Origin of the sequence: Rhodopseudomonas sp. NSM (assembly GCF_052445935.1) — a bacterium.
Taxonomy (GTDB): domain Bacteria; phylum Pseudomonadota; class Alphaproteobacteria; order Rhizobiales; family Xanthobacteraceae; genus Rhodopseudomonas.
In genome coordinates this window covers 338,378-393,782 of the sequence record NZ_JBQTCH010000004.1, presented here as the reverse complement: position 1 = coordinate 393,782, position 55,405 = coordinate 338,378, and the positions used below count along the sequence as shown (strand labels likewise).

The following is a 55,405-nucleotide window of genomic DNA, read 5'->3' as shown; positions in this document are numbered from 1 at the left end:
CGGCGGCGAATTCCCCGACCTCGTCGGGCGAGATCGCGTAGCCGACGCAAGGCGGCTCGAACAGTTCGGCCCACCAGTTAAGCCGGTCGGCGATCGCCTCGGTCGAGGGCCGCGTGCCGTCTTCGGCCGGCTCGCCGAACAGCACGTAATCGGCGCCGGCTTCGCCCGCGATCATCGAATCGTGCCGGGTCTCCAGCGCGCCCACGCCGGCGATGCGCTGCGGCTGCAATTGCGGCAGCCATTCCTGCATCGCGGCCAGCCCCGACAGATGCGCGCCGTCGGCGCCGCCGCGCGCCACCAGATCGGCATGGCCGTCGAGCAGCAGCGCCGCGCCGCCGGCCTGCACCGCCGCGGTCACCGCTTTGATCCGCGTGATCAGCGTGCGCGGGTCGGATGGCGCGAGCCGCAGCAGCACCGCCGCCACGTCGGCGGCGGCGAGCAACTGCGGAAGTGCCGCGAGCAGGGATGCGGGATCGTCCACGACCGGCGTCGCAAGATACAGACGCGGCGCCGGGCGCGGCGGGGCAGGCTTGGCCATCGGCGTTATGCGGCCTTCTTGCTTTCGAGGTCGGATGACCACTCGCCCTTGCTGGCGAGCGAGTTCATCTTCGCCCGGTGGGTGAACGCGGCCTGGCCGGCCGCGACGTTGTCGGCCTTGCCGGACCACGCCTTCTGCGGCGCGGCCTGCAGCGCGCGGCCATAGGAGAAGGTCAGGCCCCAAGGAAGGCCCGAAGTCAGGCCGCCGATCTTGTTCATGGCGTCGAGATGCGCGGTGGCTTCCTCATCGGACTGGCCGCCGGACAGGAACGCGATGCCCGGCACCGCAGCGGGCACGCAGGACTTCAGCAGCTTCACGGTCTTCTCGGCGACTTCCTGCACGCCGGCCTTCTTCGCCGACTTCTTGCCGGCGACGGCCATGTTGGGCTTCAGGATCATGCCCTCGAGCGCGACCTTCTGGTAGTACAGCTCCTGGAAGGTTTCCTTGAGCACGAATTCGGTGACCTCATAGCAGCGGTCGATGTCGTGGTCGCCGTCCATCAGCACTTCCGGCTCGACGATCGGCACGATCTGCGCCTGCTGGCACAGCGCGGCGTAGCGCGCCAGCGCGTGCGCGTTGGTGTGGACCGCGGCGTAGCTCGGGATCCCGGCGCCGATGTCGATCACCGCGCGCCATTTCGCGAAGCGGGCGCCCTGCTTGTAGTACTTCGCCAGCCGCTCGGCGAGCTTGTCGAGGCCGACGGTGATCAGTTCGCCGGGGCAGTTCGGCAGCGGCTGGGTGCCTTCGTCGACCTTGATGCCGGGGATGCCGCCGGCCTGTTCGATCAGCTTGACCAGCGGCGTGCCGTCGGCGGCGTCCTGCCAGATCGTCTCGTCATACAGGATCACGCCGGAGATATAGTCGCTCATCGCCTGCTTGGACCGGAACATCATCTCGCGGTAGTCGCGGCGGCTGGTCTCGGTCGACTCGACGCCGATCACGTCGAACCGCTTCTTGATGGTTCCCGAAGATTCGTCGGCAGCGAGAATGCCCTTGCCGGGCGCGACCATGGCGCGGGCGATGGTGTTCAGGTCGGCGAGGTTCATCGGCTTCTCCATTGGGGTGGTTTCTTGGTTGATTTTGCGAGGTTCGGCAGGTCCTGGTCTTCGGAAAGGGTCTTAGACAATGCCCAGGAAAATGGCGAGGGCGCGATTGACCGCGGAGATTTCTTCGGGAGAAAGGCGGCCGATCACGGGGCCGGTCTTCTCGCGCAGAATGGTCGCGGGCTTGTCGACCATCACGAGCGAGCGTTCGCGCAGACCATTCATCGACGATGGTTCGATCAAGACGCGGCATGGCTCGCTATCGGTCAGGTAGCTCGTCAGCGGCAGCACGGCGACTGAATTCAGATGCAAGTATCTGTTCGACTGGACGATCAAGGCTGGCCTGGGTTTCCCGTATTCGCCCCGCAGCGAAACAGTGACCAGTTCGCCATACATCATCGCCAGTCGCTGAAGTCGCCGAGTTCCAGCATTCCTTCCAGAACCCGGCGGCTTTCTTCGTCCTCATTGATGACGTCGATGGCCCGCGCCAGTTGCGCCTTGAACTCGGGCGTGTCGACATCCGGAACCCAGATGGTCACCGGCTTCAACCCCATCGCCTTCATCCTCTCGCGGTGGCGCCGCACGCGTTCGGCGCTGGGGCTGCGCGACTTGGCTCTGCTCATCGTGGCCGCCCGCTTGCCCTTGGCGGGCTTGTCGGCCTTCTTATCCATCGCGGCCTCCGTCGGAAGCGTTACATGTAACGCAACATAGGATCCGCAGAAGACATCCGCAAGGCGAGAACGCCAGCCGAAAGCCTCGTCACTTCACCCGCAGCACCTCGACGCCCGGCAGCGGCTTGCCCTCCATCCATTCGAGGAAGGCGCCGCCGGCGGTCGAGATATAGGTGAAGTCTTCGGCCACGCCGGCGTGGTTCAGCGCCGCCACGGTGTCGCCGCCGCCGGCGACCGAGATCAGCTTGCCGGCCTTGGTGCGGCGGGCGGCGTGCCTGGCCGCCTCCACGGTGCCCTTGTCGAACGGCGTCAGCTCGAAGGCGCCGACCGGGCCGTTCCAGACCAATGTTGCGGCATCGTCGATCGCCGCATGGATGCGCTCGATCGAGCGCGGGCCGACGTCGAGGATCATGGCGTCGTCCGGGATCGCGTCGAGCCCGTAGGCGAAGGACGGTGCGTTGGCCTCGAAATGATACGCCACGGTGGCGTCGACCGGCAGGATGATGGCGCAGCTGGCGGCCTCGGCCTTGTTGAGGATGCGCAGCGCGGTCTCCGCCAGATCCTTCTCGCAGAGGGACTTGCCGACCTTGACGCCCTGGGCGTGCAGGAACGTGTTGGCCATGCCGCCGCCGATCACCAGCGCCTGCACCTTGCTGACGAGGTTTTCCAGGAGATCGATCTTGCTCGACACCTTGGCGCCGCCGACGATCGCGATCACCGGCTTGGTCGGCGCTTCCAGCGCCTTGTTCAGCGCGACCAGCTCGGCCTGCATGGTGCGGCCCGCATAGGCCGGCAGCTTGTGGCCGAGCCCTTCGGTCGTGGCGTGGGCGCGATGCGCGGCAGAGAACGCGTCGTTGACCCAGATGTCGCCGAGCTCGGCGAGTTTGGCGACGAACGCGGGATCGTTCTTCTCTTCCTCGGGGTGGAAGCGGGTGTTCTCGAGGCAGAGAATATCGCCATCCTGCATCGCGGCGATCGCCTTCGTGGCTGGCTCACCGACGCAGTCCTCGGCAAACGCGACCGGCTTGCTGATCACCTGCGCCAGCGCCGCGGCGACCGGCTTCAGCGAGTTCTTGGCGTCGCGCCCCTTCGGCCGGCCGAAATGCGCCAGCAGGATCACACGGCCGCCCTTGTCGGAAATCTCGGTGATGGTCGGCGCCACGCGGTCGAGCCGGGTGGTGTCGGTGACCTTGCCGGCATCCATCGGCACGTTGAGATCGACGCGCAGCAGCACGCGTTTGCCTTTGACGTCGACGTCGTCGAGGGTGCGAAATGTTTTGGTCATTGCTAATACGGACCGTGTTGGTTGATGCGTCGCCAGTCTTCGATCTTGCGGTTGTCATCCGGTTTGATGCGGCTGCCGTGGCGCAGGTAAGCCCACGCCAGGCCTCCGATCAGAACGAACAGACCAGCAAGACCGATCCATTGCTTCATGTGCGTCCGATCAGATCAGCTTGCTCATCGCGACAGCCGTGTCGGCCATGCGGTTCGAGAAGCCCCATTCGTTGTCGTACCACGACATCACCCGCACCAGCGTGCCGTTCTGCACCTTGGTCTGGTCCATGTGGAAGGTCGACGAATGCGGATCGTGGTTGAAGTCGATCGAGACGTTCGGCGCGAAGGTGTAGCCGAGGATGCCCTTGAGCTCCTGATCGGCGGCGCGCTTCATCGCCTCGTTGATCTCTTCCTTGGTGGTGGCGCGCTTGGCGATGATCTTGAGGTCGACCACCGAAACGTTCGGGGTCGGCACGCGGATCGCGACGCCGTCGAGCTTGCCCTTGAGTTCGGGCAGCACCAGGCCGATCGCCTTGGCGGCGCCGGTCGAGGTCGGGATCATCGACATCGCCGCGGCGCGGCCGCGATACAGATCCTTGTGCATCGTATCCAGCGTCGGCTGGTCGCCCGTATAGGCGTGGATCGTGGTCATGAAGCCGGTCTCGATGCCGACGGTGTCGTTCAGCACCTTGGCGACAGGGGCGAGGCAGTTCGTCGTGCACGAGCCGTTCGACACCACGAGCTGGTCCTTGGTCAGGGTCTCGTGGTTGACGCCATAGACGATGGTCGCATCGGCGCCGTCCGACGGGGCCGAGACCAGCACGCGCTTGGCGCCCGCGGTCAGCAGCGCGGCGGCCTTGTCGCGCGCGGTGAAGATGCCGGTGCATTCCATCGCGATGTCGACGCCGATGTCCTTGTAGGGCAGCGCGGACGGGTCCTTGATCGCCGTGACCTTGATCTTGCCGCGGCCGATGTCGATGGAGTCGCCGTCGACCTTGACCTCGAACGGGAAGCGGCCGTGCACGGAGTCGAAGCGGAGCAGATGGGCGTTGGTCTCGACCGGGCCGAGATCGTTGATCGCCACGACCTCGATGTCCTTACGGCCGGATTCGTAGATCGCCCGCAGAACGTTGCGGCCGATACGGCCAAACCCATTGATCGCGACCCGGACTGCCATCCAAATTCTCCTCGCTGCTAGTGATTTTCAATTGTTGCGACGGGGCGACCCCGTACTTGTGCGGTTTCATGCCCTGAATACCGAGCGGTTGCAATCCGCTCGATCATGATTCAGATCAAAGCCTTACTTGCCGCCGAGGCGGCTTGACGCAGCCTCCGCGACCGCCTCGGCGGTAATGCCGAAGTGCTTGTACAGATCCTTCGCCGGCGCACTCGCCCCGAACGTCGACATCCCGACGAAGCCGCCGTCCGGGCCGATCACCGCGTCCCAGCCGAACCGCACCGCGGCCTCGACCGCGACCTTGACCGGGGCGTCGCCGATGATCGCCTTGCGGGTCGCGTCGTCCTGCTGCAGCAAGAGATCAAGCGACGGCACCGACACCACGCGGGCGCTGATGCTCTTGTCGGCGAGCAATTTGTGCGCCGCGACCGCGATCTCGACCTCGGAGCCGGTGGCGAAGATCGTGACGCTGGCCTTGCCGTCGGCGGCGATCAGCTCATAGGCGCCCTTGGCGCAACGGTTGTCGTCAGATTTGCTGGTGCGCACCGGGGTGAGGTTCTGCCGCGACAGCGCCAGCACCGTCGGGCCCTTGGTGTTCTCCAGCGCGAGCTGCCAGCATTCGGCGGTCTCGACCGGGTCGGCCGGGCGGAACACCCGCATGTTCGGCATCGCCCGCAAGCTCGCGAGGTGCTCGACCGGCTGATGCGTCGGGCCGTCTTCGCCGAGCCCGATCGAATCATGGGTCATGATGTAGACCACCGGCACATGCGACAGCGCCGCGATCCGCATCGACGGGCGGGCGTAGTCGGCGAAGCACATGAAGGTGCCGCCGGCCGGCGCGAAGCCGCCGTGCATCGCGATGCCGTTCATCGCCGCCGCCATCCCCATCTCGCGGATGCCGTAATGGATGTAGCGGCCCGAGAAGTCGTCCGGGGTGACGTCCTTGGCGTGCTTGGTGCGGGTGTTGTTGGAGGGCGTCAGGTCCGCGGAGCCGAGCAGCATTTCCGGCACCACCTCGACGATGGCCTCCAGCGCCAGTTCGCTGGCCTTGCGGGTGGCGATGGTCTGCGGCGCGTCGACCAGCCTGTCCTTGAGCTTGCGGATCGCGCCGTCTAGCGCTGCGGGGCGCTTGCGGTCGATCACCCGGCGCTGGAATTCGGAGCGAAGCTCCTTGTCGATCTTGTCGAATTTCGCCTGCCACGCGCCATGCGCCTTGGCGCCTCTGGCGCCGACCGCGCGCCAGGCCGACAGCACGTCGTCCGGGATTTCGAACGGGCCGTAGTCCCAGCCCAGCGCCTTCTTGGCGCCGGCCAGTTCTTCGGCGCCGAGCGGCTCGCCATGCGCCTTGGAGGTGCCGGCCCGGGTCGGCGCGCCGAAGCCGATCGTGGTCTTGCAGGCGATCATGGTCGGCCGGTCGGAGGCTTTCGCGGACCTGATCGCCTCGGCGATCGCCTTGGGATCGTGGCCGTCGATCCGCATCGAATTCCAGCCATGCGCCTGGAAGCGCGCGACCTGGTCGACATTGTCGGTCAGCGTCAGCGGCCCGTCGATCGAGATGCCGTTGTCGTCATAGAGGAAGATCAGCTTCGACAGCCTGAGATGGCCGGCCAGCGCGATCGCCTCGTGGCTGACGCCTTCCATCAGGTCGCCGTCCGAGCACAGCACGTAGGTATAGTGATCGACGATGTCGCCGAACTCCGCGGCCAGCAGCCGCTCCGCCAGCGCAGTGCCGACCGACGACGCCACGCCCTGGCCGAGCGGGCCGGTGGTGGTTTCGACCGAGTCGGTGATGCAGTTTTCCGGATGCCCGGGCGTCCGGGAGTCGAGCTGCCGGAATGCCTTGATCTGGTCGAGCGTCATCTCCGAATTGCCGGTGAGGTACAGCAGCGCATAGAGCAGCATCGAGCCGTGGCCGGCGGAGAGGATGAAACGGTCGCGGTCCGGCCAGTGCGCGTCGGCGGCATCGAATTTCAGAAATTCGGTGAACAGCACGGTGGCGACGTCGGCGGCGCCCATCGGCAGCCCGGGATGGCCGGATTTGGCCTTCTCGACCGCGTCCATCGCCAGTGCCCGGATTGCGTTCGCCATACGGGAATGATCGACCTGTGCCATGTGTAACCGCCTGAAATCGTGTTGTTGCCTGCACTTCGCTGGGAGCGGAGCGTGCCGTGCCGGTGTGGCATGGTCATGAACAGATGGGGGCAGGGGGCCCGGAAGCCAATTCGGCATAGCATCCGATACCACCGAGTCCAAGGTCGTGGCCTCAGCCGGCGGCATTGCGACGCGGTTTGTGGTGCATAGCTGAGCAGCGGCGTTGCGCTCGGCTCTCTTGCCACGTAAATTTCGTGCTCTAAAGGCTTGTCTGACCGTGGTTTTATTTGGACGCCTGAAGCTGCGAGGGTCTTGCGACATATCATGACCGATCGTCCCGTCTCCGGTTCCATCAGCGCCGATCAGGCTCCGACCGAGATCGTCGCGGCGGCGCGCCGTCTCGCGGCGGCGCTCGAGGCGCTGGAGAGCGCGGTGGAGCGTCGCGCCGAGGCCGATCGCGACGAGGACGAACTGGCGTCGCGGATCCAGGCGCTCGGCGCCGATCGTTCGCGGCTCGCCGACGAGCTCGACGGGTCGCTGGTGCGCACCCGCAAGCTGGAGCGCACCAATCGCGAGATCGCGCAGCGGCTCGACGCCGCGATCGGCACCATCCGCGCCGTGCTCGACACCGAGCCGGCCGACGAGGAGGAGCCGTCATGAATCCGAAAGACGCGGCCGCCTCCGCCAACCATGTCGGCGTCACCATCAACGGCCGGCAATATCGCATGGCCTGTGAGCCGGGGCAGGAGCCGCAACTGCTCGGCCTCGCCGACAATCTCGAAAGCCGCATCCAGAGTCTGCGCGGCCGCTTCGGCGAGATCGGCGACGCGCGGCTCACCGTGATGGCCGCGCTGATGATGGCCGACGAATTGCTCGACGCGCACAGCCGGCTCGCCACGCTGCAACAGGAGGTCGAGGCGCTGCGCGAGGATCGCAGCCAGTCGCTCGACCGCACCGTGACGACGAACCGCGCCGTCGCCGCCGCACTGAACTCGGCCGCCGAGCGCATCGAGCGTACCACGCAAGTCCTCAACCGCACCATCGGCGGCGGCATCGCGATCGGGTAGTTGCGGCTTCGTCATTCCGGGGCGCGCGCAGCGCGAACCCGGAATCTCAGCGTCGCGCACATCATTCGAGTTTGTCATTCCGGGATGCGCGCTCTTGCGCGCAGGCCCGGAATCCACATCCCCTGGACCCTCGGTGAAGCATTGTCGGCGCAACACCGTATGCAACTTGTTACGCCGGTGGTTATGGATTCCGGGTTCGCGCTGCGCGCGCCCCGGAATGACGAACGAGAGGGTGTGGTCGGTTAGTAAGAATTACTTCCGCAACACACCCACCAGCTCGACATGCGGCGTGTATTTGAACTGATCGACCGGGGTCAGCTTCTCCAGCCGATAGCCGCCGTCGATCAGGAGCTTGGCGTCGCGTGCAAAGGTCTGCGCGTTGCACGACACCGCGATGATCAGCGGCACGCGGCTGGCGGCGAGTTGCGCGGCCTGGGCCTGCGCGCCCTGGCGCGGCGGGTCGAACAGCACGGCATCGAAATCGAGTAACTCCGGCGGCGCCAGCGGGCGTCGGAATAGGTCGCGCGGTTCGGCCTTGATCGGCTTCAGTCCGGACGTCGCCTGCGCGGCCTTCTGCAGCGCATGCACCGCCGGCGCGTCGCTGTCATAGGCGACCACCCGCGCCTTGGTCGCGAGCCGCAGCGCGAACGGGCCGACGCCGCAGAACAGATCGGCGATCAGTTTCACGCGCCTGATTTCGGAGAGCGCCAGTTCGGCCAGCGTCTGTTCGCCGAGCGCGGTCGCCTGCAGGAACGCGCCCGGCGGCAGTGTGACGCGCGCGCTGCCGATCGCGATCGTCGGCGGCGTCCGCATCAGCACCAGTTCGCCGTGCCGCGTCAGCCGCGCCAGCCTGTGCTTTTCGGCGAGCAGCGACAGCGCGCCGATCAGCTTCGGCGGCAGCGCCCCGGAGCCGCGGACGTCGACGTCGAGCCCGTTCTCGGCGGCGGTGACCTGGATGTCGAGCGGCTTGCCGATCACGGTCAGCGCTTCCGCCAGCGCCCACGCCGCCTCGATCGCGCCATCCAGCGCCGGGTCGAGGATCGGGCAGTGATCGATCGCGATCAGATCGTGGCTCGCGGCGGCGCTGAAGCCGACCTTCAGCACGTCGTGGGTGCCCTTGCGGGCGTGCAGCGTGATGCGGCGGCGACCGGCGCCATGCGCATCGATCAGCGCACCGACGGCGCAGTCGATCCCGGCCTGCGCCAGCGTCTCGACGACGAGGTTGCGCTTCCACGCCTGATACGCATCGCTCTGCCAGTGCTGGATCGCGCAGCCGCCGCAGATGCCGAAATGCGGGCAGAACGGCTCGATCCGCTGCGGGCTCGCGACCGCGACGCGCAGCAATTTGCGACGGTCGGGATGGCCCGCGACCGGCTCGGTCTCGACGCGCTCGCCGCCCAGCGCATAGGGCACATACACCGCGCCGCCGCCAGCGAGGCTGACGCCGTCGCCGCGATGGCCGACGTGATCGATCGTGAGAGTTTCGGTCATTGCGATCCGATAGGCTTCGCGCGCCGATGCGTAAAGCCGGAACTGATCAGTCCGGCGCCAGGGCCGGCTGCGGCGCGCGCGTCAGCAGATGGAAGCGCGCCACCAGCAGCGCGGCATAGACCGCGAGCCCGATCGCGAGGCCGATCCAGACGCCGAACGGGCCGAAGCCGCCGGGGAAGCCGAGCAGATAGCTGAACGGAAAGCCGATCGCCCAGAACCCCAGCACCGCGAACAGCAGCGGGATCCGCGTATCGCTCTTGCCGCGCAGCGCGCCGTTGGCGACCACCTGCAGGCCATCGGCGATGAAGAAGCTGGCGCCGACCAGCAGCAGCGACGCGGTGAGCTGCGCGGTCTCCACGGCCGTCGTGGAATCGCCGAGAAACAGTTGCGGAATCTCGTGCCGCGTCAGCGCCACCAGCAGCGTCATCAAGGCCATGAAGACGAATCCGAGCCCGATCGCCGCGAAGCCGGCGCGCCTTGCGCCGGCCGGATCGTGGCGGCCGACCGCATGGCCGACGCGCACGGTGGCGGCGAGCGAGATGCCGAGCGGCACCATGAACATGATCGCCGCGACCTGCAGGGCGATCTGGTGCGCGGCGAGCGCGGTGGTGCCGATCTGGCCCATCAGCAGTGCGGCGGCGCCGAACACGCCGTATTCGAGCACGGAGGCGCCGGAGATCGGCAGGCCGAGCGCGAGCAGCTGCCTCATCAGCGGGCCGTCGAACCGCGCCAGCTCGCCGAACACCTGATACTTGCGGAAGGGCTGCAGCGTCACGCAGGCCACCGCCGCCGCGATGCACATCGCGATCGAGACGATGCTGGTGGCGAGGCCGGCGCCGAAAATGCCGAGCTGCGGCAGCCCGAATGCGCCGTGGATCAGCGCGTAGGCGAGCACGCCGTTCAGCGGCACCGCGGCGAACATGATCCACAACGCCGGCTCCGGCCGGTTGACCGCGCCCATGAAACTGCGCAGCGCGATGAAGATCCAGCCCGGCACCAGCGACCAGGCGAGCCCGTGCAGATAGCGCCCGGCGAGCGCCGCCACATCCGGCGCCTGGCCGGCGGCGAGCAGCATCGCTTCGCCGTAGAACTGGCTCAGCGTCAGCGGGATGCCTGCGATCACCGCCGCCCACATCCCGACGCGCAGCGATGCGCGGACCTGGCGCGGCGCGCGTGCGCCATAGGCCTGCGCCGCCAGCGGCGCCACGGCGGAGACGAGGCCGATGCCGAGCATGAAGGCGATGAACAGCACCGTATGGGCGAGTGCCGCCGCGGCCACGGCGGAATCGCCGAGCCGGCCGATCAGCGCGAGGTCGGTTGTCATCATCGCGATCTGGCCGAGCTGCGTCAGCGCCATCGGCACCGCGAGCGTCAGCGTCTCGACGATTTCAGTCCGCCACGCAGGCGATTGCGCCGGCGCGCGGGCGCCGGCGGCGAGAGGCAAATCCGAGGAGGTCATGGCGCGCACAATAGCCGAACTTGCGGCTGCAGAGTGACCGCCGGGTAACGGCGTGCATGAATCTGAGATTCAACTTCTACGCGCACCGAGAAAGAACTCGGCGTTGCCGTCGCCGCCGGCGATTGGCGACGGGAACACCGCGATATCTGTGCAGCCGAGCGACGCCGCGAATGCGGTGACGTCGTCGATCACCGCGCGATGCCGCGCGGTGTCGCGGACGATGCCGTGTTTCGACGGCACCTCGAATTGCGGCTTGATCAGCGCCAGGAGGCTCATCGGCGCGGCCGCCAGCGACAATGCGGCCGGCAGCACCAGTTTCAGCGAGATGAAGCTGGCATCGATTACCACCACGTCGGGCCGCTGCGGCAGCCGCCTGCCTTCGAGGCTGCGGATGTCGGTGGCTTCCATCGACACGATCCGGGGATGGCCGCGCAGCGACGGATGCAGCTGATCGCGGCCGACATCGACCGCGAACACCAGCGCCGCGCCTTCGGCGAGCAGCACCTCGGTGAAGCCGCCGGTGGAAGACCCGACGTCGAGGCAGACGTGATCCTCGATCGCGATTGGATAGCGCTCCAGCGCGCCGGCGAGCTTGACGCCGCCGCGCGACACCCAGGGATGCGCCGGCTGCGCGTCGAGCGCGGCGTCGAGCGAAATCTGTTCGGAGACTTTGATCACGGGCTTGCCGTCGGCGAACACCAGCCCGGCCTCGATCGCCGCCTGCGCGCGCGCCCGGCTCTCGAACAGCCCGCGCTCGACCAGCACCACGTCGGCGCGCTTGCGGGAGGGGGCGGGAGGTTTGGCCATGCTCAGCCCGAAGCGAGACTAGTGCGATGAGACGAGATGAGACGAATTGTGCCCCGGACGCTGCGCAGCGCGCCGCGCTTGGCGGCGTGGTGCGCTGCAGATCCGGGGTCCCGGTTGATACCGCGTGCAAACAAAGCGGGGTCCCGGATCTGCGCAGCGGCATAAGGATGCCGCAGCGCGTCCGGGACACGGAACGAGGAGCTTACGCCAGCTTGACCGTCTCGGCCTTGTGTTCCTTGCCGAGCGCCTCGAACACCTTCTTGACGATCGCCTTGGCGTCGAGGCCGGCGGCGGCGTACATCGCGGCCGGGGTGTCGTGGTCGAGGAACACGTCGGGCAGCACCATCGCCCGCATCTTGACCTCGCCGTCGAGCTTGCCGTGCTCGGCCAGCGTCTGCATCACGTGGCTGCCGAAGCCGCCGATCGAGCCTTCCTCGATGGTGATCAGGATCTCGTGCTCATTGGCGAGCTTGAGCACCAGATCGACGTCGAGCGGCTTCATGAAGCGCGCGTCGGCGACGGTGGTGGAGAGGCCCAGCGTCGCCAGTTCCTCGGCGGCCTTCTCGCATTCGGCGAGCCTGGTGCCGAACGACAACAGCGCGACCTTGTTGCCCTGGCGGACGATGCGGCCCTTGCCGATCTCCAGCGGCACGCCGACATCCGGCATCTCGACGCCGCGGCCTTCGCCGCGCGGATAGCGCACCGCGCTCGGCCGGTCGTTGATCGCGACCTGGGTCGCCACCATGTGCACCAGCTCGGCCTCGTCGGAGGCGGCCATGATCACGAAGTTCGGCAGGCAGCCCAGATAGGCGTTGTCGAACGAGCCCGCATGGGTGGCGCCGTCGGCGCCGACCAGGCCGGCGCGGTCGATCGCGAAGCGCACCGGCAGGCTCTGGATCGCGACGTCGTGGACGATCTGGTCGTAGCCGCGCTGCAGGAAGGTCGAGTAGATCGCGCAGAACGGCTTGAAGCCCTCGGTGGCGAGGCCGGCCGCGAAGGTCACCGCGTGCTGCTCGGCGATGCCGACGTCGAAGGTGCGATCCGGGAACGACTTCTCGAAGATGTCGATGCCGGTTCCCGACGGCATAGCCGCGGTGATGCCGACGATCTTGTCGTCCTTGGCGGCTTCCTTGACCAGGCTCTGGCCGAACACGTTCTGATACGACGGCGCGTTCGACTTGGCCTTGGCCTGGGTGCCGGTGGCGATGTCGAACTTGACCACCGCGTGATACTTGTCGGACGCGGCTTCCGCCGGGGCGTAGCCCTTGCCCTTCTGGGTCACGACATGGATCAGGAACGGGCCGGTCTCGGCGTCGCGGACGTTCTGCAGGATCGGCAGCAGGTGATCGAGATTGTGGCCGTCGATCGGACCGACGTAATAGAAGCCGAGTTCCTCGAACAGCGTGCCGCCGCCCATCATGAAGCCGCGGGAATATTCCTCGGCGCGGGCGGCGCGGTCGGCGATCAGCTTGGGCAGATGCTTGCCGATCTGCTTGCCGGCCTCGCGCAGCGAGCGGTAGGTCTTGCCCGAATACAGCCGCGACAGATAGGCCGACATCGCGCCGACCGGCGGGGCGATCGACATGTTGTTGTCATTGAGAATGACGATAAGACGGGAGTTCATCGCGCCGGCGTTGTTCATGGCCTCGTAGGCCATGCCGGCCGAGATCGAGCCGTCGCCGATCACCGCGATGACGTTGTTGTTGGCGCCGGCGAGGTCGCGCGCCACCGCCATGCCGAGGCCGGCGGAGATCGAGGTCGAGGAATGCGCAGCGCCGAACGGATCGTAGTCGCTCTCGGTGCGCTTGGTGAAGCCGGACAGGCCGCCGGCGGTGCGCAGCGTGCGGATGCGGTCGCGGCGCCCGGTCAGGATCTTGTGCGGATAGGCCTGGTGGCCGACGTCCCAGATCAGGCGGTCGCGCGGGGTGTCGAAGACATAATGGATGGCGGTGGTCAGTTCGACGACGCCGAGGCCGGCGCCGAAATGGCCGCCCGTAACCGAGACCGCGTCGATGGTTTCCTGCCGCAATTCGTCGGCAACCTGCTGGACCTGATCGACCCGGAGCTTGCGAAGGTCTTCCGGCGTGCGGATGGTGTCGAGAAGCGGGGTTTTACTCAAATCGGTCACGGCGATCTTCCAGTCTTGACTAGGGGGTGGTGAGGCCCGCGACGAATGTCCGAACTTGTCCAATTCACGGGAGCCCACCTGGCTTCCGCCTCCTTGTTCAGGAGAAAATCAACGATCGAAGCGTAAGGTGCGCCTCGTTCAGTCGAAGTGATCTGGATCACTTTATTGCGGCAGCACACGTCCACCGAACCTGACACTGCCATCCGGCATTTGTGTCAGGCGCGGCACATAAGTTCATACCTTTACACAAAGCTGTATTCAAAGCCAACCATCGGCCGCCCAGCGCGTAGCCAGCTTGCGTAAACTTTCGGCCAATAAGGTTGATCCACGAATTTCCGGGGCCGGATGTGGCCTGCCGGTCACGGTTTCGCGATACCAATTGTCGACACTCTTCTTGAGGCAGACCTGATTCAGGCAGACCTGATTCAGGTCGACCCGATCCAGGCAGACTTCATTCGGTTAGACTTGATTCAGGTAGACCCGCGAAGCTGTCGATTTCCTGAACGGCAGCCGGGAGCCTGATCTGTGCCGCTGTCCGCGCCATTCGGTATCGAATTCGCCCGAAAACGCCCTATTGGACGTCGAGCGGTTCGGTTCCCACCGGCTGGCCCTGGGCGTCGGTGGTGATCTTGTCGACGCGGGCCTCGGCCTGGCGCAGCAGTTCCTCGCAGCGGCGCTTCAGCGCCTCGCCACGCTCGTAGATCGCCACCGACTCTTCGAGTGGAACCTTGCCGTCCTCGAGCCGCTTGACGATGGTTTCGAGTTCCTCCATCGCGCGCTCGAAGCTCAGCTTCCTGACATCGGCGGGGGCGGCGTCGGCCATCGGCGGCTCCTGGATGCGCCGCGGCGCGGCCGGCGGCTTGTTCTTGTTGTGGGGCGTTGAGGCGGAGGCGCCGGTCAGGCGCCCATCAGCGCGCCGACATGGGCGGCGACCGATTCACTCAGACCCTGCAAGTCATAGCCGCCCTCGAGCACCGAGACAATCCGGCCGCCGGCGGTCTTGTCGGCGACGTCCATCAGCTTCTGCGTCACCCAGGCGAAGTCCTCCGCCTTGAGATTGAGGCTGGCCAAAGGATCGCGGTAATGCGCGTCGAAGCCGGCCGAGATCACGATCAGTTCCGGCGCGAAGCGCGTGAGCTGCGGCAGGATCGCGGTCTCGAACGCGACGCGGAATTCCTTGCCGCCGTCTTCCGAGGCCAGCGGCGCGTTGACGATGTTGTCGTGCTCGCCGCGCTCGCCGGCCGAGCCGGTGCCGGGAAACAGCGGCATCTGATGCGTCGAGCAGTACATCACGGTGCGGTCGCCCCAGAAGATGTCCTGCGTGCCGTTGCCGTGATGGACGTCGAAATCCACCACCGCGGCGCGCTCGATGCCGTATTTGCGCTGCGCATAGCGCGCCGCGATCGCGGCGTTGCCGAAGAAGCAGAACCCCATCGGCTTGGTGACTTCGGCGTGGTGACCGGGCGGCCTGGTCGCGACGAAGGCGTTGGCGGCGCTGCCCTTCATCACCGCGTCGACCGCCGAGACCGCGCCGCCGACGCCGCGCAACGCGGCTTCGAACGTGCCCGGCGACATCGAGGTGTCGCCGTCGACATAGACGATGCCGGTCGACGGCGCCATGTGGCGCATTTCGACGATGTGGTGATCGGTGTGGCACAGCGCGATGTGCTCGAGCGAGCCGATCGGCGCCTCGCCGCGCGACAGCATCGCGAACCGCTCCGCGGTCAGCGCCTCGTTGACGGCCATCAGCCGCTCGGCGCGTTCGGGATGCCCTTCCGGCGTGTGATGCTCGAGACACGCGGAATGGGTCAGAAAGAGCGTGGTCATGCGGGGAGCGCCTGAAACGTCCGATACGTGGTGATGACAATAACTTCAGATCAACCTAGTTATCCGCCGCCTGTCGTGAAAGGGCAGCTTAAGGCTTAGAGCAGCTTTCGGCAAAGTGGAAACCGCCCCGGCGAAAGAAAATGCCGCGTCCGATCAGCAGCGCGCGCGGTGGCGATGTGTTCACCACGTTTGCGTGATACGCGCGCGGCCGCTCAGTTCACGCGCGAGATCCGGTCCAGCGGCGTCGGCGCGATCGGGCTGTGCGCCCGGAAATAGCCGAACAGGGCGTCGACGTCGTAGACGCCGGTGAGCCGGTCGGTGCCGAGCGTGAACGGCGTGAAGCCGTCGCCGCCGGCGGCCAGATAGGCGTTGACCGTGACGCGGTAGCTGCGCTCGGCCGCGATCGGCTTGCCGTTCAGCAGCATCCGCCCGGCGACGATGCGCGCGCCCGGTGCGCCGGTATTGTCCCACGCATAGCTGAAGCCGCGCGACACCTGCAGGATGCGCGGCCGCGCCGGATCCTGCCATTGCAGCTCCAGCGCGGCCATGAGCTGCGCGCCGGTCAGCGTCATCGTCACCAGCTGATTGCGGAACGGTTGCGCCGCAAACACGTCGCCGAACGTCACCTTTCCATCTTCCGCGGCATTGATATCGGCGCGCAACCCGCCGGGATTGGTGATTGCGATCTCGGCGCCGCCGGTCTCGCGGTCGCGCGTTGCGGCGAGATGAGCGTCGGCGACCAGATCGCCGAGCGCGCTCTCGCCGGCCGCATTCGGCATCCGCGACAGCGATGCGGTGACGCTGCCGGCCGGCCGCGCTGCGATCGGCCCGGCGAGCCGGTCGTAGCTGTCGATCAGCGCGGTCTGCGCCGGGTCCTTCGCCAGCTTTTCGGTACTGACGATGACATTGTCCGCTTTGGCGCTGACGACGTCGCGAGTCCTGGGATCGAGCACGAGGTCGATCGCGGTGACCAGCGTGCCGTATCGGTCGCCGCTGGTGACGAGCCGGCCGTCGATCGTGCAGGTGTAGGCGCGGTGGGTGTGGCCGCTGATCACCAGGTCGACGGCCCTGTCGAACTTCCTGACGATCTCGACGATCGGCCCGGATATTCCCGGACAGTCGTTGATACCGCCGGTCGGAAAGCCGCCTTCGTGGATCAGCACCACGATCGCCTCGACGCCGCGGGCCTTCAGTTCGGCGACCTGTTCATTGACGGTCTCGGCCTCGTCCCTGAACTGCAGCCCGGCGACGCCCGGCGGCGACACCATGGTCGGCGTCGTCTTCAGCGTCAGGCCGATGAAGCCGACCGGGATGCCGCCGAATTCACGCACCGCAGTCGCCGGCAGCAGGGTCTTGCCGGTCGCGGTATCGACGGTCGAGGCGGCGAGATACTGGAAGCTCGCCCCGGCAAACGGATGCGGCCCGAGGCAGCCGTCGACCGGGTGGCAGCCGCCGTGCTGCATCCGCAGCAGCTCGGTCCGCCCCTCGTCGAATTCGTGATTGCCGACCGCCGACAGCGCCAGCCCCATCAGCGACATCGATTCGATCGTCGGCTCGTCGTGAAACATCGCCGACAAGAACGGGCTGGCGCCGATCAGGTCGCCGGCGGCGACGAAGATGCTGTGGGCGTGTCCGGCGCGCAACTGCTTGACCAGCGTCGCCATGTGTTCGGCGCCGCCGGCGGGCACGCTGATCTTCTTCTCCGGATCGGCCGGGTCGGCGAGCGCGAGGCCGCCGGGAGGTGGCTGCAGATAGCCGTGGAAATCGTTGATCGCCAGAATCCGCAGCTCGACCGGCTTCGCCGCATCGTCGGCGCGAAGTGCGGCCGGGGCGAGCGCCAGCATCAGCGCTGGCGCGAGCAGGGCGAGGCGACGTTTCAAAAAGGTCATCATGTGTCCGGTGTGCTACGCTCGGCGCGGGCATCGCTCAGGCGGAGCGCGCTGGCAACCGGTTTGTTGCTGGTCGGCGCCGTCCATCGGCGCGGCCAAGCGCCGCTGCCGGGTGTTTACGCGGCGACGATTGAGGAATCGCAAACCGCCGATGCGGGCGTCGTGATCACCTGTCCGCGTCGCGCCGGTCGGCGCATTGTCTCTACAGGTGCCGCATGCGCTCGAAACCGGTCACGCTCCTTCTCGCCACGCTCCTGCTCGCCACCCTCGCGCCCGCCGCCGCGCAGCAGCCCCAGCCGCCGCAACAGCAGGCCGACGCCATCAAGCCCGGCAATTCGCGCCTCGCCGATCTGATGGAAGCCGCGCAAACGCGGCACATCAAGCTGTGGTTTGCCGGCATCACGGGCAACTGGAAACTCGCCGGCTACCAGACCCGCCAGATCAAGACCCGGCTGCAGGACGCCGCCTCGCTGTACCAGAGCCTCCCGGTCGACGACGTCACCACCATGGCCAAACCGATCGCTGCGCTCAGCGTCGCGATCGCCGCCGAAGACAGCAAGGCCTTCGTGAAAGCCTATGGCGACCTGACAGCCGGCTGCAATTCCTGCCACCGCGAGCTGAAGATCGGCTTCATCGAACTGAAAGCGCCCGCGGCGAACCCGTTCAGCGACCAGGTGTTCGGGGCGGGGAAGAAGAAGTAGTTAGGGCACAGGGGGCACAGAAAATCGACGCCCCTCGTTCGTCATGGCCGGGCTTGTCCCGGCCATCCACGTCTTGCCACGCCGATGCGCTCCAAGACGTGGATGCCCGGCACAGGGCCGGGCATGACGGAGCCAAGGGTGTCCACTTGCGGCGTGTCGTTCGAGGTGGGCTCTCGGGGGCGAACTAATCGTCCCCGCGCTGCCTACCCCTTCTTCCGCTGAAAGAACCGCGTGAACGCGCTTACCGCTTCCTGCGATTTCATCCGCTCGCCGAACAGTTTGCTCTCCTGATTGATCCGCGCGATCAGGTCGTCCGGTGATGGTTTGATCAGCTTGCGCGAGATCGCCACCGCTTCGGCCGGCAGCGCGCAGATGTCGCGGGCGGCTTTCATGGCTTCGTCCTCGGTGTGGCCGGGCGCCACCACGGCGTTGACGAAGCCGGCGTCGCGGGCCTCGTCGGCGGAGAGTTTGCGGCCCATCACCAGCATGGCGAAGGCGCGGTGATGGCCCATGGCGCGCGGCGCCAGCAGGCTGGACGCGCCCTCCGGCACCAGGCCGAGCTGGATGAACGGCGTCGAGAACACGGCTGAGGTCGAGGCCAGCACGACGTCGCAGTGAAACAGCAGCGTGGTGCCGATGCCGATCGCCAGCCCGTCGACCGCGGCGATCAGCGGCTTGGTATTGCGCGCGAGCGCGTAGAGAAAATCCGTCGCCGCGGTGACGCGCGGCGCGCCGCTCGCGTCGGTGCCGGCCTTGAGGAAATCCTCGAGGTCGTTGCCGGCGGTGAACACGCCGGAGCCGCCGGTGATGATCAGGCAGCGGATGTTCGGATCGTTCTGCGCGGTGTCGATCGCCGCGGTCATCGCCCGATACATGTCCTGCGTCAGCGCGTTCTTCTTTTCCGGCCGGCGCATGGTGATCACGCGCACGGCGTCTTCATCGCTGACGATCAGATAGTCCGACATTGGTTCCCCCACACTCGGCGCGCGGCCGTGGCGGCCGCTGCGTCCCTCGCGGCGGACACTAGTGCATGATGCCGAAAACTGGCTACCGGTTTTCGGACAAGACCATGCAGTCGCATGATCCGGCCCGCGGCCGGAATCGGTGTTTTCGGGAAAGCTTCGATATTTCAACGGCTTGTCGGAAAATTCCGAAACCTCGCGCGGATGCGGCGGCGCGTGCCGCAGGTTTGCCCCGGCTTTGCCGCAAGGTTTTCAGGCGGTCAGCACCGTGTCGGCGGTGGCCAGGACCGCGGCGGCGTCGACCACGCTGCGCTCCAGCGCGGGCGCCTGAACCGCGACGGTCTCGGCGAAGAACCGCGCCAGCGTGATCGCTCGCGCCGGATCGCTCGCGCCGTCGAGATCGCGCGCCGCCAGCGCCTCCGCGGCCAGCGCGCAGCCGCCGAGCGTCGAGCCGAACAGCCGCAGATACGGCGTCGCACCCGCGAGCGCGTCGTTCGGCGAGGCTCCGAGCTTCTCCAGCAAGTACTTGCTGGCGCGCTCGAGCGCGCCCAGCGCATCGCGTAGTCGCGGGCCGGTGGCGCCGAACGCCGGATCGTTCGAGGCTTCGACGTTGTCGACGATGATGGATAGTTCGTCGAGCAGCGCGAACACCGAGGCGCCGCCGTTCGCTCCCAGTTTGCGGGTGACGAGGTCGATCGACTGGATGCCGTTGGTGCCTTCGTAGATCGGCGCGATGCGTGCGTCGCGATAATGCTGCGCGGCGCCGGTTTCCTCGATGAAGCCCATGCCGCCGTGGATCTGCACGCCGAGCGAGGCGACCTCGGTGCCGATGTCGGTGGAGAACGCCTTGGCGATCGGCGTCAGCAGCGCCGCGCGCGCGGCCGCCGCGGCCTTCGCCTTCGGATCGCTGCTGCGCGCCGCGATATCCAGCGCCACCGCGGTCGAATAGCAGATCGTGCGCGCGGCGCCGGTCAGCGCGCGCATCAAGAGCAGCGTGCGCTTGACGTCGGGATGCCTGATGATCGGGTCGGAGCCCTTGCTGTCGCTGCCGATCGCGCGGCCCTGCTTGCGCTCCTGCGCATAGGCCAAAGCCTGCTGATAGGCGCGGTCCGCAATGCCGACGCCTTCGAGGCCGACGCCCAAGCGGGCCTGATTCATCATCGTGAACATGCACTGCATGCCGCGATTTTCCTCGCCGATCAGATAGCCGATCGCGCCGCCCTGATCGCCCATCTGCATGGTGCAGGTCGGCGAGGCGTGGATGCCGAGCTTGTGCTCGACGCCGCTCGGGAAGATGTCGTTGCGCGCGCCCAGCGAGCCGTCGGCATTGACCAGAAATTTCGGAATCAGGAACAGCGAGATGCCCTTGGTGCCGGCGGGCGCATCGGGCAGTCGCGCGAGCACGAAATGCACGATGTTGTCGGTCATGTCGTGGTCGCCGTAAGTGATGAAGATCTTGCTGCCGAAGATCTTGTAGCTGCCGTCGGGCGCGCGCTCGGCGCGGGTGCGCAGCGCGCCGACGTCGGAGCCGGCCTGCGGCTCGGTGAGCTGCATCGTGCCGGTCCATTCGCCCGACACCAGCTTGCCGAGATAGATGTTCTTCAGCTCGTCGCTGCCGTGCGCATGCAGCGCGTCGATCGCCGACAGCGTCAGCAGCGGGCACAGCCCGAACGCCATGTTGGACGATGCCCAGAGTTCGGTGCACACCGCATTCAGCGCCATCGGCAGACCCTGGCCGCCGAATGCTTCCGGCCCCGACACCGCATTCCAGCCCGCCGCGATCCAGCGCTGATAAGCGTCCGGCCAGCCCGGCGCGGTGGTGACGGCGTTGTGCGCGAGCTTAATGCCGTGCTTGTCGCCGACCCGGTTCAGCGGCGCCAGGATGTCGCCGGCGAATTTGCCGGCCTCTTCCAGCACCTGCGCGGTGAGCTCGCTGTCGTAGTCGCCGAGATGCCCGGCCGCCACCGCGGCCTGCAGGCCCGCGCCGTGGTTGAGGGAGAGCAGGATGTCGTCGATCGGAGCGCGATAGGTCATTGGCATGGTCCCGGCAAAGGAGAGCTGGCCCGCCTTCTTCCACGAAACGCCGCCGCCCTCAACCTTTCGTCACGGCCGCCCGCCCCGGCGCATTTTTGCGGTTCCATGCGCGCCCTCGGCGGTTGAAAACCGGCCGGCGTCTCTATAGACCGGCGGGGCCGGACGGCGATTTTGCCGAAGCGGCCGCCATCGTGCGGCCGATGCGGCCGATGGGGCGTAGCCAAGCGGTAAGGCAGGGGATTTTGATTCCCCCATGCGGAGGTTCGATCCCTCCCGCCCCAGCCATCGATCATCGCGTCCGCATCGGAGATCTGACGTCGCGTGTCGGCGAGGATCGAGCGACAGCGATCAGGGCATCCCGTTTCCACCCGGGTCGGTTGCCTCGATTGTGCGGGTCGGGGCAGCGGATGTTTCCGTTTCCTTCTCGAGATATCGCCGGATATAGGTTTCCCGGATCAGGGTCATTCCCAGCGCAGCCAAGGGCGTGGCCAATGCCAGGCCGATGAGACCGAACAACGCCCCCATCAGCAACTGCATGGAAATCACCAGCACCGGCGGGAGTGATACCTGCTCCTGCTGAATGAGCGGTGTGATCAGGTAACTTTCGATGGTTTGAACCACCAGATACACAGCGACCACCAGCAGCACCATCGTCGGCCCCTCGGTGAGGGCCATCATAATAGCAGGCGCGGCAGCCAGGATCGGGCCGATATTCGGGATGAAGGCGAGGAGGGCCGCGATGAGGCCGAGAATGGCGGCGAGCGGGACGCCGACGATCCATAGTCCGAGCCAGGTCAGAACGCCGACCACTGCCATGGCCATGAGCTTCGCCACCAGCCACTTTTTGAGCGTATTCGTGGCCTTGCGCAGGACGTCGTCACCGGCCTCCCGAACGGAGGGCGCGAGCATCGCAACAACCCCCTTGCGGTACGTCTCCGGATCCAGCGCGACATATAGGCCGATGAAGAGCATGATCACAAAATTGCCAAGTGCGCCGAACGTCGTCGTCACCGCCGTCGTCGTGTTCTCCCTGGAGATGAGCGCGCTCGGTTGAGAGCGACGGAGAATTTCCTCGCCCCAGGGATACTCCTTAACTCGCGCAGTGAGCCGATCGACCGCGGACGGGAGTTCCTCGACCAGCCGGTCGAATTGTTCGGTCGCCATTGGTGCAAATCCCAGAACGGCCCCGGACAATAAGAGAACAATCAGGAGCACAAACAGCCCGACGCCCCATCCACGCCCGATGCCGGTTCGCGTCGCCAGCCAATCGCCGCCTCCTCCGAAGAAGACGCCGAGCAGCAATCCTGCGAAAATGACGAGAAAGACATCCGGCGCCAGCACGAGCAGCGCCGCAAGGAACACGAACAGGACGGCGAGCGACATCGCGCGACGACCCGAGGGGACAACTCTGACCCGGTGCACGTTTTCACTGACTCTCATCGCACCGTCCAGATCGGAAACCCGCCCCGCTCTTGTCTGGCATCAAGCCTCGGCTTCTGGTGACGCCGCCTTGTCGAGAAGCACCGCGCCACCAACTGAAGGCAAAGCTGGCAAGCAACTCGCCGCTTCAGGGATCTCAACGGAACGGATGCCGAAGCGTTCCAGCGATCATCCCGACGTGGCAAGTCCGAGCTATCGCCCATCGCCCGCCGTTCGTCGGCTATCCCGGTATTTGACCGACGTGAACGCAGGCGTCCGGCGTTGATCGACGATTACCGCGATCGCGAGCAAGGCCAGCACCGTGCTGGCGATGAGCAAGGCGACCGCGAGCCCGAGATGCGCCAACGTCACGCTACCCAGGGTGACGCCGCACAGAAAGCTCGCCCACGAGACACCATAGACCAGCACCTGCGCTCGGCCCGCATGGCCCCGGACGAGTAGCGCCAGGGCTTTTCCGAGGCCGAACAGCAACCCGGTCACGAATCCTTTTCCGATCTCAACGCCGGCGACCGTTTCGCGGGCGGCGTTCTGCATGCCCATCGCGACGCAAACAGGGAGCAGGCCGGCATAGCCGTCGACAGAGGAGATCAGTGCGATCGACGACACCAGCAATCCGATCTCGACTGCGAGGATCGCCGCCGTCCTGAAGCGACCGACGACATCGCCGACGATCGAGCCGAGAAATGCGCCGAGCACAAAACTCGAAATGACGAGTGCGACCGGCAGCAACGCCTCTTGATCGCCGTGCGCGATGACGATGCCGAGGCGCGTGCTGTTGCCGCTCATGAACGACACATACAGGCCCGCCAGATGGGTGAAGCCGACGGCGTCGAGGAATCCGGCCGTCAACGTCATCACAGTCGCGAAGGCGAAAGGTCGATCCGGGATTGCATCGAGGCTGCGCGCGGCTCGGGGATCATTTCCGCCGGCGTCATCGAACCGCATCTCAGTCACTCTGGCTCTGACCGACATCCCGACCGGGAGAATGTTCCGCCACTCCTGGCCGGCGTGGCGGAACAGGTTGACGCTTCCGCGGCGTCAGCGGCCGGCGGATTTGCCGGAATGATGCTTCCTCGACAGAAATTTCGGGTTGACCAAGCACTCGCCGCCGGTACCCGAGGTGCTGGCGAGGCACTGCTTCTTGGTGGTGAATTCGCAGTTCAGCGTGTCGCCGACGCCGTCGTCGAGGCACCATTTGTAGGATTTGGCCGAGGCGGCGGTCGTCACCGAGGCCGTGGCCGCAAGTACGAACAGAACCTTCATCAGATTTCGCATCGGATTTCGCATGTGTCATCCTCACGTCTTCGGCGAAACGATTTCGCCGTGCCTCGACAATCTGAGGCATGCTTCGCGTGGCGTATTCCGGGAATGCGCGCAGTGTTGTCCGATCGAACGATGCGAAGTGCCGTGCGATCGGCGTGATGGAATTCGGCGCCGGGTGGACGCATAACGGCGTCGAGAAGCGGCATCCCGACACGCTTGCGCACGATCATCGTCGTACGCAAGCGATCGGCCAATGTCAGCGCACGACGGAGCGTGGATTCGGATTGAGCGCCGCCATTGCCACGTCGTCGAGTTCGAGATGTCCGCGGACGAGGTCCGGCGGCGTCAATGCCAGCCACTGGTTCAACGGGACGTCCTTGAATAGCGGCTTGTTGAAGACGTTCAGCACCCGGACCGGCGTCGTGCCGATATTCTCGATGTAGTGCGCGAGAGTCTTCGGCACGTAGCCGACGTCGCCGGCGCGATAGTTGAACGTCCGTGCCTTGGATGTGGCATCGAACACGGTCATCCGGGCTTCGCCCTGGATGTAGTACTGCCACTCGTCCGCGTCGGGATGCCAGTGGATTTCACGCAGCGCGCCGGGCTCCAGATCGATGATCAGTGCCGCCATGTTGGTCACCGGAAAATTCCTGACATCGATGATCGTGGTCTCGCCACCGTCCCACTGCGTCGGCGTGAAGTCGCTGCGGTGGATCGTGAACGGCATTGCCGGACGGTCCGGCGGCAGTTTGGCGAGAACCTCGTCGAGCGGAGCCGGAACGGGAAGAGGAAAGATGTACTTCTCTTTCGGAGGCAGATTGGCGAAATGCTGCGCCGGAATGCCGAAATTCTTGGCGAGGACCTCGATCGGCATATGCGCCATCAATTCCGTCACCAGCAGGGTTTCGTTCTCGGAGAAATTGCCGTCGTCGAACACCAGCAGGAATTCGCAGCCCTCGTCGAGAGCCTGGATGGAATGCGGCGTGCCGGACGGAAACAGCCAGATATCGCCGGCCTTCAAGTCGTCGACATAGACGCCGCGGTCGGGGTCGACGACGGTGACGCGGCAACGGCCTTCCAGCACGTAGCCCCATTCGGCTTCCTTGTGCCAGTGCAACTCGCGGACGACGCCGGGACCCAGGCGCATGTCGACGCCGGCCAGCCCCTTCGCGGCCGGCAATTCCCGCACCGTCACTTCGCGCGCCCAGCCGCCGCTTTCCAGCCGGTTGTGCGCCATGCCGAACGAGAATTTCAGGTTGGGGATCGAACCATTGTCGGTCGGCGGCGGAACCAGAATGTCGGGATTCTGCAGATCGAGCTCGATGTTGCGCGGGCCGGGATCGCTGGCGCCGTAGGCGCCGCGAATCGGCTGGGGATTGGCTGATGTCGGCATTGCGTCTCTCCTTATTCAGTCGTGCGTTCAGGTTCGGTGCAATCGAGCCGGTCGCAGGGGGGCGCTCGAATCCGCGTATCACCGAGTGATAACAGCACGGCACGGCGGCGCTTCTTCGTTCGCACGCCGAATGAGGGCCGGTTTTGCTTTTGAACGATTTGGGAATTGGATAGGCCTCGCGGCGGCTCCATCCGCGACAGTCGCTAGGACAGCGCGCGGCATTCCTCGATGGTCCGGTAGCCGCCGGGTCGATCGAACATTCGACCGATGCCGTATCCGGTTGCGGCCGCGAGCAACGACATTGCGACGACACCAACCACATAGGCCGCGCCGTAGAACGGGTGATGATCGAGAACGATCAGGAACGTGTCCAACCCCATCAGCGACCGCGTGGTGTAGCCTCCGCAAAATCCCGCCATCACAAATTGACGGGAGACTTCGCTCATCGGAAAGGCGCCGCGCGGCGCCGTGAGCGTCGCATAAAGCACCATGATGAACGACCCGACGACGTTGACGAAGGCCGTTGCGACAAAATCTCCGCCGCCCCACAGCTCCGCGATCGCCGACGCCGAGAAGAAGCGGGAGAGCGCGCCGATCGCGCTTCCGATCGCCACTGCGGTGCAGAGAACGGCCCGGGACGCCGGCATGGGGGCCTCAGGCGCCATAGCTTGCAACCCAGCTGCCGCCGAAATAGCCGATTGCCACGGCCGCGAGACAAAGCGTCGTCGATGCAATCACATTGAGGAATGCCAGGCCGGTTTGCTGATCCAGCACAAGATTGATGGTCTGAAGACAAAAGGACGAGACCGTCGTGTATCCGCCCAGCAATCCCGTGATGATCAGATCATGTATTTGCGGACTGCCGAAAGCGCCCGCGTAGACGCGAGCGAGGCCGACCACCATGCCGATGATCAAGGCGCCGGTGACATTGACGACGAGCGTTCCCCACGGAAATCTCGTCCCCCACCAGTGACCGACGGCGTCCGACACCATGAAGCGAGAGGCGCCTCCGACGGCGCCGCCGAGACCGACGAGAAGGCAGGCATCGAGCGTCACTATGTGTCTCACCAACATCTGCCACTCCAGCTCTCTTCGATCGGCGGGAGCCAGAGGCGATTGTTGCAGCATTCGTGCGCAACGATCTTGAACGATTGGATTGCATCTTGAAGTCTTGCAAGCCGCGCTTCGATATTCGACTGGCCTCGATGAGGCCGTCTGAAACGACCGCTGCGAAGCTCTGCGCAGGAAAACGCTTGTGGAAGCGGGAGTCGCTTTCCACTTGTGCAATGCACGGACGGGCTCAGCAAAACGCGCGATCCGCTTTTGAGCCGCACCCGGCGACATCCAATCGTGTCGAACGATTGCAACATCACTCACTGCCAGCAAGGAGCAGGGCACATGTCCAACGTCGCTGATCGAATCGTCGAAACCCTTCATCAGGCCGGCGTCGAGCGAATCTTCGGTGTGGTGGGCGACAGTCTCAATGGACTGACGGAGGCGCTACGGACGCACGGCGGCATCGAATGGGTGCATGTTCGCCACGAAGAAGTCGCAGCCTTCGCTGCAGCCGGGGAATCCCAGATCACCAACGCGCTGGCGGTCTGCGCCGGCTCCTGCGGGCCCGGCAATCTTCACCTGATCAATGGTCTGTTCGACGCGCAGCGGACCCGGACGCCGGTGCTGGCGATCGCCGCACAGATTCCGTCGGCAGAAATCGGCGGGGGCTACTTTCAGGAAACCCACCCGCAGAACCTGTTCGGCGAATGCAGCGTGTATTGCGAATTCGTGTCCGATCCTCACCAGCTCGACTATGTCCTCGAAAATGCGATCCGGGCCGCCGTCGGCCTGCGCGGCGTTGCCGTCGTCGTGATTCCGGGCGACGTGGCGCTGCGCGAGGCGTCGAAGCGGGGAATCTCGCCGGTGGCCGGCCTGCTTCCGCCGGCGCCGACAGTGACGCCCGCCGAGCCGCAGCTCGACGCGCTGGCTGCGTTGCTGAACGATGCGGGCAGGGTGACGCTGTTCTGTGGCCGCGGCTGCGCCGGCGCCCATGCGTCGCTGATGACGCTGGCCGAAGCTCTGAAGAGCCCGATCGTCCACGCTCTCGGCGGCAAGGAATACGTCGAATACGACAATCCCTACGACGTCGGCATGACCGGCTTCATCGGCTATGCGTCGGGTTACGAAGCGATGCACGCCTGCGATGTGTTGCTGATGCTCGGCACGGATTTCCCGTACAAGCAGTTCCTGCCGGACCATGCGCGGATCGCGCAGGTCGACATTCGCGCCGAGAATCTCGGGCGCCGTTGCAAGCTCGAACTCGGCATCGTCGGGGGCGTTCGCGAAACCATCGAGGCGCTGCTGCCGAAGCTGGTGGCGAAGACCGACCGCGATCACCTCGATCACAGCATCGCGCGCTACGTCGACTCGCGGAAAGGCCTCGACGAACTGGCGAAGGGAACGCCGGGGCGCAAGCCGATCCATCCGCAGTATCTCGCCAAGCTGATCAGCGACAACGCCGCCGACGACGCGGTGTTCAGCTTCGACGTCGGCACCCCGACGATCTGGGCGGCGCGCTATCTGAAAATGAACGGCCGCCGCCGTCTGGTCGGCTCTCTGGTGCATGGCTCGATGGCGAACGCGCTGCCGCATGCGATCGGCGTGCAGGCCGCCCAGCCCAGCCGGCAGGTGATCACGCTGTCCGGCGACGGCGGCTTCACCATGCTGATGGGCGATCTGATCACGCTCACGCAGATGAAATTGCCGGTCAAGGTGATCATCTTCAACAATGGCGTACTCGGCTTCGTCGCGCTGGAAATGAAGGCGGCGGGGTTCGTCGAAATGGGTACCGATCTTCAGAACCCCGATTTCGCCGCGATGGCGCGCGCGATGGGCATTCATGGCGTGAGGGTGGAGGATCCCGGCGATCTTCCGGCGGCTGTGGCCGATGTGCTGGCTCACGATGGACCCGCCGTGCTCGACGTCGTCACCGCGACGCAGGAATTGTCGATGCCGCCCACCATCGGCGCCGAGCAGATCAAGGGATTCAGCCTGTGGCTGCTCCGCGCGGTGATGAGCGGCCGCGGTGACGAAGTGATCGACCTCGCCAGGCAGAACCTGCTGCCCCGCTAGACAACGCCGGCCCGCCGTCGTCGCGTCCGCGACGTACAAACCGGCACCCAAATGTCCAAGCGCGCACGAGGCGCGGCGATATAGCGTCGGCTGTCCTTCGGCGTATCGCGTGCGCGATGACATTCGTTGGTTCTCCGTTAGTCCGCATCGGCCACTCCCGGACTTCGGCGGGTGAAAGCGACATCGCCCGTGCGAAACCGGAAGATTTGCGACGGGCGCAGCCCATGTTGAACGAACGCGCTGCGTCGAGACGTTTGCCAGAATGGCGTTTGCAAAGGTGGGGTCGATATGGCGGACAAACGTCCAGACGGAATTCGGGCTTACGAGGAGCCCGCCGGCGGGTGGGGCGCGCTGAAGGCCCTCGCCGTGGCGCTGAAAGAACAGCAGCTCGTCGTCGACGGCATTCCAACTCTCCTGAAGCAGAATCAGCCGGAAGGCTTCGATTGCCCGGGCTGCGCCTGGCCCGATCCGAAGCACACCTCGGCGTTCGAATTCTGCGAGAACGGCGCCAAGGCCGTGACCTGGGAATCGACGCCGAAGCGGGTCGGCCCTGATTTCTTTGCGCAGCATACGGCGACGACGCTGTGGGAGCGCTCGGACTACTGGCTCGAGGATCAGGGGCGGTTGACCCATCCGATGCGCTATAATGCGCAGACCGACAAGTACGAGCCGGTCGACTGGCAGGTCGCGTTCGACGACATCGCCGCCCGGCTCAATGCGCTCGACGACCCCAACCAGCTCGAACTCTATACGTCCGGACGGGCTTCGAACGAGGCCGCCTTCCTGTTTCAGTTGTTCGGCCGCCAGTTCGGCACCAACAACTTCCCGGATTGCTCGAACATGTGCCACGAGCCGACCTCGGTCGGGCTGCCGCGCTCGATCGGAATCGGCAAGGGCACCGTCACCCTTGAGGATTTCGACAAGGCCGAGCTGATCATCTCGATGGGGCACAATCCGGGCACCAATCATCCGCGGATGATGACGCCGCTGCGCAATGCCTCGCGGCGCGGCGTCAAGATCATCGTGCTCAATCCGCTGAAAGAGCGCGCGCTGGAGCGCTTCGAGGCGCCGCAGGCGCCGATCGAGATGGCGACGACCTCGTCGACGCCGATTGCCTCCTGCTACTTCCAGGTCAAGGTCGGCGGCGACGCCGCCGCGCTGAAGGGTATCTGCAAGGCGCTGGTCGCCAGAGACAAGGCGGCGCGCGCGGCGGATCTCGCCCCGTTGCTCGATCACACTTTCATCGCCGGCCACACCGCGGGCTTCGATGCGCTGGTCGCCGATCTCGAGGCCTGCAGCTGGTCCGCGATCGAGCACGCCAGCGGATTGTCCCGCGCCGATCTCGAGCGAATCGCGACCGACTATGCGGCGTCGAACGCTACCATCGTTTCCTACGGCATGGGGATCACCCAGCACGTCACCGGCACCGCGAACGTCCAGCAGATCGCCAATCTGCTGCTGCTGAAGGGCAACATCGGCAAGCCGGGCGCCGGGATTTGTCCGCTGCGCGGCCATTCCAACGTCCAGGGCGATCGCACCGTCGGCATCACCGAGCGTCCCTCGAAGGCGTTTCTCGACCGGCTGAGCGAGGTGTTCGGCTTCGAGCCGCCGCGGGCTTTCGGCCATTCGGTGGTGGATAGCATCGCGGCGATGCGCGACGGCCATGCCAGGGCGGTGATCTGCCTCGGCGGCAACCTCGCGATGGCGGCATCGGATCCACAGGCCTGTTTCAAGGGTTTCCGGCGGCTCGATCTCGCCGTCCACCTCGCCACCAAGCTGAACCGCACGCATCTGCTGACCGGAAAGACCAACTATCTCTTTCCCGTCCTCGGCCGCACCGACAGCGATATTCAGGCATCCGGCCGCCAGTCGCTCACCGTCGAAGACTCGATGTCGATGGTGCACGCCTCGCGCGGCTTCCTCAACCCGCCGGGCGATCAGGTGCGATCGGAGCCGTGGATCCTCGCGGGCATCGCCAGGGCGACGCTGGGCACCAAAACGAAAGTGAAATGGGACGCGCTCGCGGGAAACTACGACCTGATCCGCGATGCGATCGAAGAGGTGTTTCCCGAATTCGAAGCCTACAACGATCGGATCCGGATGCCGGGCGGCTTTCAGCTGCCGAATTCAGCGGCGATGCGGATCTGGAATACGCCGACCGGCAAGGCCAATTTCGCGATCTTCGCCGGCCTCGAGGAGGACGAGACCAGCGCGGACCGTGACGTGCTGCGGATGACCTCGCTGCGCGCACACGATCAGTACAACACCACGATCTACGGCCTCGACGACCGCTACCGCGGGGTGTTCGGCCGCCGCGATGTGCTGTTTCTCAATCCGAAGGAATTGGCACGACTCGGCTTCGCAGAAGGCGACGTGGTCGATGTCGCCACCGCTCTTGACTACGCGCGGCCGGACCGCGTGGTGCAGGCGCTGACTCTGGTCAGCTACAATCTGCCCGACGGCTGCTGCGCGTCCTACTATCCCGAGATCCAGCCGCTTGTGGCGCTGGAATTCCGCGATCCGGACTGCCTGACGCCGTCCTACAAATCGATCCCGGTGAAGATTACAGCCGCGAAGGCGCCGCTTGCCGCCGATCGCGGGGTCGGGCGCGACGGGATCGCTGGCCGCCATCCCGGCACGGCGGCCTGAGCGTGTCTTCGTTGCCCCTTTTCATTCGAGTCGAATAGGACCTCACAGATGGACCAGCTCCTGCTCTCCCGGCTGCAGTTCGCGTTCACCATCGGCTATCACATCCTGTGGCCGGCTTTCACGATAGGCATCGCCTGGTTCATCGTTGTGCTCAGCGCCTTGTGGTTGCGAACCCACGACCCGGTGTATCGGCATCTTGTGCGGTTCTGGACCAAGGTGTTCGCACTCGCCTTCGGCATGGGCGTCGTGACCGGCGTGGTGATTTCGTATCAGCTCGGATTGAACTGGTCGGGCTATGCGCGGGCGACCGCAGACGTCATCGGTCCGCTGTTCGTGCTCGAAGTGCTCACGGCGTTCTTTCTCGAGGCCGGCTTCATCGGCGTGATGCTCTACGGCGAGGAAAAAGTGGGCGAGAAGCTGCATTTCGCCGCCTGCCTGATCGTCGCGACCGGAACGCTGATCTCGGCGTTCTGGATCATTTCGGCGAATTCCTGGATGCAGACGCCGACCGCCTTCACCACCACCGCCGACGGCCGCTTCGTCGCCACCGATTTCTGGGGCGTGGTGTTCAACCCGTCGATGCCGTATCGGCTGGCGCATATGCTGACCGCGAGTTTCATCACCGGCGGCTTTGTCGTCGTCGGCGTGGCGGCGTTCTGGATCTGGCGCGGGCGACCGGGCGATCAGCCGGCCGCACGCAAGGCGTTTTCGATCTGCCTCGGATTGATGGCCGTGCTGGTCCCGGCGCAGATGCTGATCGGCGACCAGCACGGCCTCAACACCCGAAAATATCAGCCGATGAAACTGGCCGCGATCGAGGCGCGCTGGGACACGGCGCGCGGCGTGCCGATCAATGTCATCGCCTGGCCCGACGAGAAGAACGAACGCAACGACTATGCACTCGAGATCCCCCTCCTGGGCAGCCTGATCCTGACGCATTCTCTCGACGGCGAAGTCAAGGGCCTGAAGGAAGTGCCGGCTTCGGAGCGGCCTCCGGTGGCGCCGGTGTTCTTCGCCTTCCGGATCATGGTCGGCTGCGGCCTGCTTTTGCTGGTCGTCGCGTTCGCCGGATTGTATCTGCGCTGGCGCGGTCGGCTCTACACCGCGCGCTGGTATCAAGTCGTCTGCATGGGCTGCATTCCGCTCGGCTTCATCGCGACGCTGGCCGGCTGGGTGGTGACGGAAGTCGGGCGCCAGCCCTATGTGATCTACGGGCATTTCCGCACGTCCGAAGCCGTGTCGCCGATCGCCGGCGGCGCCGTTGCCAGTTCGCTCGCGGTGGCTCTGGTGCTCTACAACCTGCTGTTGCTCGGCTTCTTCTGGTATGCGGGCCGGTTGGCCTTGCGCGGGCCGATGAGCGGCGTCCCCGCCCATCCGGCCGTCCCGATGGCGACCATCGCCGCTGCGCTCGGGCAGGGTCCTCGAACCACCGAAGGTGCAAGATGAGCATGCTGTCAGGCTTTGACTTTGCGGTGTTCTTCGCCGTCGGCGCCGCTGTCGTGATCGGGCTCTACGTCGTGCTCGACGGCGTCGATCTCGGCGTCGGCATCCTGTTTCCGTTCGCGCCGCGCTCGTCCGACCGCGATTTGATGATGGCGACGCTGGAGCCGTTCTGGGACGGCAACGAGACCTGGCTGGTGCTCGGCGGCATGGTGCTGCTGGCCGGATTCCCGCTGGCCTTCGCGATCCTGCTGCCGGCATTCTATGTGCCGCTGTGCCTGATGCTGTTCGGCCTAGTGATACGCGGCATCGCGTTCGAGTTCCGCTCGCAGGGCGGCCCGTTCGAGATCGCGTGGTCGACCACTTTCGCGGTGGGCTCGTTCATCGCCGGGTTCTGCCAGGGCGCCATCCTCGGAGCTTTCGTCGGGCGTGATATTGCCGTGGTCAATGGAGCCTTCGCCGGCGGTCCGTTCGACTGGCTCGGACTGTTCTCGATCGCGACCGGGCTCGGCGTCGTCGCGGGCTATGGATTGCTGGGCGCCTGCTGGCTGATCTGGAAAACGGGCGGTGCGACGCAGACCTTCGGCCGCGAACTCGTCTTGCCGACGCTGCTGTGTGTCGGCGCTGCGATCCTGCTGATCAGCGTCTGGACGCCGCTGGCGAAGCCCCAGATCGCCGATCGCTGGTTTGCATGGCCTGAGTTTGTGTGGCTCACGCCGATGCCGATCATTGCCGCGGCCGTCTGGATCGGCGTCTGGTTCGCGCGCTGGAGCGAACGCGAGTGGGCGCCGCTGGCGCTGGCGCTGCTGTTGTTTCTGACGTCGCTCGCCGGATTGGGCGCCAGCGTCTGGCCGGAGGCGATCCCGGGGGTGATGACGATCTGGCAGGCCTCGTCGATGCACCGGACCCAGGTCATCGTCGCCGGGGCGCTGGTCGTCATCGTGCCGATCATTCTGGCTTACATCGGTTACGGCTATTGGGTGTTCCGGGGCAAGACCAAGCCGATGCCGGACAGTCGGCAGAACTAACAGATCACGGGGAAGCCAACGTGTCCGACGATCCAGGCAATGCCGGACCGGCATCACGGTCGGGCGCATGGCGCCGTCTTGCGATTCCGGTGCTGGCCGTCAGCGTTGCGATTGCAGTCACTCTGTTTGCAACGTTGCGATGGGACGCCTGGATCGGGAGCCGTGCGGCGCAGACCACGGACGATGCCTATGTCCGCGCCCAGATCACCCAGTTGAGCAGCCGCGTGGCGGGAGCCGTCAAGGCGGTCGCAGTCGACGACTTCCAGCGCGTCAAGGCCGGGGATCTGCTGGTTCAGATCGATCCCGCCGACTATCTGGCGCAAGTCGAACAGGCCGAGGCGGCTGTGGCCGGCGCCAAGGCCGCGCTGGACAATCTCGCCAACCAGATCGACCTGCAGAACGCGACCATCGACCAGGCCGAAGCGCAGAGTGTGTCGGCTCAGGCGCTCGAGCTTGAAGCCCAGCAGGAAGACCAACGCCAGCAATCCCTGGTGCAGACCCAGTCCGGCACCGTGCAAAAATTGCAGCAGGCCGTCGCCGCCTACGCCAAGGCGAAGGCCGATGTCAGAGCCAGCGCTGCGGTGGTGGCGGCGCAACGTCAACAACTGGCGGTGCTGGCAGGGACCCGGCAGCAACTGATCGCCAATGTGCACGCCGCCAAGGCTACGCTGGATGCCGCGAAGCTCCGCCTCGGCTACACCACCATCGTCGCTCCGTTCGACGGCGTGGCGAGCGAGCGCCAGGTGCAGCCCGGCGACTACGTCAACATCGGCAGCAATCTCATCAATGTGGTGCCGCTGCCGCACGTCTACGTCATCGCCAATTACAAGGAGACCCAACTGCGCAGGGTCCGGCCCGGACAGCGCGTGACCATCATGGCGGACACCTTCTCCGGCGACACGCTGGAAGGTGAGGTCGAGCGGGTTTCGCCGGCCAGTGGTTCGCAATTCGCGCTGCTGCCGCCGGACAACGCCACCGGCAATTTCACCAAGGTGGTGCAGCGGATTCCGGTCAGGATCCAGTTCGCGCCCGGCCAGCCGCTGCTCGAGCGACTGCTTCCCGGCATGTCGGTCACCACCACGATCCATGCCGATGCGGTTCCGGACGGACGCCATGTCGACCGCGCGCATCGTTGAAAGCGGGCCGGTTTCGACCGGCGGCATCGGGCCGCGGCCGCTGTTTGCGGTAGGCGCGGTGCTGATGGGTTCGTTTCTGTCGAATTTCGACAGCCGGCTGTTCGCGATCGCGCTGCCGGATCTGCGCGGCGCGCAGTCGCTGAGCTTCGATCAGGGCGCGTGGCTCAGCACTGCCGCCACCGCGTCGCAGATCTTCATCGCGCCGGCGGTCGCCTGGATGGCGACCGCATTCGGTCTGCGCCGTGTGCTCGGCCTTCCCAGTCTGGTCTATGCGGTCGTGTCGCTGCTGATCCCGCTGGTGCACAGCTATGAGCTGATGATGGCGCTGAGCGTCGTTCACGGTCTTCTGCTCGGCATCTTCGTGCCGGCGACGCTGCTGATCATCTTCCGCAATCTGCCGCTGCGCTGGTGGCTTCCGGCGATTTCGATCTACGCGATCCGGGTCGGCTTCAGTCTGAATTTCGGCATCTCGGTCGTGGGCTTTTATGTCGATCAGATCGGTTGGCAGTGGCTGTACTGGCAGGACGCGCTGATCGCGCCGCTGCTGGGTCTGTTCGTCTATCTCGGCACGCCGCCCGAGCCGGTCAATACGCCGCTGGTGAAGCGGGCTGATTGGGGCGGCATGCTGCTGCTGGGTTCGGGCATGGCGCTGATCTACGCCGGGCTCGATCAGGGAAATCGACTGAACTGGTTCGGATCCGGCACGGTGGTGGCCTGCCTGGGTTGCGGCGCCGCACTGGTGGCCGGCTTCTTTGTCAATGAGCGCGTCGTCGCCCAGCCCTGGGCGCATGCCAACGTGCTGTTCTCGCGCAATATCGGCTTCGCCCTGCTGATCATCCTGCTGTTCTCGCTGACCAGTCTGTCGAACTCGCTGCTCGCGCCGGATTTCCTCGCGAGCGTCGCGGGATTGCGGCCGGAGCAGTCGGGGCAGTTGTTTCTGGTCTATGCGGTGCTGCCGATGCTGCTGTGGGTGCCGCTGTCGGTCTGGCTGATCCGCCGGATCGATGTCCGGCTGGTGTTGATCGCGGGGCTGGCGGCGTTCTGCGCGGCGGGACTACTCGGCACCCGGCTCACCCACGCATGGGCGCTCGGCGATTTCGTCCCGATGGTGTTGCTGCAGTCGTTCGGTCAGGCCTTCACGCTGTTGCCGATCGTGATCATCACACTGTCCAATTCCGATCCGCAGCGCGCCACGGCGTTCGCGGCCTATATTCAGGTCGCTCGTCTCGGTGGCGCTGAACTCAGCGTTTCGCTGATGACGACATGGTTGAGGGTGCGCGAGCAGTTGTATTCCAACCTGCTGGGGCTGCATGTCAGCAAGGGCGATCCGCTCGTCAGTGGCGTATTGTCCGACCTGACCCGGCATTTCGACGGCGCCGGCTCGGGCGAAGCGCGGCAGCGGGCAGTCTCGACGCTGGCGCAGATCGTCCAGCGCGAGGCGAATACGCTGTCGTTCATCGATGGGTTCTGGCTCGCGGCCTGGTTCGGCGTCGCCGCACTGCTGTGTGCGGCCTGCATTCGCGGCGCGCCGCCCGGACCGTTCACACCGAGAGGCGGTTGAGGCGGGACCTGCCGTTCACACTACCAAAGGAGGTTTCATGTCGAAAGGCTGCACGCATATCCCGGGAATTCGCGACGTTACGCCGAGCGCACTCGGCTGCGAGGAATGCCTGAAGATCGGCAGCATCTGGGTGCATCTGCGGATCTGCCGCAGCTGCGGCCATGTCGGGTGTTGTGACGAGTCACTGCACAAGCACGCCACCCGGCATTTTCACGCCACCCAGCACCCGATCATCGAAGGTTACGACCCGCCGGAAGGATGGGGTTGGTGTTACGTCGACCAGGTGATGTTCGACCTCTCCGATCGGATGACCCTGCACAATGGACCGATCCCGCGGTACTACTGAGGCGAACAGGCGGGTCGGGTCGGCTGACCGGAGAGCCGACATGACCGCTCCGCCACGTCCGGCAGCGACCGAGCCTCCCGATCCGGAACTTCGTCCAGCGGTCGCCGCGTCGGCGCGCATACATACGTATGATGCTCAGTGCAATCCGGCTTTCCATATCAGACAGAGCGTCGCGGCGTAGGGCGCGTGGACGTCGAGTTGGAGGTCAACCGTGTCGTATCAGTCTTGGCAGGCCGCGAGCGAATTCGTCGATGGGAGTCGCGCGGTGGAGATGATCCGCCATATTGCGAACGCTCCTGATCAGGCACCGGGGGAGCGACCGCGCGCCGTTCCTCTGCAGAATTCCGCGCGCGCCGAGATCGAGTTCAAGAACATTTCGGCGTCGATCAGCGTGCTGGCCGACGGTCAGACGACCGCAGCAGCCGAAAACGGCTGGCGTTTTCGGTCCGCGAACGATGTCTGCGAGACATTGCTGAGCTTTCCGGATGCCGTGCAGCGAAGCCCGGGCGCGCGCGCAACCACGCGCGAAGACCCGGTCGTGGTCAGGCTGTCGGAGGCGCTGGCCGCAGCCGAGCGCGACCCTTCGGAATTCGCCGCTCTCTATGCCGACGCCATCCGCCTCGTCACCGTCGCGCGGATATTGAGCAGGCGGTCGCAGGACGACGAGGTCAGGGAGCCGCCGCCGGCCGCCGGCACGGCGCTGCCGAAATGGCGGTTCAAACTGGTCGTCGACTACGTTACCGCGCATCTCGGAGACAAGGTGACGCTGGCGGACATGGCTGCGGCGGCGCGGCTGAGCCGGATGCATTTCGCCGCCCTTTTCCTGCGTGCGACGGGGCTGCGGCCGCATCAATATCTGCTGCAACGACGCGTCGCCGCGGCACAGCAGATGCTGCAATCGACCGATCACCCGATCGTCCAGATCGCGATCGACGTCGGGTTTCAGACCCAGGCTCACTTCACGACGGTGTTCAAGAAAATGACCGGCCATACTCCGGCGAAGTGGCGGGAGATGCAGCGGTCGCAGAGCTGACGACACACGGGCTGTCTGGCGGCAGACGGCGCCGAGCAGCTTCGGCGTGCGAATTCGGTTGCGGTGGTGGTCGTAACCGCGATGGTCGTGGTACGCGCCCGATAAGGAGAAGCCGGGCGTCAGGCTCGCGCGGCCACGCGGCCATTCCGAGTTGATGCCGGCACTGGCGCGAGAGCCGGGGTCCAACGGCTGCTGTCTTGTGCAGCACCCGGCGTCCTGCCGATGCGGCGGGCGGCCGATGCCACCTTCGCAAACGCCTTGGCTTCGATCTGTCGCACCCGCTCGGCGGAGATCGCGAGCGATTGCCCGATGACGTCGAAGCTGTCCGGACGCTCGCGCAGGTGCCGTGCCGAGAAGATGAAACGCTCACGGGGATCGAGTTGCATCAGCGCCTCCCGCAAGACGCTGCGCTGATGAACGAGTTCGTCGTTGCGCGCCAGGATCGCTTCGGCGCTCGGTGAATCGTCGACGATGAGGTCCTGCCACTCGCCGGCGTCGTCGAGATTCGACTGCGGTGCGTTGAGCGACAGGTCACCGGAGAGACGCTGCTCCATCTCGACGACGTCCTGCAACGGAACGTCGAGCGTCTCGGAGATTTGCCGGGCCAGCTCTGCGGTCAACGGGCCGTGCTGATGGGGCTGAAGGCGGCGAATCTCTCCGCGAAGCCGGAAGAACAGCTTCTTCTGAGCGGGCGTACGCCCGATGCGTACCAACGACCAGGATCGCATCACGTAGTCGTAGATCGCGGACCTGATCCACCACACCGCGCAGGTGGAAAATCGCGCGCCGCGATCCGGATCGAAACGGTCGAGCGCCATCATCAATCCGAGGTTTGCTTCGGCGATCAGGTCCCCCAGCGGCAGTCCGTAGCGTCGGTAGTTGCGCGCCAGCTTCGCTGCGAGCCGCAGATGGCTTGTGATCAGCGCGTCGGCCGCGGCCTGGTCGCGGTCGTGCAGCCATCGGCGCGCCAGTCGATCCTCTTCGGCTTGCTCCAGGATCGGATAGCGGCCGATCGCCGCCATGTAGGCCTGCGCGTCGAATTGGGCGGCATCGGCGGTTGTCGCCGCAGCGCGTGACGGGGGGACTGCCGAGGACATCGCTAGCTCCATTGCAGGCTGAACTCTGAGAACGAAAGTAGCGAGGCGTAATGTTGCTGAACATTAAATGTAGGTGTTACTCGCGCCGGGAACCGGATGCGTGTCGGCTCCGCCGGGAGGTCTCATCACCGTGGCGCTGCGGCAGGGCTGACGATGCGGGAGGGCACCGAGGATGTGAGGCGTCGCTGCGACGCTTTGCGTGCGCCGCCGCGGACTCGTGCTTCAGCCGGATCGGAACTGCTTAGTGCGAGGACGGCGGATCGCGTCGTTGGCCGTCGGGCGCCCCACTCGCGGGTGCGGCGCGGATGCCCAACTGGTCCGCCATGCGCACGAGGTCGGCGAGCGACTTCGCCTGCATCTTGCGTGTCATGTTGCCGCGATGGATCTTCACGGTGATTTCGCTGAGCGACAATTGCCAGGCGACCTGCTTGTTCATCAGCCCCGACGTGACCAGCCCCATGACTTCCCGCTCGCGTGGCGTCAGGGATTCGTAGCGCAGCCGGATGCTTTCGTCGCGGTCCGCATCGAGGCGCCGCTGCTGGTCGCGTGATACGGCTTCCGCCACGGCGGCGAGCAGCGCGCTTTCCTCGAACGGCTTCGGCAGAAAATTGACGGCGCCGGCTTTCATCGCCCGGACCGTCATCGGAATGTCGCCATATCCGGAAATCAGGATGATCGGAATCGACGCGTCACTCGCGATCAGTTCCTGCTGGAATTCCAGGCCGTCGGCCTCTCCGAGCCGGATGTCGATAATGACACAGGAGGCGGCGTCGATTGCGTCCGATGCGAGAAATTCGGGCGGGCCGGAGAAGGTCTTTACTGCATACCCCACCGAGCGCAGCAGGCTACTGAGGGAATTGCGGACGTCCTCATCGTCGTCGACGACGCAAATCAGCAATTGATCCGAGGCGTTCGGCGGCTTGCTCATGGCTTTCCGCCCGACCGGTCGGAGCGAGACGGGCGATCGGGAGAATTCCGCAAGATCGCTTCGACGTCGCGCAACAGGATTTCAGGATCGACCGGCTTGTCGACGAAGGCGGCGGCACCGAGATTCGCGGCCTCGGCGCGCGCTTCCGGCGTGGAATAGGCCGTCATTACGATCACCGGGATATCGACGCCCCGCCGCAGGAGTTCGCGATGCAGTCCGAGGCCGCCCATTCCGGGCATGTGCAGATCCGTGATCAGGCAATCGGTTTCGGAAAGCGAGGGGGATGCCAGGAACGTTTCGGCGGCGCTGAAACCCTCGACATGCAGCCCCACCGAACGGAAGAAGCTCGAAATGCTCTCACGAACGTCTTCGTCGTCGTCGACGATGGAGATGATGGATCGGTTTGGCAATGTCGTCTCCCACCAGGCCAGCCCGCCCAGCTGTGTCGATGGTATGACGATTCCGTCGATGCTTGCCCATCATATCAAGATATTAACCCGTGGATCTCCAGCGTGCTTCGGACGAAATTTCACGCGGCAGGGTGAAGGCCACGGTGGCGCCGGGCCCATCGTTATTCGACGCCGAGATGTCGCCGCCGAGCCCTTCGATGATCGTCCTGCAGATCGACAATCCGAGGCCCATGCCGTCGGGTTTGGTGGAAAAGAACGGATCGAAGATCCGATGCGGATCGCCGTCGATGCCGGTTCCGGAGTCGCGCACCGCGACGCAGACGGCGTCACCGTCGTCTCCGTTGATGGTGACGTGGATCTCGCGGGCGCCGCCGGTGTCGCGCATCGCCTGAAGTGCATTCATCAGCAGATTGACGATGACCTGCTGCACCTGAACGCGGTCGGAATGGATCTCGGGGACCGGGCCGCTCTGCACGATCTGAATCGAGCTGCCGGCGTTCTGGGTCTCCCGCGCGAGTAGAGCCGCCGCATCCCGAACCAGTGCGGCGAGGTTGACCGCACTCGCCCGCGGAGCCGATTTCCTGGCGAGGGCGCGGACCCTTCCGACCACATCGGCCGCCCGGTTGCCGTTCGAGACGATCTTGTCGAGGCACTCGGCGACTTCGGTCAGATCGGGTTCGGCCCGCGTCAGCCAGCGCTTGCCCGATTTTCCGTAGTTGATGATGGCGGCGAGCGGCTGATTGACCTCGTGCGCGATCGACGCGGCGAGTTGCCCGAGCACCGAGACACGGCCGGCATGGGCGAGTTCGACGGAGGCCCGCTCGATCTTGGCGCGGGCCTGGTTGCGTTCCGTCACGTCGAACGCCATCACGAGCACCCGCGACCAGTCGACCCCGTCGGGCAGCACCGACAGACGCAAAACCGCATCGATCATGCGTCCGCTCAGGGTCTCGAAGCGGGTTTCGGTCTCGACCAGCGTCGCGCCGGTCGCGAACTGGCAGAAGATGGCTTCCAGCGCCTGCGCGGCCTCCGGCATCGAGCCGTGCAGCACCTGACCCGAGGTGAGATCGGCCGTGGTCTCGGCTTCGAACATCACCAGCGCGGCCCTGTTGGCATTGTAGATCCTGATTTGATCGGCCGCCGCAGTGAGAAGCTGCGGATCTGCGCGCAGCGCCGCTGCGGGATTGTCGCCCGGTGCAGTCGCCAAGATCAGGCTCATTGCGGCGCTGAGGTCGCATTCCAGCGCGGCGAAGCCGCCGGTGTTGAAGATGGTGCTGTAGCGCTGCTCGGAGCTGCGCTGTTCGGCCTGGGCGCGGCGGCTTTCGGTGAGGTCTGCGCTGGCCTCGATGACGCCGATCGGGCGCCCTTCCGGGTCACGGCGTTGCAGCCAGCGGCTGGCCAGGATCAGTTGCGTCTCGTCACGCCGCGTGCGGATGATCTCGCCGGACCAGGTGCCCGTCTGCCGCAGCGACCGATTGATCTCTTCCGCCGGAACGACGCTCTGCAGCAGCTCGTCGCATTGCCGGCCGACCGCCTCCTCGCGCGTCCAGCCATACAGCCGCTCCGCTCCTTCGTTCCAGTAACGCACGTCGCCCGACGTGTCGCGGATGATCACCGTGTCGTGCGAGAGTTCGAGGATTCTCGCCTGCTCGGCGAGCGTGACGCGCGCCGAACGATCGCGCAGCGACAGCAATATCGTGATCAGGATGGCGACAAGACTGACCGTGAAGCGCAGCAGTGCGCCTCCGACCAGATCATTCGCATGTCCCCAGAGAAAGGCGGTCGCGGTCAGCACGAGAGAGATGTAGCCCGCGGCGATCACGAAGCGGCGGCCCAGCGGCGCGACCATCAGAATGACGCCGGTGTAGAGGACGGCGACCGCCCCGTCGATCGGACTCAGCGCGTCGGCCGCGAAGATCAGCAGCGCCGCCACCGTGGCGGCAACAACGGCAAGGTGTCGTCGGCGTCTGTCGATCGGCGTCAAGCTGTGACCTCAACAAACAACTCGGCCACCCAATTGCACGCAAGTTGAATTGAAAATTATCCGGGTGCCGCTGGTCGAAACCATCCGAGAAACAAGCAGTCTAGGAATTTCCGTCCGGATGCCACGTTATACATTGGTATGTCGTTGCGCCGCGTTGGTTTTTTCAGGCGCAGCCACGACAACGCGATGGCATCGGGATCGTCGCGCCTCGCCCCGTTTGACGACGAAGAAACGTTCCGGTCGTACCCGGCCGTGCCGGGGCGATCATTGACGATCGCAGCCCGGCGCTCTGCCCGGGGCCCCCAAACCTTGGTGTGATTCCTCTGAAAGCCGATCCGGGTGCTTATGAGTTTGTTCGTCGAACGTCTCATCGGTGACGATGTGTTTGTTGGATGGGATGAAAGCGGATCGACCGCATCACATGCGAGATTGAACAATGGAAGGCCGAGATCGAATGGATAGGACCTTGGAAGCTCACTATCGTGAGGGCGCCGTCGAGGCTTTCGTCTGTCTGGCTAATATCCTGAAGGAGGCTTCCGCGGTGGTCGAGGACGACCCTGTCACCGCGAAAGCGTGTATCGCCCGGGCAGGGGTGTTACTCCGCGAGGTCCAGGCGCGTCATGCGCCGGAGGCCAATGCGCAGGCCGCGCCGTTGACAGGGCTCGGCCTGGCGCGATGGCAGCTGAACCGCGTGATGCTCCATCTCGAAGCCAATCTCGAGGACAGCCTGAGAGTTCGAGACCTCGCCCGGCTCGCGGGCCTGAGCCCTGGCCATTTTGCCCGCGCGTTTCGCCGGAGCATCGGCATGTCACCCCGGAGTTTCATGATCGAGCAACGAGTCGAACGCGCGAAGAAGCTGATGCTCACCACCGGCCTTCCGCTTTCCGAGATCGCGCTGGCCTGTGGACTCAGCGACCAGGCTCACCTGTCGCGCATCTTCCGTCGCCACACCGGTGTCTCGCCCCACGCCTGGCGGCGCCAGTTGCGGGACGTCGAAAGCACGGATGCGCGACAGGCCGCAGGTGGGCATTGACGCGACGGAGAGCAGTTTCGCTTTCCGCTGAACAAAACGCCGCCAATATCATGGAGGCGTACAAGGCGAAGCGCGAGGGCCACGCCATCGGCATCATTCCGCAGGCGAGCGTGGTGCCGTCGGGCGCGGTCCGTCTGATGGAGCTGCAGGAAGACGGCTGGAGCTATCTGCGGCCCTGAGCGAAATCGGTGTGCGTCGCTGGAGAGCCATGCGCAACCGGCTCCAGCCGCGGGCCATCAATTCCGCCGGCGAACCGTCGACCAGCACGGCAATCCCCATGCGGGCGCCGAGCATCATGCCGATGATCGCGATCGGCCACGACAGCGCCATCATCGACCCGGCCGTGATGCCCTGGCCGATGGTGCAGCCGCCCATCAGGATGCCGCCCACGCCCATCATCGCCGCGCCGCCGATGTGACGGCGCATCTCGTGGTCGTCGTCGAATGCTTCCCAGCGCATCTCGTCGGCACGCCATGCGGCGATGAACGATCCGAGCACCACGCCGAACACCGTGCCGACGCCGAAATCGGCGAAATTCGCGGCGTTCAGCAGGCCCGCGTAGATCGCCTTGCCGATGGTCGAGACGAAGGTCAGGCTTTGCGGGTTTACCGGCCCGGCGAATTCGTCGGCGAGCGTCGTCGTCGCTAGCCAGCCGGCGACGGTGAGCAGGCCGAGCGCGATGCCGGCGCTCAGCAGCCGCGGCGTGCGCCGCAGCCGCTTGTCGCCGAATGCCAGCAGACACAGCGCGCCGCCGCCGAGCGCCGCGATCGCGGCGCGTAGATCCATCCCGACCAGATGCCGGGTGAGCGATGCGAGGTCGGTGCCGGCGCCCTCCGGCATCGCCACCGACAATTGCTCGAGGCCGGTGATGCGGACGCCGGAGAACACGCCGCGCAGCGTCGCATAGGCGGCGCCGCCGAGCACCAGGATCACCACGAAGCTGCGCAGATCGCCGGTGCCGAGCCGGACCAGCGAGCCGAAGCCGCAGGTGCCGACCATCGCCATGCCGATGCCGAACAGCACGCTGCCGAGCATGATCGAAACCAGCGGCAAGGCCGGCGCGGTGTAGTTGGTTTGCCCGGGATCGAGCACGCCGCCGATCACCAGCGCCTGGGTGCCGATCAGCGCGATGCCGAGCGCGAGGCCGAAGATGCGCAGGCGCCTCGTGTCGCCGCCCATCAGCGCGTCCTCGACCGCGCCGAACGAGCACAGCCGGGCCAGCCGCACGAAAAAACCCGCAGCCGTCCCGATCCCGAGTCCGGTCAGCGCGAGCAGCCAGGCGGACGTATCCTGCATCGGGGTTCCCTCGCCGTCGCACAGGCTTGGCGCGTCGATCGCGCGGCCTTGTGCGCTGCGGCGAGGGTCGGATTACTTCTGGTCGCCGCCTCTCGCCGAGGCGCAGAAGATATCATAGATCACCGAGATGATACGACGCACGTCCTCGTTGGCGAGACTATAGTAGATAGTCTTGCCGTCACGCCTGGTATCGACCATGCCGTCGTAGCGCAGCCGGGCGAGCTGCTGCGACACCGCGGACTGCCGCAGCGACAGGATGTTCTCGAGTTCGGTCACCGAGCGCTCGCGTTCGGCGAGCAGGCACAGCAGCAGCAGCCGGTTCTCGTGCGATACCGCCTTGAGAAAGCTGCTCGCCTTGCGCGCGCGGCGCATCAGCATGTCGAGCTCGGGCGAGTATTCGGCGCCGTCGCGGAATTCGGTCTCGATGTCCGGGTCGAGGATCGATGTCATGACGTTGAAATGGCCTTGGGTTGCGCGAATCCGGCTTCAGGTGTGGTTGGGATTGGGCGGCGTGAGCTTCGTGACCATGGTCCCGAGCAGCCCCCAGAACGCGTCGTCGTTGATGTAGCCGGTGATGCGGCCGACCTCGCGGCCGTTGTCCATCACCACGAAGGTCGGCGTGAACCGTACCGGCGAATCTAGCGCAACACCCGCCAGCTTGTCGCGGTCGATATTGACGCGCCGCAGCGGAAGCAATTTGGCCTCCTCGGTCTTGCCGTAGATCGGGCCGACATCGCGGTCCCAGCGCGCGCACCAGACGCAGCCGTCGCGCTCGAACATCAACAGCTCGGCCGCCATGGCGCCCGCCGGCGCGAGCGCCGACGCCAGGATTGCGCAGAGCAGCATCGATTTCAGAAGCAATCGGGCCATTGTGTGATACATATAGACGAATTCGCATGTTTATTCCAGTGCCGGGGCGCCGTGGCTTCCAATATCTCATTCATAGGCGCCTTCGGGGCCGGGGTGCTGTCGTTCCTGTCGCCCTGCGTGCTGCCGCTGGTGCCGCCGTATCTGTGCTTCCTGGCCGGCGTCAGCCTCGACCAGCTCTCCCGTGGTTCCGATCAGCCGGTCAAGGCGGTGAACTGGCGGGTGGTGGGGTCGTCGGTGGCCTTCGTGCTGGGATTTTCGACCGTGTTCGTCGCGCTCGGCGCGTCGGCCTCGGCGCTCGGCAAGGTCGTCACCGAGTATTTCGACACGCTGGCGATCATCGCCGGGGTGGTCATCATCATCCTCGGATTGCATTTCCTCGGCGTATTCCGGATCGGCCTGCTGTTTCGCGAGGCGCGCTTCCATAATGTCCGCCGCGGCGCCGGCTTTCTCGGCGCCTATGTGATCGGGCTCGCCTTCGCGTTCGGCTGGACGCCATGTGTCGGCCCGGTGCTGGCGACGATCCTGCTGGTCGCCGGCGTCGAGGGCTCGGCGGTGCGCGGCGCGGCGCTGCTCGGCGCGTACTCGCTCGGGATCGGGCTGCCGTTCCTGCTGGCGGCGCTGTTCTCCGGCGGCTTCATCCGGCTGATGGCGCGGATGCGCGCCCATATGGCGACCATCGAGAAGGTGATGGGCGCGGCGCTGGTGCTGACCGGGGTTTTGTTTCTGACCGGCGCGATGCCGAAGATTTCCGGCTGGCTGCTGGAGACGTTTCCGGCGTTCGGGACGATCGGATAGAGCGCGTCAAACGGGGAGGAAGTGATGATCGACCGTGCAATGTCTCGCCGCCATGCGCTGGCCACGCTCGGCGGCATCGGCGCCGGCGCGCTGGGCCTGCGCGCGAAGCCTGCGCGCGCCAAGCCGGTGCTCGGCGACGACGGCCTGTATCAGCTCGACTGGTACTTGCAGAGTTTCCTCGACCTCAAAGACGATCTCGACGGCGCCACCGCGAAAGGGAAGCGCTTCGCCATCCTGTGGGGGCTGAAAGGCTGCCCGTCCTGCAAGAAGCTGCACGAGGTCCACCTCAGCGACCCGGCGATCGAAGGCTACATCCGCGAGCACTTCGAGATCGTGCACCTCAACCACATCGGCGCCCGCGAGGTCACCGATTTCGACGGCGGCAGGCTCGGCGAGAAGGCCTTCGCGCAGGCCTACGGCATCCGCTTCACGCCGACGCTGCAGTTCTTTCCCGAGAGCAGCGAGGGGCTCGGCGCGCGAAAACCGCAGGACCGCGAGGTGGCGCGGCTGCCCGGCCTGCTGGAGCCGCCCGAGTTTCTGGCGATGTTCCGATACGTCCGCGAGAAGGGCTATCAGTCGATGCCGTTCACCGACTGGCTGAAAAAGCCGGCGTAGTCGCACACCGTCTCCGCGAGTCATTCCGGGGCGCGAGCGCAGCTCGCGAACCCGGAATCTGAAGCGGGCACGGCCGGGCCGGTCGGCAACAACCGCGAGATTCCGGGTTCGCCCGCGGCTTCGCCGCGCGCGCCCCGGAATGACTCGTGGTGGCCTCAGAAATCCAGCCGGTCCCTGATCGCCTCGATGCCGGCTTTGGCGCAGGAATCGTCGGCGTCGCCGCCGGGCGCGCCGGACACGCCGATGCCGCCGACCAGCGAGCCGCCGGCCTCGATGATCAGGCCGCCGCCGAGCACGACCACATTGGGCAGGTCGCGCAGGCCGGATTGCGGCATGCCGGGCTTGGTGATCGCCTGCAGATCCGTCGTCGAGGTCTTGAACGACACCGCGGTCCAGGCCTTGCCGGTCGCGGTGCTGGGCGAATGCGCGCCGGCAAAGCGGTCGCGCAGCATCACCTGCGGCAGGCCGGTGCGGTCGACCACGGCGACCGCAACCTGAAAGCCCTGCTTGCGGCATTCGGCGAGCGCGGCTTTCGCGCTGTCGAGCGCCAGCTCGGGGCTGAGCGATTTGGTGACGACCAGCGCGTCCTGCGCGCCGGCCGGCATCGTCGTGAGAAGCGCGCCGGCGATCATCGCGATCGCCGGAATCGAGTGTCGGGTCATCGGATCCCCCTTCGGCCGCAGGGCCGTTACTTGTTGACCGGCGATTCCGGATCGAACAGGAACGCCATCACGTCCTTGATCTGCTGCTCGGTCAGGAACCCGTTGGTGCCGAACCGCGGCATGTTCGAGCACGGCACCACCGCCTGCGAGTTGTAGATCTTGGTGTAGGCCTGCTTGATCTCGGCTTCCGTGTAGTTGCGGTCCTTGCCGTAATGCGTGAGGCTCGGGCCGAGCGTGCCGAACGATACTTCCGACGGCGCCATCTGGTGGCAGGCGTAGCAATTGCCGCCGTTGACGGTATCGGCCTTGTCGGAGAACTGCCCGCCGCGGCCGTTATTGGCGATCTTGGCGCCGGCCTTCCAGTCGCCGAGCAATTTGCCGTCGGCCGGAAAGGTCACCTTCTTGATCTCGCGCTGCATGATCGCTTCGGCGATGTCGGTCGGCACTTCGTTGCGGAATTGATTGCACGCCTTCATCGTGTCGTCGGGGACGATTCTCTGCTGCCATTCTTCCGGCGCCTTGCCGAAGGTGGCCTTGACGTAGGAATCGACGGTTTCGGTCGACACCTTGTGAATCGGCGCGCTGGGCGTCGGCGCGGCGTCGGCCTTGGTCGCGCCCGCCTTGGTCGTCGGTTCGGTGGCCTTGCTGGTCGCCGTGGCCGGCTTCGGCGGGATCGCCTGGTCGGCGGCGTGAGCCGTGATCGGACCGCAGGTCAAAGCGCCGAGCGCGAGCGCCAGCATCGAGAACTTCGTCATTGTCGTCATGATGCGGCCTCCCTCAGCGCTTGATTGACGGAACGATGAGTTCGCCGCCCGCCGCGATCTTGTTGAGATACAATGTCAGCGCGGTGATGCCCTCGGAGCCGTACTCCGGGGCCGGCCAGCGCTGCTGGCGGTAACAGTCCCAGATCCGGTGCTGGAAGGTCCGCAGCGCGCTCTGCGACACGCGATAGGTCGGCCAGCTCGCCATCGTCAGTTGCGCGTCCTTGCCGGGGCCGGCGAGATACGGCAGCCCCTGCAACCGGATGCGCTTGCCTTCGGCGCCGTGACAGGTCGAGCAGGAGAAATCCATCACCCCGCCGCGGCGGTGGAACAGCTCCTCGCCGACCGCCGCCATTTCCTGTTCCTTCGGATGTCCGAGCTGAGGCTCGATCGCCATTCCGCTCGACTTGTTGGCGATGAACGCCACCAGGTCCTCCATATCGGAGGCCTTGCCGGGGGCGGAGAAGCGTCGGGCGACGACGTCCTTGGTATCGAGCCCCTGAATGGTCTGCATGCACCACAGCAGCCGCTGCTCGAGGTCCATCACGCTGTCGGCGTCCTTGAAGTAGCGCGGCAGTTGCGCGAAGGCGCCTTCCAGCTTGCCGGCGCCGAGGCCGAGATCGCAGCCTTCCAGCGAGACGTTTTTCGTGCCGCGCTTCTCGGCCCAGAGCTGTTCGCCGCGGTCGACGGCGAGGAAGCCGGGATTCGACATCGGATCGGAAATCATCGCGCGATAGCGCTCGATCTCCTTTTCACTGGCGTCCTCGGCGTGAACGCGAAACGGCATTGTGCAGAGCACAAACGCAAATAGCATTGATAATCCGATGGATCTCATCTCGCTCCCTCCCGCGACCGTCTTGTGCGGCCTAAAAAGACCCGGCGGTGCGCCGGATATCTTTACATTCAAGAAAAACAATATCATGATGTTTGAAGATCATGACTGATCGAGCTTGGAAACGTCAAGCGGTACTGAAGGCAAGGGATGCGAAAGACTCCCTGAGGAGATGCCCCGATGGTTTTGATGAAGGTTGAGACGAGCCGCCGCGACGCGCTGGCGCTCGCAGGACTCGGTGGCCTCGCCGCGCTGCTGGCGCCGCGGATGTCGTTCGCCGATGTCGCCGCGGTCGATGCGGAGATCAAGAAGCTCTACGGCGACAAGAAGCCCGAGAGCGGCAAGATCAAACTCGACGTGCCGGAAATCGCCGAGAATGGCCTCGTTGTTCCGGTCAATGTCGAAGTCGAGAGCCCGATGACCGACGCCGACTACGTCAAGGCGGTGCACGTTTTCGCCGACGGCAATCCGCTGCCCGGCATCGTCAGCTACAAGTTCACGCCGGCCTGCGGCAAGGCCGCGGCCTCGACCCGGATGCGGCTGGCGCAGACCCAGAACATCGTCTGTATCGCCGAAATGTCGAACGGCAGCCTGTATTCGACCAAGGCCAACGTCAAGGTCACCATCGGCGGCTGCGGCGGCTAGGCCCGGCATCGACGCCGACAGCAAGAAACAGACAGGCGAGGACATTCAGATGGCGATCACTCCCACCCCCCGCGTTCGCGTTCCGACCCAGGCCAAGCCGGGCGAACTGATCGAGATCAAGACGCTGATTTCGCACGAAATGGAATCCGGCCAGCGCAAGGACGCGTCCGGCAAGATCGTGCCGCGCAAGATCATCAACACCTTCGTCGCCGCGTTCAACGGCAAGACGGTGTTCGAAGCCGAATGGAATCCGGCGATCTCGGCCAACCCGTATCAGTCGTTTTTCTACAAGGCGTCGGAGTCCGGTGAACTCGTCTTCACCTGGAAGGACGACGACGGCTCCAACTACACGTCCAAGCACAAGCTGACCGTCGCCTAACGACGGCGCGTCGGCGCCGATTCGCATCGACCGTGGGCGTGCAGCCCGCGGATCGCGGAGTTGCGCCGAATTTTTAGTCGAGCGGATCGGGCCCGTGCGCAATGCAGGGCCGCGTCTGCGCGGACAAGGGAACGGAAACGATGATCTCGCGGCGGGAATTCCTGCAGGCCACGGCGGCCGCATCGGCGCTCACGATCGGCGGCGGCCTCGGTCCGATCGGACGGGTGGCGGCGCAGCAGCGGCTGACGCAGGCCGACATCCTCAAGTTCGATCCGCTCGGCACGCTGACGCTGCTGCACGTCACCGATATCCACGCCCAGTTGATGCCGCTGCATTTCCGCGAGCCGTCGGTCAATCTCGGCGTCGGCGAGGTCAAGGGCAAGCCGCCGCATCTGACCGACGCGCAATTCCGCAACTACTTCCACGTCGCCACCGGCTCGCCGGACGCCTTCGCGCTGACCGCCGATGATTTCGTCGCGCTCGCCCGCAATTACGGCCGGATGGGCGGCATGGACCGCATCGCCACGCTGGTGAACGCGGTGCGCGCCGAGCGCGGCGCCGACAAGGTGCTGCTGCTCGACGGCGGCGACACCTGGCAGGGCAGCTGGACCTCGCTGCAGAGCAAGGGCCAGGACATGATCGACGTCATGGCGGCGCTGAAGCTCGACGCGATGACAGGCCATTGGGAATTCACCTACGGCGCCGACCGGGTCAAGCAGGTCGCCGACTCGGCGCCGTTCGCCTTCCTGGCGCAGAACGTCCGCGACAACGAATGGCAGGAGCCGGTGTTCGAGGCGCGCAAGATGTTCGAGCGGGGCGGCGTCAAGATCGCGGTGATCGGGCAGGCGCTGCCGCGCACCGCGGTCGCCAATCCGCGCTGGATGTTCCCGAACTGGGAGTTCGGCATTCGCGAGGAGGACATCCAGAAGCAGATCGACGACGCCCGCGCCGAGGGCGCCGAGGTCGTGGTGCTGCTGTCGCACAACGGCTTCGACGTCGACCGCAAGCTCGCCGGCCGGGTCAGGGGCCTCGACATCATCCTCACCGCCCACACCCACGACGCGATGCCGGGCCTGATCAAGGTCGGCGACACCGTGCTGGTGGCGTCGGGCTCGCACGGCAAATTCGTGTCGCGGCTCGACATCGCGGTGAAGGACAAGAAAGTGTCCGACATCCGCTTCAAGCTGATGCCGGTGTTCGCCGACGCCATCGCGCCGGACCCGGCGATGAAGCAACTGGTCGAGAAGCTGCGCGCGCCCTACGCCAAGGACCTCGCGCGCGTCGTCGGCAAGACCGATTCGCTGCTGTATCGCCGCGGCAATTTCAACGGCACCTTCGACGACCTGATCTGCGACGCGATGCTGAAGCAGCGCGACACCGAGATCGCGCTGTCGCCGGGCTTCCGCTGGGGCGGCACGCTGCTGCCGAACGAGGACATCACCTGGGAGGCGATCACCAACGCCACCGCCATCACCTATCCGAACTGCTACCGCAGCGAGATGACCGGCGAGCAGCTCAAGAACGTGCTCGAGGACATCGCCGACAACATCTTCCACCCGGACCCGTATTTCCAGGGCGGCGGCGACATGGTGCGCACCGGCGGCATGGGCTACGCGATCGATATCGGCAGGGAGATCGGCTCGCGGATCTCCGGCATGGTGCATCTGAAGACCGGCAAGCCGATCGAGGCGTCGAAGACCTACACCGTCTCCGGCTGGGCCAGCATCAACCAGAACACCGAGGGCCCGCCGATCTGGGACGTGCTGGCCAAGCACGTCGCGCAGGCGGGGCCGGTGAAGATCGATCCCAACAGCGCCGTCAAGGTGTCGGGCGCTTGAGATGACGACCGCCTCCGACGCTCCCCGACCGCTGCAGTCGCGCATGGTGATAGCAAAAGGCAATCCGGCATGAGTCAGAAGCCCCCCTCCGACATCCTCGATCGCCGCCGGTTTCTCGGCGCTGCCGGCCTCGCCGGCGCCGGCGCGCTGCTGCCGATCGCGGCGAAGGCCGGTGAGGCGGCCAAGCCCGACCCGGCGATCACCGAGCTGCAGGACTGGAACCGCTTTCTCGGCGACGGCGTCGACAAGAAGCCCTATGGGGTGCCGTCGAAGTTCGAGAAGGACGTGATCCGCCGCGACGTGTCGTGGCTCACGGCGTCGCCGGAATCCTCGGTCAACTTCACGCCGCTGCACGCGCTCGACGGCATCATCACGCCGTCCGGCCTGTGCTTCGAGCGCCATCACGGCGGCGTCGCCGAGATCGATCCGGCGCAGCACCGGCTGATGATCAACGGCCTGGTCGACACCCCGATGGTGTTCACCATGGACGACATCCGGCGGATGCCGCGGGTCAACAAGGTGTACTTCCTCGAATGCGCGGCGAATTCCGGCATGGAATGGCGCGGCGCGCAGCTCAACGGCTGCCAGTTCACCCACGGCATGATCCACAATGTGATGTACACCGGCGTCACGCTGAAGACGCTGCTCGATCAGGCCGGGCTGAAGCCGAACGCCAAATGGCTGATGCTGGAAGGCGCCGACTCGGCCGGCATGAATCGCTCGCTGCCGGTGTCGAAGGCGCTCGACGACGTGCTGATCGCGTTTGCGATGAACGGCGAGGCGCTGCGCCCGGAAAACGGCTATCCGCTGCGCGCGGTGATCCCGGGCTGGCAGGGCAATCTCTGGGTGAAGTGGTTGCGCCGCATCGAGGCCGGCGACATGCCGTGGCAGGCCCGCGAGGAGACCTCGAAATACACCGACCTGATGCCGGACGGTCGCGCCCGCAAATACACCTTCGTGATGGACGCCAAGAGCGTGATCACCAATCCGTCGCCGCAGGCGCCGCTGAAGTTCAAGGGCCGCAACGTGCTGAGCGGCGTCGCCTGGTCGGGCCGCGGCACCGTCAAGCGCGTCGACGTGACCATGGACGGCGGCCGCAACTGGCGCGAGGCGCGGATCGACGGGCCGGTGATGGACAAGTCGATGGTGCGCTTCTACGTCGATTTCGACTGGAACGGCGAGGAGCTGATGCTGCAGTCGCGCGCCATCGACGAGACCGGCTACGTGCAGCCGAGCAAGGCCGAGCTGCGCAAGGTGCGCGGCGTCAATTCGATCTACCACAACAACGGCATCCAGACCTGGCTCGTGCATCCGGACGGAGTGACTGAAAATGTCGAGATCGCTTAGTCTGATCGCCGGTCTGGCCGCCGTCGCGCTGGTCGCGGTGCCGCTGACCGGGGCGATCGCCGAGAAGGCCGCGTCGAAACCGGCCAAGGCGGTCGCGACCCAGCCGGCGCCGCCGCCCGCGCCGGTGAAGCTCGGCCTCGGCCGCCCGGCGCTGCCGGAGGAAGTTCACGCCTGGGACACCGACGTGCGTCCCGACGGCGTCGGCCTTCCGAAAGGCAAGGGCACTGCCAAAGAGGGCGACGTGTTGTTTCAGGAGCGCTGCTCGACCTGTCACGGCGAGTTCGGCGAAGGCGTCGGCCGCTATCCGGTGCTGTCCGGCGGCCTCGGCACGCTGACGGCCGATCGGCCCGACAAGACCGTCGGCTCGTACTGGCCGGACGCCACCACAGTGTACGACTACATCAGCCGCGCGATGCCGTTCGGCAATGCGCGCTCGCTCACCGCCGACGAAGCCTATGCGCTGACGGCCTATCTGCTCAATATGAGCGACGTGATCAAGGATCCGGATTTCGAACTCGACCAGAGCAACCTCGCGAAAGTGAAGATGCCCAACGCCGACGGCTTCTACGACGACGATCGGGAAACCTCCGAGAAGCAGTTCTGGAACAAGAATCCGTGCATGAAGAACTGCGGCCCTGCGCCGAAGGTGATCGGCCGCGCGATCTCGGTCGACGTCACGCCGGACGAAAAGGCCGGGCCCAGGGTGGACTGATGATCACTATACGACACGGCGGCGCGCCGTGGGCGCGAAGTAACAATTGCGGGAATTTGGCACTGCGACGAAGCCGCGTTGCGCCAGATCAATGCCCGGTGGGAGGTTCGACACACTATCTGATAATTATCCTGGGCTTGCGCACCCCGACGATGCGGCGCGGAGGAAACATCCTTGAATCTCGATCTGCTCATCGAACGCTTCGGCGAAACCGCCGCGCTGACCGCAGGCGGTCTGGCGGTGGGCCTCGCGTTCGGGGCGTGCGCCGAGCGCAGCAAATTCTGTCTGCGCGCGGCGGTGATCGAGTTCTCAGAAGGCTCGTTCGGGCCCAAGCTGGCGGTGTGGCTGCTGACGTTCTCGGCCGCGGTGGCCGCGACCCAGGCGGCGATCTCGACCGGCCTTCTCGATGTCTCCGAGGCGCGCCAGCTCGCCGCGACCGGAAGCCTGTCCGGGGCAGCGATCGGCGGGTTGATGTTCGGCGCCGGCATGGTCCTGTCGCGCGGTTGCGCCAGCCGGCTCTTGGTCTTGTCGGGAACCGGGAACCTGCGCGCGCTGGTCACGGGACTGATTCTGACCATCGTGGCGCAGGCCTCGCTGCGCGGTGTGTTGTCGCCGGCGCGGGAATTCCTGTCGCAGCTCTGGACGCTGCCGGGCGGCGCCGCGCGCAATCTGCTCAGCGTCGCGCATGTCGGGTCGGTGGTCGGCGCATCGCTCGGCGCGTTCGGGCTCGCGGTCGCGTTCTGGCTGGCGTGGCGCAACCGGATCGGCATCGTCAATGGAGTCGCCGCGCTCGGCGTCGGGCTGGCGGTGACGGCCGGCTGGCTGGTCACCTATACGTTGTCGCTGCATGCGTTCGAGCCGACCACGATCAAGAGCGTGAGCTTCACCGGGCCGTCGGCCGATACGCTGATGGGGCTGATCAATTCGCCCTCGGTGCCGCTCGGCTTCGATATCGGGCTGGTGCCCGGCGTGTTCGCCGGCTCGCTGCTGGCGGCACTGATCGGCCGGGAATGGAAGCTGCAGGGGTTCCACGACGGGCTGAGCATGGGGCGCTACGCGGCGGGCGCCTTTCTGATGGGGTTCGGCGGCATGCTGGCGGGCGGTTGCGCGGTCGGTGCCGGCGTCACCGGCGGATCGATCTTCGCCGTCACCGCATGGCTGGCGCTGGCGGCGATGTGGCTGGGCGCCCTGGTGACGCACACTTTGATTGATGCGAAGGCGACGGCGCTCGCGCCCGCGCTGACGACGAACCAGACCGGCAATTAAGCCGGCATCGAGAGTAGACAGGAAACGTCTGGGAGGAAGCAGAATGGCCATGACCGGCCAGGCGCCGCCGCGTGCCGCGCGGACGATGCGCGCGAAGCGTTCAGTGCGCGGCGTGTCCGCGGCGCTGCGCGCGGCCGCCGCCGGCGTGGCGCTGTGCGTCGCGGCGAGCGCCGCCGCGGCCGGCGACCGCGAGCTCGGCGAATATCTCTCCAGCGAATGCGTCACCTGCCATCAGCTCAGCGGACGATTCGACGGGATTCCGTCGATCGTCGGCCGCGCCGAGCCTGAACTGATCGAAGCGCTCACCGAATATCGCGGCAAGATCCGCGACAACCAGGTGATGCGGGCGATCGCCGC

At 65.8% G+C, this 55,405-nt stretch carries 54 protein-coding genes and 1 tRNA gene (2 of these 55 cut by a window edge); 22 read left to right on the top strand and 33 right to left on the bottom strand.

Annotated features, from left to right (window positions below; genetic code table 11):
• The 8 genes from ACTZWT_RS13815 to tkt all read right to left on the bottom strand — a co-directional run.
• Positions 1-538 carry the 5' portion of a thiamine phosphate synthase gene (locus ACTZWT_RS13815; protein ID WP_444770246.1) on the bottom strand. Its footprint begins 134 nt before the window's first position, so 538 of the gene's 672 nt are visible here — the first part of the coding sequence; its start codon is at positions 536-538; the stop codon falls past the left edge of the window.
• A 5-nt stretch (positions 539-543) separates the two neighbouring features.
• Entirely contained in the window at positions 544-1,584 is a 1,041-nt protein-coding gene (locus tag ACTZWT_RS13810; RefSeq protein WP_444770245.1) for a class I fructose-bisphosphate aldolase, read from the bottom strand.
• 72 nt (positions 1,585-1,656) lie between these two features.
• Positions 1,657-1,977 carry a type II toxin-antitoxin system PemK/MazF family toxin gene (locus tag ACTZWT_RS13805; protein WP_444770244.1) on the bottom strand — a complete coding sequence of 107 codons (321 nt, stop codon included), beginning with the start codon at positions 1,975-1,977 and terminating at the stop codon, positions 1,657-1,659.
• The gene (locus ACTZWT_RS13800) at positions 1,977-2,252 is read right to left on the bottom strand and encodes an antitoxin MazE family protein (RefSeq protein WP_011443335.1); all 276 of its coding nucleotides are present in this window, start codon (positions 2,250-2,252) and stop codon (positions 1,977-1,979) included. Before ACTZWT_RS13800 ends, ACTZWT_RS13805 begins: the two co-directional genes overlap by 1 nt.
• 88 nt (positions 2,253-2,340) lie before the next feature.
• Positions 2,341-3,537 carry a phosphoglycerate kinase gene (locus ACTZWT_RS13795; RefSeq protein WP_444770243.1) on the bottom strand — a complete coding sequence of 399 codons (1,197 nt, stop codon included), beginning with the start codon at positions 3,535-3,537 and terminating at the stop codon, positions 2,341-2,343.
• Positions 3,538-3,539: 2 nt separating this feature from the next.
• Positions 3,540-3,686 (bottom strand): hypothetical protein, encoded by a 147-nt coding sequence (locus tag ACTZWT_RS13790; RefSeq protein ID WP_444770242.1) that lies wholly within the window; start codon positions 3,684-3,686, stop codon positions 3,540-3,542.
• 10 nt (positions 3,687-3,696) lie between these two features.
• On the bottom strand, positions 3,697-4,704 hold the full coding sequence (gene gap, locus ACTZWT_RS13785) for a type I glyceraldehyde-3-phosphate dehydrogenase (RefSeq protein WP_444770241.1): 1,008 nt from the start codon (positions 4,702-4,704) through the stop codon (positions 3,697-3,699).
• Between the two features lie 123 nt (positions 4,705-4,827).
• Positions 4,828-6,816 carry a transketolase gene (gene tkt, locus ACTZWT_RS13780; protein WP_444770240.1) on the bottom strand — a complete coding sequence of 663 codons (1,989 nt, stop codon included), beginning with the start codon at positions 6,814-6,816 and terminating at the stop codon, positions 4,828-4,830.
• Positions 6,817-7,119: 303 nt separating this feature from the next.
• Between tkt and ACTZWT_RS13775 the strand changes: the two genes are divergently transcribed.
• Positions 7,120-7,455, top strand: coding sequence for a DUF4164 domain-containing protein (locus ACTZWT_RS13775; RefSeq protein ID WP_444770239.1), 336 nt, complete (start codon positions 7,120-7,122; stop codon positions 7,453-7,455).
• On the top strand, positions 7,452-7,862 hold the full coding sequence (locus tag ACTZWT_RS13770) for a cell division protein ZapA (RefSeq protein ID WP_444770238.1): 411 nt from the start codon (positions 7,452-7,454) through the stop codon (positions 7,860-7,862). Before ACTZWT_RS13775 ends, ACTZWT_RS13770 begins: the two co-directional genes overlap by 4 nt.
• Before the next feature lie 252 nt (positions 7,863-8,114).
• On the opposite strand, the gene ACTZWT_RS13765 is transcribed toward ACTZWT_RS13770, so the two are convergent.
• The 7 genes from ACTZWT_RS13765 to ACTZWT_RS13735 all read right to left on the bottom strand — a co-directional run bounded on the left by ACTZWT_RS13765 (position 8,115) and on the right by ACTZWT_RS13735 (position 17,463).
• Positions 8,115-9,353 carry a class I SAM-dependent RNA methyltransferase gene (locus ACTZWT_RS13765; protein WP_444770237.1) on the bottom strand — a complete coding sequence of 413 codons (1,239 nt, stop codon included), beginning with the start codon at positions 9,351-9,353 and terminating at the stop codon, positions 8,115-8,117.
• A gap of 46 nt (positions 9,354-9,399) precedes the next feature.
• Positions 9,400-10,812 carry an MATE family efflux transporter gene (locus ACTZWT_RS13760; protein ID WP_444770236.1) on the bottom strand — a complete coding sequence of 471 codons (1,413 nt, stop codon included), beginning with the start codon at positions 10,810-10,812 and terminating at the stop codon, positions 9,400-9,402.
• A gap of 69 nt (positions 10,813-10,881) precedes the next feature.
• Positions 10,882-11,619 carry a TlyA family RNA methyltransferase gene (locus ACTZWT_RS13755; RefSeq protein ID WP_444770235.1) on the bottom strand — a complete coding sequence of 246 codons (738 nt, stop codon included), beginning with the start codon at positions 11,617-11,619 and terminating at the stop codon, positions 10,882-10,884.
• A gap of 202 nt (positions 11,620-11,821) precedes the next feature.
• The gene (gene dxs / locus ACTZWT_RS13750; RefSeq protein ID WP_444770306.1) at positions 11,822-13,738 is read right to left on the bottom strand and encodes a 1-deoxy-D-xylulose-5-phosphate synthase; all 1,917 of its coding nucleotides are present in this window, start codon (positions 13,736-13,738) and stop codon (positions 11,822-11,824) included.
• 580 nt (positions 13,739-14,318) lie between these two features.
• Entirely contained in the window at positions 14,319-14,570 is a 252-nt protein-coding gene (locus ACTZWT_RS13745; protein WP_322515578.1) for an exodeoxyribonuclease VII small subunit, read from the bottom strand.
• A gap of 74 nt (positions 14,571-14,644) precedes the next feature.
• Positions 14,645-15,574: a histone deacetylase family protein gene (locus ACTZWT_RS13740; protein WP_444770234.1), complete on the bottom strand. Its 930-nt coding sequence runs from the start codon at positions 15,572-15,574 to the stop codon at positions 14,645-14,647.
• A 212-nt stretch (positions 15,575-15,786) separates the two neighbouring features.
• A complete protein-coding gene (locus ACTZWT_RS13735; RefSeq protein WP_444770233.1) occupies positions 15,787-17,463 on the bottom strand; it encodes a bifunctional metallophosphatase/5'-nucleotidase in 1,677 nt (558 codons plus the stop codon).
• Between the two features lie 215 nt (positions 17,464-17,678).
• Here ACTZWT_RS13735 and ACTZWT_RS13730 point away from each other — a divergent pair, with 215 nt between their 5' ends.
• Complete coding sequence (locus tag ACTZWT_RS13730) at positions 17,679-18,164, top strand: hypothetical protein (protein ID WP_444770232.1); 486 nt, start codon at positions 17,679-17,681, stop codon at positions 18,162-18,164.
• A 203-nt stretch (positions 18,165-18,367) separates the two neighbouring features.
• On the opposite strand, the gene ACTZWT_RS13725 is transcribed toward ACTZWT_RS13730, so the two are convergent.
• The gene (locus tag ACTZWT_RS13725; protein WP_444770231.1) at positions 18,368-19,129 is read right to left on the bottom strand and encodes a crotonase/enoyl-CoA hydratase family protein; all 762 of its coding nucleotides are present in this window, start codon (positions 19,127-19,129) and stop codon (positions 18,368-18,370) included.
• Between the two features lie 249 nt (positions 19,130-19,378).
• A complete protein-coding gene (locus ACTZWT_RS13720; RefSeq protein WP_444770230.1) occupies positions 19,379-21,160 on the bottom strand; it encodes an acyl-CoA dehydrogenase family protein in 1,782 nt (593 codons plus the stop codon).
• A 210-nt stretch (positions 21,161-21,370) separates the two neighbouring features.
• Here ACTZWT_RS13720 and ACTZWT_RS13715 point away from each other — a divergent pair.
• Positions 21,371-21,445 (top strand) — tRNA-Gln (locus ACTZWT_RS13715).
• 63 nt (positions 21,446-21,508) lie between these two features.
• Here ACTZWT_RS13715 and ACTZWT_RS13710 read toward each other — a convergent pair.
• The 6 genes from ACTZWT_RS13710 to crcB all read right to left on the bottom strand — a co-directional run bounded on the left by ACTZWT_RS13710 (position 21,509) and on the right by crcB (position 26,312).
• Positions 21,509-22,543: an AI-2E family transporter gene (locus ACTZWT_RS13710; protein ID WP_444770229.1), complete on the bottom strand. Its 1,035-nt coding sequence runs from the start codon at positions 22,541-22,543 to the stop codon at positions 21,509-21,511.
• A gap of 249 nt (positions 22,544-22,792) precedes the next feature.
• On the bottom strand, positions 22,793-23,545 hold the full coding sequence (locus ACTZWT_RS13705; RefSeq protein WP_444770228.1) for a YoaK family protein: 753 nt from the start codon (positions 23,543-23,545) through the stop codon (positions 22,793-22,795).
• A gap of 93 nt (positions 23,546-23,638) precedes the next feature.
• On the bottom strand, positions 23,639-23,875 hold the full coding sequence (locus tag ACTZWT_RS13700) for a DUF3551 domain-containing protein (protein ID WP_444770227.1): 237 nt from the start codon (positions 23,873-23,875) through the stop codon (positions 23,639-23,641).
• 244 nt (positions 23,876-24,119) lie between these two features.
• The gene (locus ACTZWT_RS13695; protein WP_444770226.1) at positions 24,120-25,256 is read right to left on the bottom strand and encodes an oxalate decarboxylase family bicupin; all 1,137 of its coding nucleotides are present in this window, start codon (positions 25,254-25,256) and stop codon (positions 24,120-24,122) included.
• A gap of 203 nt (positions 25,257-25,459) precedes the next feature.
• A complete protein-coding gene (locus ACTZWT_RS13690) occupies positions 25,460-25,921 on the bottom strand; it encodes a CrcB family protein (protein WP_444770225.1) in 462 nt (153 codons plus the stop codon).
• On the bottom strand, positions 25,911-26,312 hold the full coding sequence (gene crcB, locus ACTZWT_RS13685; RefSeq protein ID WP_444770224.1) for a fluoride efflux transporter CrcB: 402 nt from the start codon (positions 26,310-26,312) through the stop codon (positions 25,911-25,913). Before crcB ends, ACTZWT_RS13690 begins: the two co-directional genes overlap by 11 nt.
• 342 nt (positions 26,313-26,654) lie before the next feature.
• Here crcB and poxB point away from each other — a divergent pair, with 342 nt between their 5' ends.
• The 8 genes from poxB (at position 26,655) to ACTZWT_RS13645 (ending at position 37,578) form a co-directional block, all read left to right on the top strand.
• The gene (gene poxB, locus ACTZWT_RS13680; protein ID WP_444770223.1) at positions 26,655-28,385 is read left to right on the top strand and encodes a ubiquinone-dependent pyruvate dehydrogenase; all 1,731 of its coding nucleotides are present in this window, start codon (positions 26,655-26,657) and stop codon (positions 28,383-28,385) included.
• A 288-nt stretch (positions 28,386-28,673) separates the two neighbouring features.
• Positions 28,674-31,034, top strand: a complete 2,361-nt coding sequence (locus ACTZWT_RS13675; protein ID WP_444770222.1) for an FdhF/YdeP family oxidoreductase — start codon at positions 28,674-28,676, stop codon at positions 31,032-31,034.
• A 48-nt stretch (positions 31,035-31,082) separates the two neighbouring features.
• The gene (locus ACTZWT_RS13670) at positions 31,083-32,480 is read left to right on the top strand and encodes a cytochrome ubiquinol oxidase subunit I (RefSeq protein ID WP_444770221.1); all 1,398 of its coding nucleotides are present in this window, start codon (positions 31,083-31,085) and stop codon (positions 32,478-32,480) included.
• Positions 32,477-33,502 carry a cytochrome d ubiquinol oxidase subunit II gene (locus tag ACTZWT_RS13665; protein WP_444770220.1) on the top strand — a complete coding sequence of 342 codons (1,026 nt, stop codon included), beginning with the start codon at positions 32,477-32,479 and terminating at the stop codon, positions 33,500-33,502. The genes ACTZWT_RS13670 and ACTZWT_RS13665 overlap by 4 nt, the downstream gene beginning before the upstream one ends.
• A 20-nt stretch (positions 33,503-33,522) precedes the next feature.
• Positions 33,523-34,638 (top strand): HlyD family secretion protein, encoded by a 1,116-nt coding sequence (locus tag ACTZWT_RS13660; RefSeq protein WP_444770219.1) that lies wholly within the window; start codon positions 33,523-33,525, stop codon positions 34,636-34,638.
• Complete coding sequence (locus ACTZWT_RS13655; protein ID WP_444770218.1) at positions 34,616-36,199, top strand: MFS transporter; 1,584 nt, start codon at positions 34,616-34,618, stop codon at positions 36,197-36,199. The genes ACTZWT_RS13660 and ACTZWT_RS13655 overlap by 23 nt, the downstream gene beginning before the upstream one ends.
• 37 nt (positions 36,200-36,236) lie before the next feature.
• Positions 36,237-36,545, top strand: a complete 309-nt coding sequence (locus tag ACTZWT_RS13650) for a UBP-type zinc finger domain-containing protein (protein ID WP_444770217.1) — start codon at positions 36,237-36,239, stop codon at positions 36,543-36,545.
• A 211-nt stretch (positions 36,546-36,756) separates the two neighbouring features.
• Entirely contained in the window at positions 36,757-37,578 is an 822-nt protein-coding gene (locus ACTZWT_RS13645) for a helix-turn-helix domain-containing protein (RefSeq protein ID WP_444770216.1), read from the top strand.
• 119 nt (positions 37,579-37,697) lie between these two features.
• Here the strand turns inward: ACTZWT_RS13645 and ACTZWT_RS13640 are convergent, their stop codons facing one another.
• From ACTZWT_RS13640 to ACTZWT_RS13625, 4 genes are all read right to left on the bottom strand, one after another.
• Positions 37,698-38,675, bottom strand: a complete 978-nt coding sequence (locus ACTZWT_RS13640) for an RNA polymerase factor sigma-32 (RefSeq protein ID WP_444770215.1) — start codon at positions 38,673-38,675, stop codon at positions 37,698-37,700.
• Between the two features lie 241 nt (positions 38,676-38,916).
• The gene (locus ACTZWT_RS13635; RefSeq protein WP_444770214.1) at positions 38,917-39,603 is read right to left on the bottom strand and encodes a response regulator transcription factor; all 687 of its coding nucleotides are present in this window, start codon (positions 39,601-39,603) and stop codon (positions 38,917-38,919) included.
• The gene (locus tag ACTZWT_RS13630; RefSeq protein WP_444770213.1) at positions 39,600-40,013 is read right to left on the bottom strand and encodes a response regulator transcription factor; all 414 of its coding nucleotides are present in this window, start codon (positions 40,011-40,013) and stop codon (positions 39,600-39,602) included. The genes ACTZWT_RS13635 and ACTZWT_RS13630 overlap by 4 nt, the downstream gene beginning before the upstream one ends.
• Before the next feature lie 82 nt (positions 40,014-40,095).
• Positions 40,096-41,997, bottom strand: coding sequence for a PAS domain-containing sensor histidine kinase (locus tag ACTZWT_RS13625; protein ID WP_444770212.1), 1,902 nt, complete (start codon positions 41,995-41,997; stop codon positions 40,096-40,098).
• Between the two features lie 466 nt (positions 41,998-42,463).
• Between ACTZWT_RS13625 and ACTZWT_RS13620 the strand changes: the two genes are divergently transcribed.
• Positions 42,464-43,030 carry a helix-turn-helix domain-containing protein gene (locus ACTZWT_RS13620; RefSeq protein WP_444770211.1) on the top strand — a complete coding sequence of 189 codons (567 nt, stop codon included), beginning with the start codon at positions 42,464-42,466 and terminating at the stop codon, positions 43,028-43,030.
• Positions 43,031-43,123: 93 nt separating this feature from the next.
• On the opposite strand, the gene ACTZWT_RS13615 is transcribed toward ACTZWT_RS13620, so the two are convergent.
• From ACTZWT_RS13615 to ACTZWT_RS13605, 3 genes are all read right to left on the bottom strand, one after another.
• Positions 43,124-44,326: a YeeE/YedE family protein gene (locus ACTZWT_RS13615; protein WP_444770210.1), complete on the bottom strand. Its 1,203-nt coding sequence runs from the start codon at positions 44,324-44,326 to the stop codon at positions 43,124-43,126.
• Positions 44,327-44,398: 72 nt separating this feature from the next.
• Positions 44,399-44,776 (bottom strand): metalloregulator ArsR/SmtB family transcription factor, encoded by a 378-nt coding sequence (locus ACTZWT_RS13610; protein WP_322515586.1) that lies wholly within the window; start codon positions 44,774-44,776, stop codon positions 44,399-44,401.
• 36 nt (positions 44,777-44,812) lie between these two features.
• Positions 44,813-45,208, bottom strand: coding sequence for a thioredoxin fold domain-containing protein (locus ACTZWT_RS13605; RefSeq protein ID WP_444770209.1), 396 nt, complete (start codon positions 45,206-45,208; stop codon positions 44,813-44,815).
• A 39-nt stretch (positions 45,209-45,247) separates the two neighbouring features.
• Here ACTZWT_RS13605 and ACTZWT_RS13600 point away from each other — a divergent pair, with 39 nt between their 5' ends.
• Both ACTZWT_RS13600 and ACTZWT_RS13595 read left to right on the top strand, forming a co-directional pair.
• Positions 45,248-45,991, top strand: coding sequence for a cytochrome c biogenesis CcdA family protein (locus ACTZWT_RS13600; protein WP_444770208.1), 744 nt, complete (start codon positions 45,248-45,250; stop codon positions 45,989-45,991).
• A 24-nt stretch (positions 45,992-46,015) separates the two neighbouring features.
• On the top strand, positions 46,016-46,606 hold the full coding sequence (locus ACTZWT_RS13595) for a SoxW family protein (protein ID WP_444770207.1): 591 nt from the start codon (positions 46,016-46,018) through the stop codon (positions 46,604-46,606).
• Positions 46,607-46,761: 155 nt separating this feature from the next.
• Here the strand turns inward: ACTZWT_RS13595 and ACTZWT_RS13590 are convergent, their stop codons facing one another.
• Genes ACTZWT_RS13590 through soxA form a run of 3 tightly spaced genes read right to left on the bottom strand, consistent with a single transcriptional unit; the run spans position 46,762 to position 48,864 of the window.
• A complete protein-coding gene (locus ACTZWT_RS13590) occupies positions 46,762-47,268 on the bottom strand; it encodes a GlcG/HbpS family heme-binding protein (protein WP_444770206.1) in 507 nt (168 codons plus the stop codon).
• 26 nt (positions 47,269-47,294) lie between these two features.
• Positions 47,295-48,032 (bottom strand): sulfur oxidation c-type cytochrome SoxX, encoded by a 738-nt coding sequence (soxX, locus tag ACTZWT_RS13585; protein WP_444770205.1) that lies wholly within the window; start codon positions 48,030-48,032, stop codon positions 47,295-47,297.
• A gap of 13 nt (positions 48,033-48,045) precedes the next feature.
• Positions 48,046-48,864, bottom strand: a complete 819-nt coding sequence (soxA, locus tag ACTZWT_RS13580) for a sulfur oxidation c-type cytochrome SoxA (protein WP_444770204.1) — start codon at positions 48,862-48,864, stop codon at positions 48,046-48,048.
• A gap of 177 nt (positions 48,865-49,041) precedes the next feature.
• Here soxA and soxY point away from each other — a divergent pair, with 177 nt between their 5' ends.
• The 7 genes from soxY to ACTZWT_RS13545 form a co-directional block, all read left to right on the top strand.
• Positions 49,042-49,506: a thiosulfate oxidation carrier protein SoxY gene (gene soxY, locus ACTZWT_RS13575; protein WP_444770203.1), complete on the top strand. Its 465-nt coding sequence runs from the start codon at positions 49,042-49,044 to the stop codon at positions 49,504-49,506.
• A gap of 49 nt (positions 49,507-49,555) precedes the next feature.
• Positions 49,556-49,885, top strand: a complete 330-nt coding sequence (gene soxZ, locus ACTZWT_RS13570; RefSeq protein WP_011443241.1) for a thiosulfate oxidation carrier complex protein SoxZ — start codon at positions 49,556-49,558, stop codon at positions 49,883-49,885.
• A gap of 140 nt (positions 49,886-50,025) precedes the next feature.
• A complete protein-coding gene (soxB, locus tag ACTZWT_RS13565) occupies positions 50,026-51,723 on the top strand; it encodes a thiosulfohydrolase SoxB (RefSeq protein WP_444770202.1) in 1,698 nt (565 codons plus the stop codon).
• A gap of 69 nt (positions 51,724-51,792) precedes the next feature.
• Positions 51,793-53,070: a sulfite dehydrogenase gene (gene soxC, locus ACTZWT_RS13560; RefSeq protein WP_444770201.1), complete on the top strand. Its 1,278-nt coding sequence runs from the start codon at positions 51,793-51,795 to the stop codon at positions 53,068-53,070.
• A complete protein-coding gene (locus tag ACTZWT_RS13555) occupies positions 53,054-53,782 on the top strand; it encodes a c-type cytochrome (protein ID WP_444770200.1) in 729 nt (242 codons plus the stop codon). The genes soxC and ACTZWT_RS13555 overlap by 17 nt, the downstream gene beginning before the upstream one ends.
• A 174-nt stretch (positions 53,783-53,956) precedes the next feature.
• The gene (locus ACTZWT_RS13550) at positions 53,957-55,048 is read left to right on the top strand and encodes a YeeE/YedE family protein (protein ID WP_444770199.1); all 1,092 of its coding nucleotides are present in this window, start codon (positions 53,957-53,959) and stop codon (positions 55,046-55,048) included.
• A 43-nt stretch (positions 55,049-55,091) separates the two neighbouring features.
• Positions 55,092-55,405: the 5' portion of a c-type cytochrome gene (locus ACTZWT_RS13545; protein ID WP_444770198.1), read on the top strand. The gene runs 133 nt beyond the window's last position; only the first 314 of its 447 coding nucleotides appear in the window; its start codon is at positions 55,092-55,094; its stop codon lies off the right edge, out of view.

Coding starts and splice junctions, on each gene's coding strand:
- ACTZWT_RS13810 (WP_444770245.1), bottom strand. CDS start 1,584: ATGAACCTCGCCGACCTGAACACCATCGCCCGCGCCATGGTCGCGCCC.
- ACTZWT_RS13805 (WP_444770244.1), bottom strand. CDS start 1,977: ATGTATGGCGAACTGGTCACTGTTTCGCTGCGGGGCGAATACGGGAAA.
- ACTZWT_RS13800 (WP_011443335.1), bottom strand. CDS start 2,252: ATGGATAAGAAGGCCGACAAGCCCGCCAAGGGCAAGCGGGCGGCCACG.
- ACTZWT_RS13795 (WP_444770243.1), bottom strand. CDS start 3,537: ATGACCAAAACATTTCGCACCCTCGACGACGTCGACGTCAAAGGCAAA.
- ACTZWT_RS13790 (WP_444770242.1), bottom strand. CDS start 3,686: ATGAAGCAATGGATCGGTCTTGCTGGTCTGTTCGTTCTGATCGGAGGC.
- gap (WP_444770241.1), bottom strand. CDS start 4,704: ATGGCAGTCCGGGTCGCGATCAATGGGTTTGGCCGTATCGGCCGCAAC.
- tkt (WP_444770240.1), bottom strand. CDS start 6,816: ATGGCACAGGTCGATCATTCCCGTATGGCGAACGCAATCCGGGCACTG.
- ACTZWT_RS13775 (WP_444770239.1), top strand. CDS start 7,120: ATGACCGATCGTCCCGTCTCCGGTTCCATCAGCGCCGATCAGGCTCCG.
- ACTZWT_RS13770 (WP_444770238.1), top strand. CDS start 7,452: ATGAATCCGAAAGACGCGGCCGCCTCCGCCAACCATGTCGGCGTCACC.
- ACTZWT_RS13765 (WP_444770237.1), bottom strand. CDS start 9,353: ATGACCGAAACTCTCACGATCGATCACGTCGGCCATCGCGGCGACGGC.
- ACTZWT_RS13760 (WP_444770236.1), bottom strand. CDS start 10,812: ATGACCTCCTCGGATTTGCCTCTCGCCGCCGGCGCCCGCGCGCCGGCG.
- ACTZWT_RS13755 (WP_444770235.1), bottom strand. CDS start 11,619: ATGGCCAAACCTCCCGCCCCCTCCCGCAAGCGCGCCGACGTGGTGCTG.
- ACTZWT_RS13745 (WP_322515578.1), bottom strand. CDS start 14,570: ATGGCCGACGCCGCCCCCGCCGATGTCAGGAAGCTGAGCTTCGAGCGC.
- ACTZWT_RS13740 (WP_444770234.1), bottom strand. CDS start 15,574: ATGACCACGCTCTTTCTGACCCATTCCGCGTGTCTCGAGCATCACACG.
- ACTZWT_RS13735 (WP_444770233.1), bottom strand. CDS start 17,463: ATGACCTTTTTGAAACGTCGCCTCGCCCTGCTCGCGCCAGCGCTGATG.
- ACTZWT_RS13730 (WP_444770232.1), top strand. CDS start 17,679: ATGCGCTCGAAACCGGTCACGCTCCTTCTCGCCACGCTCCTGCTCGCC.
- ACTZWT_RS13725 (WP_444770231.1), bottom strand. CDS start 19,129: ATGTCGGACTATCTGATCGTCAGCGATGAAGACGCCGTGCGCGTGATC.
- ACTZWT_RS13720 (WP_444770230.1), bottom strand. CDS start 21,160: ATGACCTATCGCGCTCCGATCGACGACATCCTGCTCTCCCTCAACCAC.
- ACTZWT_RS13710 (WP_444770229.1), bottom strand. CDS start 22,543: ATGTCGCTCGCCGTCCTGTTCGTGTTCCTTGCGGCGCTGCTCGTGCTG.
- ACTZWT_RS13705 (WP_444770228.1), bottom strand. CDS start 23,545: ATGCGGTTCGATGACGCCGGCGGAAATGATCCCCGAGCCGCGCGCAGC.
- ACTZWT_RS13700 (WP_444770227.1), bottom strand. CDS start 23,875: ATGCGAAATCTGATGAAGGTTCTGTTCGTACTTGCGGCCACGGCCTCG.
- ACTZWT_RS13695 (WP_444770226.1), bottom strand. CDS start 25,256: ATGCCGACATCAGCCAATCCCCAGCCGATTCGCGGCGCCTACGGCGCC.
- ACTZWT_RS13690 (WP_444770225.1), bottom strand. CDS start 25,921: ATGGCGCCTGAGGCCCCCATGCCGGCGTCCCGGGCCGTTCTCTGCACC.
- poxB (WP_444770223.1), top strand. CDS start 26,655: ATGTCCAACGTCGCTGATCGAATCGTCGAAACCCTTCATCAGGCCGGC.
- ACTZWT_RS13675 (WP_444770222.1), top strand. CDS start 28,674: ATGGCGGACAAACGTCCAGACGGAATTCGGGCTTACGAGGAGCCCGCC.
- ACTZWT_RS13670 (WP_444770221.1), top strand. CDS start 31,083: ATGGACCAGCTCCTGCTCTCCCGGCTGCAGTTCGCGTTCACCATCGGC.
- ACTZWT_RS13665 (WP_444770220.1), top strand. CDS start 32,477: ATGAGCATGCTGTCAGGCTTTGACTTTGCGGTGTTCTTCGCCGTCGGC.
- ACTZWT_RS13655 (WP_444770218.1), top strand. CDS start 34,616: ATGTCGACCGCGCGCATCGTTGAAAGCGGGCCGGTTTCGACCGGCGGC.
- ACTZWT_RS13650 (WP_444770217.1), top strand. CDS start 36,237: ATGTCGAAAGGCTGCACGCATATCCCGGGAATTCGCGACGTTACGCCG.
- ACTZWT_RS13640 (WP_444770215.1), bottom strand. CDS start 38,675: ATGTCCTCGGCAGTCCCCCCGTCACGCGCTGCGGCGACAACCGCCGAT.
- ACTZWT_RS13635 (WP_444770214.1), bottom strand. CDS start 39,603: ATGAGCAAGCCGCCGAACGCCTCGGATCAATTGCTGATTTGCGTCGTC.
- ACTZWT_RS13615 (WP_444770210.1), bottom strand. CDS start 44,326: ATGCAGGATACGTCCGCCTGGCTGCTCGCGCTGACCGGACTCGGGATC.
- ACTZWT_RS13610 (WP_322515586.1), bottom strand. CDS start 44,776: ATGACATCGATCCTCGACCCGGACATCGAGACCGAATTCCGCGACGGC.
- ACTZWT_RS13605 (WP_444770209.1), bottom strand. CDS start 45,208: ATGTATCACACAATGGCCCGATTGCTTCTGAAATCGATGCTGCTCTGC.
- ACTZWT_RS13595 (WP_444770207.1), top strand. CDS start 46,016: ATGATCGACCGTGCAATGTCTCGCCGCCATGCGCTGGCCACGCTCGGC.
- ACTZWT_RS13590 (WP_444770206.1), bottom strand. CDS start 47,268: ATGACCCGACACTCGATTCCGGCGATCGCGATGATCGCCGGCGCGCTT.
- soxX (WP_444770205.1), bottom strand. CDS start 48,032: ATGACGACAATGACGAAGTTCTCGATGCTGGCGCTCGCGCTCGGCGCT.
- soxA (WP_444770204.1), bottom strand. CDS start 48,864: ATGAGATCCATCGGATTATCAATGCTATTTGCGTTTGTGCTCTGCACA.
- soxY (WP_444770203.1), top strand. CDS start 49,042: ATGGTTTTGATGAAGGTTGAGACGAGCCGCCGCGACGCGCTGGCGCTC.
- soxZ (WP_011443241.1), top strand. CDS start 49,556: ATGGCGATCACTCCCACCCCCCGCGTTCGCGTTCCGACCCAGGCCAAG.
- soxB (WP_444770202.1), top strand. CDS start 50,026: ATGATCTCGCGGCGGGAATTCCTGCAGGCCACGGCGGCCGCATCGGCG.
- soxC (WP_444770201.1), top strand. CDS start 51,793: ATGAGTCAGAAGCCCCCCTCCGACATCCTCGATCGCCGCCGGTTTCTC.
- ACTZWT_RS13555 (WP_444770200.1), top strand. CDS start 53,054: ATGTCGAGATCGCTTAGTCTGATCGCCGGTCTGGCCGCCGTCGCGCTG.